Here is a 57,671-nt window from a genome sequence, read left to right on the forward strand (position 1 = left end):
TTCGTTGACATGGCTGAGATAGCGCGGCAGCCAGCCATCGACCGAGCCCTGGTAGAGCGTGCGCGAAGAGCCTGCCATGGCGGTCATGATGCACAGAACCAGAGCCAGGATCATCAGCATCACCAAGAGGCTGTGGATCAGCGCGCCGCCGCCGACCATGCCGGCCAGCGCGTCGGCGACACCGGAGCCGTCGACGATCGGTGTCGCCAGCATGCCGTTGAGGCCAAGCACGCCCTGGAAGGTGAACGGCACCAGGATGAACAGCAGCATGCACAAAAGGCCGGAATAGAAGATCGCCTTGAACGTGTCGGTGCCCGGGTTCTTGAACTCCGAGGTGTAGCAGACGGCGGTCTCGAAACCGTAGGTCGACCAAGCGGCGATGAACATGCCGCCAAGCACCAGCGTCCAGCCGGCAATGTTCCAGGCGCCGGGTTCGGGCGCATAGGCGGCCGCCAGCGGCACCAGCGGCGAGAAATTCGCCCAGTTGATCTGGCCGGTGACGATCGGCACCACGCCGACGATCAGCATCGGAATGATGACCAGCAGGCCGATATATTTCTGCACGTTGGCAGTGCCGAGGATGCCGCGATGCTGGATGGCGAAGATGATCAGCATCAGCACCGCACCGATGAAGAAGGTCGCGTTGAGGGTGAACGAGACCGGCCCCAGCGTGTGGCTGTAGAGCGTCCAGTTGCGGATCACCGGCGTTGCCGCGGCGGTCACCGCGGTGATGGCGTCGGCGGCACTCGTCCCGGCATGCGCGGCGATATAGGCGACGACTTCGGGCGAGGCATCGGTGAACAGCGGCACCGGCGCCAACGCGTTGAGGATATAGGCGGCGGCGATCGAGCAGCCGAGCGACAGCACCGGCGACCAGGCGAACCAGTTGCACCACACCGACAGCGGCGCGATGAACTTGGAATAGCGCAGCCATGCGGTGGCGCCGTAGATCGACGCGCCGCCCGACTTGTTCGGAAACAGGCCGGCGATTTCGGCATAGGTGAAGGATTGCAGGAAGCCCATGATCATGGAGAAGATCCAGATCGCGAAGGCCAGCGTGCCGGTCGTGCCGGCAATGCCGCCGATCGAGAACAGGACGAGGGCAGGCACGCCGCTCGCCACCCAGAAGGCGCCCCGCCAGTCGATATTTCGGTGCAATTTGCCTTCGGCAAGCGGCTCCAGGACAGTCGTTATCGTGCTCATATGTCTTTGTTCCCCATTTTGATGTTCCCCGTTCGTGACCGCCGCGGCTTAGCGAGGCTTCACCATCGACGCATGCATTGATCGACTGCCGGTGTTTCCACTCAGTCGTATTTTTTTCTTAACAGTGAAGATTGATCCGGCGCGCTTTCACGTCAAGCGAATTGTCGCGCCGTGCACATCACGCTTGCGAAACATGTCAGCTTCACACTGGCGGGCAGGATTGTTCGGAAAAGGACCAGGGGTCTGGAAACGAAAAACCCGCCGGAGGCGGGTCGCGGCGCAAATCAGCACCATGGACGAATATGTAGCATAGCTGCCCTCAGCGGGTCAAGAAAAAATTCCTATCACCGACTGCCAGCACGGCCTCACCGTCTTGGAAGGCCGTCAGGAGCGTGGTTTGGTCTTTTGCGGATCGTAGTGGGCGAAGGCGACGACGCGCGCCGGCAGCCGCTTGGCATGGCCGTCGAGCTTGCCGATCTCGACCTCGGTACCGACAGCTGAATGGGTGACGTCGAGCCTGGCCAGCGCGATGGTCTTGTTCAGCATCGGAGAACGCATGCCCGACGTGACCACGCCGATCTGGGCGCGGCCGACATGCACGCAGTCGCCATGGCCGACGTCGATATTGGCCTCGATGTCGAGGCCGACCAGCTTCGTCTGCGGGTGCTCCTTGCGGCGGATCAGCGCTTCGCGGCCGATGAAATCGTCGGTCTTGCTCTTCAGCGGCACGGTGAAGCCGATGCCGGCCTCGAACGGGTCGGTCTGGTCGGAGAATTCGTAGCCGGCGAAGATCAGCCCGGCCTCGATGCGCACCATGTCCAGCGCCTGCAGCCCCATCGGCTTCAGTCCATGCGACTGGCCGGCTTCCCAGATGGCGTCGAACACTTTTTCGGCGTCGCGCGGATGGCACCAGATCTCGTAGCCGAGCTCGCCGGTATAGCCGGTGCGCGAGACCACGACCGGAATGCCGTTGCCGCCACCAATGCGGGCGACGGCGAAGCGGAACCATTCGAGTTCGTCGATCGATGGCTGCAATGGCGAAGTCCAGATCACTTCTCGCAGGATGTCGCGGCTCTTCGGACCCTGCACGGCGACATTGTGCATCTGGTCGGTCGACGAGCGCACCAGCACGTTGAGACCCAGCTTGGCGGCCGTCTCGCGCAGCCATTCGCCGGACAGATCGTCGCCGCCGACCCAGCGGAAATTGTCCTTGCCGAGCCGCAGCAGGGTGCCGTCGTCGACCATGCCGCCATGCTCGTAGCACATCGCCGAGTAGACCACCTGGCCGACGCCCAGCTTCTTGACGTCGCGGGTCAGCGTGTATTGCAGCAGCGCTTCGGAATCCGGACCGGTAACCTCGAACTTGCGCAGCGGCGACAGGTCCATGATCACCGCATCCTGCCGGCAGGCCCAGTATTCGGCGATCGGCCCGTCCTTGGCGAAGGAATTGGCCAGCCAATAGCCCCTGTACTCGCCGAAGTTGCGGGTGTGCTTGGCAAAGCTCGAATGAAAAGCTGTCTCGCGGGTCATTTTCGGTTCCGAATCGGGCGTCATGCGTCTGGCGATCGCTCGCGAGAATTTGTGCTGGCCGGAATAGGTCCGCACATGGATGTCGGTCGGGTTCCAGCCATTGGCCGGCGTCGTGTCGTCGGGGCAGGCGGAGGAAACGCAGACGATGTCGGTGAGCGCCCGCAGCAGCACGTAGTCGCCCGCCCGCGACCACGGCTCGTCGGACACCATGACGCCATGCGCGTCGATCGCGGTGTTGAAGAAGAAGTTGATCGCCATCCAGCCGGCGCGGGGCGTGACGCCTTTGTCCAACAACGCGCGATTAAAGTTCTCAGAGCAGTTGGTGTGGCCGGGATAGCCGATGTCGTCGTAATATTTGGCGGCGCAGGCGAGCGCGAAGGCGTCGTGCCGACCGCATGTGTCCTGCACCACCTCGACCAGCGGCTCCATGTCCTGGTCATAGTATTTGGAATGCAGGCCGGGCATCGGGTAGCTCGCACCCATCAGCGTGCGCGTTGTCGTCACGTCGAGCGGATGATCCAGTCCCCTGTCCAGCTTGCGCGCCGAAAAGCACTGGAAGTCGGTGCACTGGCGGCCGTCGACATCGATGATCTGCAGATAGTCACCGGCCTTGACGAAATAGGCCTCCGCCGTCGCCGAATGGACACGCAAATCGAGCACCGGGTCGGCCAGCGGGTCCGCCAACAGCGATTTCGCCGCCGGGCGGATCGTGGCGCGGCGAACGATGGCGGTCAGCGGCGTCGCCGTGTCGTGACCGTCGACCAGCATCGGCCCGCCGGGGGCCGCAATCAGCATCGAGCCGTCACGCGTGACCGTGAATGTTTGTTCTGTACCGGCAGGCGTAGTGGCGCCGAACACCCGCACCGCCTTGGCATGGTCAAGCTGCACCTGCCGGCGCGCGAGCCCGCCCCGCAGCGAGGCGAGACTGTCGTCACCCTCCATGAGCAGTGCCTTGATGCCGGCGGCATTGCTGTTCGATGTTTCACCAAAAATGCCGGAATCGGTCGCGCCGGTCCTGTCCCAGGCCAGCAACTCGCAGGCCTGGCCGCCTTCGACATTGCGCACGGTGACCGTGTCGCCGGCCTCGATGTCGATCAGCACCGCGCCATTGCCCTGGATCGTATAACGCTCCATGCCCGGCGGCAGCGCGATCTGGCCGGGCCTCAGGATGAGGCTTGGCCGGGGCGGTCCGGCAGCAATTGCGGGGTAGGGCGACTGGCTCATTTCAGCCTTGCGGTTCGAGAAACAAGTTTGCCTGTGTGTGAAATTATTTTAGCGGTAAGAATAGCAGTGCGCGTGCGTTTGGCAAGGCGAAGCGCACTTCTTCCCTTCTCCCCCAAGGGAGAAGGTGGGGCGCGCGCAAACGCTATTCGAAATCCTCGGAATGGCTGACCGTAACGCCGTACTCCGCAGCCGAGTCGAGCATCGTATGCCAAAGGCTTTCGGCAAAGGTCGCGAACACCAGGAGGTTGAACACCGCCAGGCCATCCGGCCGATCATTCCCGCGCCAGAGCGTGACGCTGGTGTGGTCCATCGACGTCGCAGCAGCGGCACCAATCGGAAACGAGGCGGCATGCAGGTCGATCGACGACAGCTTGGCGAGCATGGCGCGCGCCTGGATTCCGGAAACGCTGATCAACGCGCGTGCATGCGACTGGTCCGATAGCGAAGCGGGACCGGTGAATGCCGGCGCCAGCGTCCACATCGTGTGCTTGCCACTTTTCGACAGGATCAAGAACTGATCCGGCCCCGACCAGATCAGCGTGGCATCCGGAGTTTGTACCGCCTTCGGCGCATCCGGTGCCGCGATGCCGAAGCGGGTCCTAGTCGCCTTTGCCAGTTCGGCTCCTTTGCCGCGCCGCGCCATCACCTGGATCGGATCAAAATTGCGAACCTCGGTCAGCGAGACGCCAGCCTCGATACCGCGTGCACCATGCGCACCGGTGACAAGCGCTTTTTCAAGCGGACTGCGGGGAGTCCAGGAAAAATCAACCACGCTGACGCCCTCCATCCGGATCGTAGAAGACGGGATTGCAGAGTTCGACATCGTAGTCTTCGCCGCGCAATGGATCATGCGCGTGGACGATCTCGCCGATGCGCTCGCGGCCGCGTTCGACAAGCGCGAGCCCGATCCACTGATCCAACGTCGGCGAGAAGCAGACCGAGGTGACATAGCCTTGGTCGTTACCCGGTCCCGGTGTCTGTCCCTTCGGGATGACGTGCGCGCCGGAGCGCAAGCGGCGTGCCTTGTCCGTCGGCTTGATACCGACGACGACCTGCCGGTCCGGCGCGATCAGCGCCTCGCGCCCCGCCATCACCCGGCCGATGAAATCCTTCTTGGTCGACATCATCTTGCCGAGGCCAAGATCGGCCGCCGTCGTCGTGCCGCTCAATTCCGGTCCGGCAATGTGGCCCTTTTCGACGCGCATGACGCCGAGCGCCTCGGTACCGTAGGGCGTCACGCCGAATGGCGCTCCGGCAAGCATCAAATTGCGCACCATGGCATCGCCAAAGCGCGCCGGCACCGAAATCTCGAAAGCCATCTCGCCTGAGAATGAGATGCGGAACAGCCGCGCCTTGAGGCCGCCGCGCAGGGCGACTTCCCGTGCGCCCATGAATGGAAAGCCTTCGTTGGAAAGGTCCTCGGCCGGATCAACGATTTCCCTCAGCAGATCGCGGGCTTTGGGTCCGGCGATCGAGAATTGCGCCCACTGGTCCGAAACCGAGGTCAACTGCACGTCGAGCTCCGGGAACAGCACCTGGCGGCAGAATTCGAGATGCTGCATCACCAGCCCGGCCTTGGCCGTGGTGGTGGTCAGGAAGTAATGGTCCTCGGCCAGCCGCGATGTCGTGCCATCGTCATAGACGATGCCGTCCTCGCGCAGCATCAGCCCATAGCGCGCCTTGCCAACTGCGAGGCTGGAGAAGGTGTTGATGTAGACGCGATCCAGGAAGGCGCCGGCATCGGGGCCGTGCACGTCGATCTTGCCGAGCGTCGAGACATCGCAGAAGCCGACGCCACCGCGCACCGCCTTGACCTCGCGGGTCACCGATTCCAGCCAGTCCTTCTCGCCCGCGCGCGGGTACCATTGCGCGCGTTTCCACAGGCCGGTGTCGACGAAGACAGCACCTTGTTCCACGGCCCAGTGGTGCGACGGCGTCAGCCGCGTCGCATGGAACGTCTCGTCGCGGTGATGGCCGGCGAAGGCGCCGATGGCGACCGGCACGTAAGGCGGCCGGTAGATCGTCGTGCCGGTCTCGGGGATCGAACGGCCGCTGACCGCGGCCATGATGGCAAGGCCGGCGACATTCGAGGTCTTGCCCTGGTCGGTGGCCATGCCGAGCGTCGTGTAGCGCTTCAGGTGTTCGACGGATTCAAAGCCTTCGCGTTGCGCCAGTTCGATGTCAGAGGCGGTGACGTCGTGCTGGTAATCGACAAAAGCCTTGCCCTTGCCGGCGACGTGCCAGAGCGGCGTCAGCGAGAATGCCTCGTCGTCGGCGAAAGGCGCGGTACCCACTGTGCCGCTATGTCCCGTGTCACGCGCCGCTGCCGCGCCGGCGGCAAATCCCTGGCTCAGGCAGGCGCCGAGCCCGAAATCGCCATTGGCGGCGCCGGCGGCGACCATGCCGGAGGGCGCGCCGTCGGGCACGAAGGCGGCAATGTCGTCACGCCATTTCGGCCGGCCGCGATGATAGGAGGTCAGCCCAACCGCCGGGTTCCAGCCGCCCGAGACGGCGAGCCCGTCGGCTTCGACTTCGGCGCGCGCGCCGCCGGTCAGCGACACCGCGATTTTCCTGACCCCATCCTTGCCGCCATCGACGCCACTGACGGAACCGTGCAGCACCGGGAAGCCGCCCTTGGAGGCCAGCGAACGATGCGCCGGCGATACTTCGGACCGTGCATCGATGACCGCCGCGATCTGCAGACCGGCACCGAGTGCCGTCTCGACAGTGCGCCAGCCATCCTCATTGTTGGTGAACAGCGCGAGGCGCTTCGCCGGTGTCGCCGCATAGCGCGCGACATAGGTGCGCATGGCGGACGCCATCATCACACCGGGCGTGTCGTTGCCGGCAAAGACGATCGGCCGTTCGATGGCGCCGGCCGCGACAACGCAGCGCTTGGCCACGATCCGCCACAGCCGCTGGCGCACCTGATGCTCGGGCGGCGAGGGCAGGTGGTCGTTGACTCGCTCGATCGCGCCATAGGTACCGCCATCGTAGACGCCGAATAGTGCCGTGCGGGTCATGATGCGGACGTCCGGCATATCAGCCAGTTCAGCCAGCGTCCGCGACAGCCATTCGGCTGCCGGCACACCATCGATCGTGCCGTCATCCGACAGCAGGCGGCCGCCGGGGACAAAATCCTCTTCGCACAGGATGACGCGGGCACCAGCGCGGCCGGCTGCCAATGCCGCGGCCAAACCGGCCGGGCCTGAACCGGCGATCAGCACATCGCAATGCGCCCATGCCTTGTCGTAGTGGTCCGGATCGGCGACGCCTGCGGCGCGGCCAAGGCCGGCGGCGCGACGGATCGCCGGCTCGTAGATTGCTTCCCAGAATTTCGCCGGCCACATGAAGGTCTTGTAGTAGAAGCCGGCGACGAAGATCGGCGCGAACAACTGGTTGACCGACATCATATCGTGGCGCAGCGATGGCCAGCGGTTCTGGCTCGCGGCTTCAAGCCCTTCATAAAGCTCGGCCGTGGTGGCCTTGGTGTTCGGCTCGCGCCGTGCACCCGTGCGCAACTCGACCAATGCGTTGGGTTCTTCCGAACCGGCGGTGAGAATACCGCGCGGGCGATGGTATTTGAACGAGCGGCCGACCAGCTTGACGCCATTGGCGATCAGCGCCGAGGCCAGCGTGTCGCCCTGGAAGCCGGAGAAAGCCTTGCCGTCGAAGCGGAAGTTCAGCGGCGCCGACCGGTCGATGAGACCGCCATTGCCGAGCCGGTGTGTCTGCGCGCCGGCCATCACGCACCGACTTTCGCGGCGCCGGCACCCGCCGCCGGCTCAACGGCGGAAATCTCGTGCGTCAGCGTGTTGCGGGTGACCTTCAGCCAGGCCCGGCAACCCCCGCCATGGTACCAGTGTTCGCTGGTCTGTCCGGCGACATTGTCGCGCAGATAGACATAGTCGAAGACCTCGTCTTCCGAGGCGCCGGCTTCGGGCCGCACAGGCTTGGCGTCGCCGAGATAGGTGAACTCGCCGAGTTCGCGTTCACCGCAGAAGGGACAGACAATGCGCATGCTGTTCTAGACCGCCTTCAATGCAGGTTCGGTTGGGCGCCCTGGCCCTTTTCGTCGATCATGGCGCCAGTCCGGAACCGGTCGAGGCGGAACCGCGCGGCTTCTTCGTGCGATTCGTCGCGCGCAAGAAGATGGGCAAAGACGAAGCCGGAGCCCGGCGTCGCCTTGAAGCCGCCATAGCACCAGCCGGCGTTGAGATAGAGCCCGTCGACCGGCGTCTTGTCGATGATCGGCGAACCGTCCATCGACATGTCCATGATGCCGCCCCACTGGCGCAGCAAGCGCACGCGGCCGATCATCGGCATCAGCGCCATGCCGCCCTCGCAGACGTCCTCCATGACAGGCATATTGCCGCGCTGGGCATAGGAATTGTAGCCGTCTATGTCGCCGCCGAACACCAGCCCGCCCTTGTCGGACTGGCTGACGTAGAAATGGCCGGCGCCGAAGGTCATGACACCAGGGATGAGCGGCTTGATCGCCTCGGAGACGAAGGCCTGCAGCACATGGCTTTCGATGGGCAGGCGCAGGCCGGCCATCGCCGCGACGCGCGATGAACTTCCGGCAACAGCCATACCGACCTTGCCGGCGCCGATCTTGCCGCGCGACGTCTCGACGCCGGTCACCTTGCCATTGGCGTCCCTGACGAAGCCGGTGACTTCGCAATTCTGGATGATGTCGACGCCGAGTTCGCTCGCCGCATGCGCATAGCCCCAGACAACAGCATCGTGCCGCGCCGTGCCGCCGCGTCGCTGCAACAGCCCGCCTTGCACGGGAAAGCGCGCATTGTCGAAGTTCAGGAACGGTATCATCTTCTTGACGGCAGCGAGGTCGAGCAGTTCGGCGTCGATGCCGTTGATACGCATGGTGTTGCCGCGCCGCGCATAAGCGTCGCGCTGTGCGTCGGAGTGGTAGAGGTTGATGACGCCGCGCTGGCTGACCATTGCATTGTAGTTGAGGTCCTGCTCCATCCGCTCCCACAGCTTCATCGACAATTCGTAAAAGCCGGTATTGCCTGGCAGGCCGTAATTGGAGCGGATGATGGTGGTGTTGCGGCCGGCATTGCCGGAGCCGATCCAGCCTTTTTCGAGCACGGCAACATTCTTGATGCCGTACTCGCTGGCGAGAAACCAGGCGGTGGCAAGGCCATGGCCGCCACCGCCGATGATCACCACATCGTAGCGGTCCTTCGGCGTGGCGTCGCGCCAGGTGCGTTGCCAATTCTTGTGGCCGGACAGGGCAGCACGGGCGAGCGAAAAGATCGAATATTTCATACGTTCATTCCGAGGTCGCTCGCACCGCGCTGGTGGTCAGATATCCAGCGTGTGGTCGCGCTCCCATTGCGTGAAGTGCGAAGCATAGGAATTCCATTCCTGGTGCTTCAGCTTTAGGTAGGCCGACGAGAATTCCTCACCCAGCGCCGCCTTGAGCGATTTGTCCTTGTCGAACTCGCGCAGCGCGTCGAGCAGATTGAGCGGCAGTTTTGGCGCGCCTTTCACCGTGTGCCCATGCTGGTACATGTCGATGTCATAGCGCTTGCCGGGATCTGCCTTCGAGCGGATGCCGTCGAGGCCGGCGGCGATGATGACCGCCTGCAGCAGATAGGGGTTGGCCGCCCCGTCCGGCAATCGCAGTTCGAAGCGGCCGGGGCCGGGCACGCGCACCATGTGGGTGCGGTTGTTGCCGGTCCAGGTCACCGTGTTCGGCGCCCAGGTGGCGCCCGAAATGGTGCGCGGCGCGTTGATGCGCTTGTAGGAATTGACCGTCGGGTTGGTGATCGCGGCCAGCGCGGAAGCATGCTTCATGATGCCGCCGAGGAAATTCCGGCCCTTGGCCGACAGGCCAAGCTCCATCGCATTGTCGGCGAAAACGTTGGTCTTGCCGGCCTTGTCCCACACCGAGATATGGGCATGGCAGCCATTGCCGGTCAGTCCCTGGAAGGGTTTGGGCATGAAGGTCGCTCGAAGGCCATGCTTTTCCGCGATCGACTTGACCATGAATTTGAAGAAGGAGTGCTTGTCGGCGGTCGCCAACGCATCGTCGAAGGCCCAGTTCATCTCGAACTGGCCATTGGCGTCCTCGTGGTCGTTCTGGTAGGCGCCCCAGCCGAGCGCCAGCATGTGGTCGCAGATCTCGGCGATGACGTCGTAGCGGCGCATCACCGCTTGCTGGTCGTAGCAGGGCTTTGAGGCCGTGTCGTATTCGTCGGAAATCGTCTTGCCGTCCGGCGAGATCAGGAAGAACTCGGCCTCGACGCCGGTCTTGACGTGCATGCCGTCGCTGGCGGCTTCCGCGATCAGCCGATTCAGCGTGTTGCGCGGCGCCTGGTCGACCTCCTTGTCGTCCATGATGCAGTTGGCGGCGACCCAGGCGACCTCCGGCTTCCACGGCAGCTGGATCACCGAGTCCGGGTCCGGCACCGCCAGCATGTCGGGATGCGCCGGCGTCAGATCAAGCCAGGTGGCGAAACCGGCAAAGCCGGCGCCATCCTTCTGCATGTCGGCGATGGCTTGCGCCGGCACCAGCTTGGCACGCTGGCCACTGAACAGGTCAGTGTAGGAAATCATGAAATATTTGACGTTTTTCGCCCTTGCGAATTCAGCAAGATCAACTGTCACGGAAGTTCCCCATTTTTTTGTCGATTGTGGCCCCAGAGCGTGTGGGCTTCGGCCCTTCATTGATTAGAAGCCGTTCTTCCCCGGTATCCAGTTGGTGCCGGCCAGCGGTACGCCGGCCATAGCGGCTGCCTCGATCGTCAGCGCGACGAGGTCCTCGGGTTCCAGATTGTGCAGGCTGTTCTTGCCGCAGGCACGGGCGATGGTCTGCGCTTCCAGCGTCATCACCTTGAGGTAGTTCGCCAGCCGTCGTCCGGCGGCCACCGGGTCGACCCGCTTCATCAGTTCGGGGTCCTGCGTGGTGATGCCTGCGGGGTCGCGCCCCTCGTGCCAGTCGTCATAGGCGCCGGCCGTGGTGCCGAGCTCGTTATACTCCGCCTCCCAGCGGGGATCGTTGTCGCCGAGCGCGACAAGGGCGGCCGTGCCGATCGAGACCGCGTCGACGCCGAGCGCCAGCGCCTTGGCGACATCGGCGCCGTTGCGGATGCCGCCGGAGACGATCAGCTGCACCTTGCGGTGCATGCCGAGATCCTGCAGCGCCTGCACCGCCGGCCTGATGCAGGCAAGCGTCGGCATGCCGACATTTTCGATGAACACTTCCTGGGTGGCTGCGGTGCCGCCCTGCATGCCGTCGACGACGACGACATCGGCGCCGGCCTTCACCGCAAGCGCGGTATCGTAATAGGGCCGGGCACCGCCGACCTTGACGTAGATCGGCTTTTCCCAGTCTGTGATTTCGCGCAATTCGAGGATCTTGATCTCGAGATCGTCGGGACCCGTCCAGTCCGGATGGCGCGAGGCCGAGCGCTGGTCGATGCCCTTCGGCAGCGTGCGCATTTCGGCGACGCGGTCGGAAATCTTCTGGCCAAGCAGCATGCCGCCGCCACCCGGCTTGGCGCCCTGGCCGACGACGACTTCGATCGCATCGGCACGGCGCAGATCGCGCAGGTTCATGCCATAGCGCGACGGCAGGTATTGATAGACCAGCTGCTTGGAATGGCCGCGCTCTTCCTCGGTCATGCCGCCGTCGCCCGTCGTGGTCGAGGTGCCCGACAGGGTCGCGCCGCGTCCGAGCGCTTCCTTGGCCGGACCGGACAGCGAGCCAAAGCTCATGCCGGCGATGGTGATCGGGATCTTCAGCTCGATCGGCTTCTTGGCATGGCGTGAACCGAGCACGACTGATGTGTCGCAGCGCTCGCGGTAGCCTTCGAGCGGATAGCGCGAGATCGAGGCGCCGAGGAACAGGAGGTCGTCGAAATGCGGCAGCTTGCGCTTGGCGCCGGCGCCACGGATATCATAGATGCCGGTCGCCGCGGCGCGGCGGATTTCGGAAAGCGTATAGTCGTCGAAGGTCGCGGATTTGCGCGGCGTCGTCGGCGGGTTCCTGTAGGTCATGCTGCCTCAATACGCGTCGGCGTTGTCGATATTGAAATTGTAGAGGGTACGCGCCGAGCCGTAGCGCTTGAACTCCGCCGGCTTGACGCCGGTCACGCCGGCGCGATCGAGCAGGCCCTGCAGCAATTCCAGATGCTCGGCCCGCATCTCCTTGGCGATACAGTCGGCACCCAGGCTGTCGACCTTGCCGCGCACGAACAGACGAGCCTCGTAGATGGAATCACCGAGCGCGTCTCCCGCATCGCCCAGCACCACCAGATTGCCGGACTGCGCCATGAAGGCCGACATGTGGCCGATATTGCCGTGCACGACGATGTCGATGCCCTTCATCGAAATGCCGCAGCGCGACGACGCATTGCCTTCGATGACCAGCAGCCCGCCCTTGCCGGTAGCGCCGGCATATTGGCTGGCGTCGCCCTTGATGGTGATCGAGCCCGACATCATGTTCTCGCCGACGCCAGGCCCCGCCGAGCCATGCACGGTAATCGTGCTGCCGGAGTTCATGCCGCCGCAGTAATAGCCGACGCTGCCGCGCACATCGATGGCAACAGGCTGGTCGACGCCAACGGCGACCGAATGGCTGCCTTTCGGGTTCAGCACTTCCCATGCCGTTTCATTCGAGCCGGGAGCCAGATTGTGCAGCGCCTGATTGAGTTCACGCAGCGACAATTGGTCGAGATCGAAGACCCGAGGGTCGCGTGCTGCCGTCTTTGAAAGCGTGGTTGCCGGCATGAATTCAATGCTCCCAGAAATAGACGGTTGCGGGTTCGGGTTCCCAGACCCTCGCATTGTCTATGCCAGGCAGTTTGGTCAGCGCGCGATATTCCGAGCCGAAGGCGACATACTGGTCGGTTTCGGCCATCACGGCGGGCTTGCAGGCGATCGGATCGCGCACCACGCCAAAGCCGTTCTTGGTGCCGACGACGAAGGTGAAGAAGCCATCGAGATCGGAAAGCGTGCCTTCCAGCGCCTCGCCGAGATTCTTGCCATGCGCCATCTGCGACGAGAGATAGGCGGCAGCAACCTCGGTGTCGTTTTCGGTCTCGAAGGTCATGCCTTCGCGGATCAGCTCGCGGCGGACATTGTTGTGGTTCGACAGCGAGCCATTGTGCACAAGGCACTGGTCGGCGCCGGTCGAGAACGGATGCGCGCCCATTGTCGTCACGGCCGATTCCGTCGCCATCCGGGTATGACCAATGCCATGCGTGCCGGTCATCTTGCGGACATCGAAGCGATCGACGACCGCCTCGGGCAGGCCGACTTCCTTGTAGATCTCGACAACGTCGCCGGCGCCCATGATGCGGATGTCGGGGCGCAGCGTCTGGATGGTTTCGCGCGCTTCATCGATCTTGGCGGGCGTGGTCCTGACGACCGCATGGGTGGATTTCACCGCGATCGTCACCGGCGTGCCGATGGCCTTGGCGAGCTCCGCCTCGAGGCCGCGGAAATCGCGGTCCGGCTTGGCCGACTGGATGGTGATCTTGGCCTCATTTTTGGAAGGCGCGCCATAGATGGCAATGCCGGCGCTGTCGGGACCGCGATCGCTGAGCGAGATCAGCATCTGCGACAGCATCGCGCCAAGCTGGGGCTCCAGCGACTTGTCCTTCAAAAACAGTCCGACAATTCCACACATGTCAGCCTCCGATGTTTGTAGCTAAGAGATCGTTTGTAGCTAAGAGACGATGTATCGAATGAGCTGCACTAATTCAATCATATGAAAAAAATATTCCTCTAGTTACCTATGCGGCTCAATGCCGCTCTGCGCACTGTCGCCGTCTCGCCGGGCAGTGTGAACCCATTTCGCGGTGCGGATGCGAGCGATCTTGTAGGCGTCGAGAATCGACAAGGCATAGATCAGGAAGCCGCCGGCGTGACGGCCGACAAAGCTGGCATCCGACGGTGCGATCTTGGCCGTCACCCATGCCAGGATCACCATGAAGAAAAGGAACTGCAGGCCGCGCACCGGCACGCCGAGAATGACATGCCCGCTTCCCGGCAACACGATTGCGGCGCCGAGAACCAGATAGGGGTTGGTGGGTGCAGTGGTGGGAATGGTCATGCGGCCTGCCGTTCGCTTTTGTTGATGGCGTCGCGAAGCGCCGACACCGACACCAGCAGTCTTTCGATCAGCGCGGGATCGAGTGTGGCGTCGCCGAATTCGGCCTGCCGAAAGACGCCATAACGCGCCCGTTCGGCTTCGGCCAGCAGCCACACGATGCGTACCCCTTTCGGGGTGATCAGCAGTTCCTTGGCGCGCCCTTCGGAAAAAATCCCGAGGTGGCCGGCGATGGTCTCCAGTGGGAAGTGGACGCCCCTGCGATCGGTCCGCAACACGGCCTCAGCCGGAAATGCTGAGCTCTTCGGCAGCGTGTGCTCGAGATGATCGAAATTGGAGAAGGTCGTCGGCGATCCCGGCCGCATCATCATGTCGAACGTCGCCGGCACCGCGACCTCTTCGGTGATCGAAACACTGAGCCAGCGCGCCGGCAGTTTTCGCGTCGCCAGCGTATCGACGATGGTGCGCACCTGGACACGTTTGCCGTTCCAGGATCCTTCCCAGGTGATGACGCCGGCGGTGCCATCCGAAACATTGGCAGCGTCGGCGATGACTGTGCGGATGCGGCCCTGCTCGACGGCGAGCGCCATCGACGCCCTGCTGTGGCTGGCACGCGCCTGCCAGGCAAGGTGGAGGACGACAGCTAGGACAATGGCCCCGGCCAGCAGTGCTGATGTCACCTCGGACATTTTCTCATGCCAGGCCCGCCCGGGATCCGGACGGGCCTACTCCCATCAATAACCCTGCGGCTTTGGCCACGGCATGGTGAATTGGTCGCCGCGCCGCACGAATTTGTAGCGATAGAAATGGAACCACAGCGAGATCAGGAAATAGAAGGCGACCATGGCGATCAGCTGCGAGCCGAAGCCGAGGAAGATGGCGAAGAAGGTCACCACGCACAGGCAAAACAGCACGATGGCCGGGATCGGGTGGAAGGGGTGCGTGTAGCCGCGCCGGATCGAGCCCAGCGGCCACTTCTTGCGGAACATGATGATGTTGATGCTCATGAAGGTATATTGCAGCACGCCCGACAGGATCGAGAAGGTGATCGCCTGGTTGAGGTCGGCGATGAAGGCGAAGGCCAGCGCGATCGGCAGCAGGAACAGGATCGAACGATAGGGCGTGCGATATCTCGGATGCACGGCCGAGAACCATGTCGGCAGATAGCGGTCGCGGCCGAGCGAGAACCAGGCGCGCGCCGCATCGTTGATGCAGCCATTGGCGGAGGCCATTGCAGCAAGCAGCGTGGCGACGAACAACAGGTTCTCGAGCAGCGGGCTGCCAGTCAGTTTGCCGGCGTCCCACAGCGGATAATAGGTGATGCCGAGATATTCCCATGGCATCATCGAGGCGCAGACATACCAGGTCATGGCGGCTGCGATCAAAAGCGTGATCATGCCGGCCATGGTGCCGTAAGGCAGCGAGCGGGCCGGCGAGCGCACTTCCTCGGCGGCCTGTGTGGTGCCCTCGATGCCGAGATAGTACCAGATGCCGAACTGGAAGGCGGCGATGACGCCGATCCAGCCATAGGGGAGCGCATTGCCGGGAGTGACCAACTCGTTCAGCTTCAGCACGGCGCCTTGCGTCCACGGGCTGACCGAAAAGAACAGGATGACAATCGAGATATAGGCGACTGCTGTGATGACGAAGTTGACGTTGAGCGTCATCAGCACGCCGCGATAGTTCAGCCACGCCAGCACGACGATGGTCGCGGCGATGAAGGAATTGTGGGTGAGCCCTTCGACGCCGGCCTTGGCGACGATGGTGTCGCCGAGCAGGATGGCGTCGGACACTTCGAGCATGGTGTAGGCAAAGACCAGGAACAGCGCGACGTTGAACGCCATCAGCGGTCCGACGATGTGCTTTGCCTGCGCATACTGGCCGCCGGCGGCGGCCACGGTCGATGTCACCTCGGAATCGATCATGGCGACCGAGGTGTAGAGCAATCCCACGACCCAGCAGACGATCAGCGCGGCCAGTGCGCCACCCTTGTCGGCCGAGAAATTCCAGCCGGTGAATTCGCCGACCAGGACGATGCCGACGCCGAGCGCCCAGACATGGGCCGGTCCGAGCACGCGCAGGAGTGAAACTCTGTCCCCTTGGGCAGCCGGGGCAGCCGGTTCAAGTGCGATCGTCATTGTTCAATCCTCACTCAGATCCGGTGTTTTTCGGAAGTGGCTTCCAGTTCGCCTTCGCGCGAGGAGGTCAGCACCTCTTCGGAGAAGGTCGTGTCGACCTTGAACCAGTCGTAGAGCATCCACAAAGCGAGCACGATCGAGATGCCCCAGCATGCGTAAGAGAGTGCCACCCACATGATCGTGTCCCCCGAATTAGATCGTCCTCAGAACTCTTACTTGTCGTCGAATTTTTCGTTGATGACGTCGCGGTATTCGCGGTCTGATGCACGAAACAGGAAGATGAAATAACCGATCAGCACCGCCGCCATGATGATCAGCGTCGGCCAGTCGATGACATAGTGGAAGCGGTTCTGGATGATGTCGTGCGCGGTCTCGGGCGTATAGCCGAGCTTTTCCCAGATAGACGCCATGGTCGGGTTCTGGCCTAGCGCTTCCCAGGTCTTGGCGTCGAGCGCGTCGATGGATTTCGCCGCGCCGGCGAGGCCCAGCTTGAGCGGTAGCCACAGTGCCACGAAAATGGCGACGACGACGACGGCGATGTCGAAAACCTGCCCGGCCTTGCTTTGCTCCGGCGGCGTGTAGCGGGACATCTCTTCTACCCCTCAGGACTTGCGGTTGCTGAACGCGTCGGCGTTCTTGATGTCGAGCCCGTAAATGAATTCCTTGTCTTCCTTGTAGTGCTTGACCATCGCCAGGATGGCCGCGGTGTTGAAGATCAGCACGGCGGCGGCGGCGATCGCGACGACGGCCTTGATGCCGCTGTGCGGGATGTAGGGCCATGTCATGAGGAGGACGAAGAGGATCGTCGCCCACAGGCAGACGATCAGGAGCGCGGCTCCGCGCAGGTCGGAACGGTACAGCGCTTCGATGCGCTGCTGCATGTCTGACATCGGTTTCTCCCCTTTTCCGCCGTCCGGTTCCGAATCTCCCGTCCGCCGTCCTCTTTCAACAGAGTGAAATTTTTTTCATAAGTTCTGTCTGAATCCCGCAATTGTCAAGCGCGATTTACGCGGGGTTAACCGTTTGCTTGGCGCAACGGATTTTGCCTGAGAATGAAATTAATTGCTTATGGGTATTGCGGCGCCCGGAGGTTTGCGATCAATATTCGGCCAAAGCTCCCGCCGCTGCGCAGGGGGCAGGGAACAGCAGAGCATTATCGAAACGGAGGACGAGCGGATGACGGCATCCTGGAGATTTTCGACCCTGGCGGATCGCCATCGCGCGCTCGGTTCGAAGCTCGAAGACTGGAGCGGCATGGGAACCGCCTGGACCTACGACAAGGATGCCGACGAGGAGTACATCGCCATCCGCACCAAGGCTGGTCTGATGGATGTCTCCGGCCTCAAGAAAGTCCATATCACCGGGCCGCATGCCTCACACCTGATCGACCTGGCGACGACGCGCGATGTCGAAAAGATCTATCCCGGCAAGTCGGCCTATGCCTGCATGCTGAACGAGGCGGGGAAATTCACCGACGATTGCATCCTCTACCGCACCGGCCCCAATGCATGGATGGTCGTGCATGGTTCGGGCACCGGCCATGAGGAGTTGCAGCGTGCTTCGGTAGGACGCGACGTCTCGCTGCGCTTCGACGACAATCTGCACGATCTGTCGCTGCAGGGTCCGACAGCGGTCGACTATCTGGCCAAGCACGTGCCGGGTATTCGCGACCTCAACTATTTCCATCACATGCAGACGCAGCTGTTCGGTCTTCCGGTGATGATCTCGCGCACCGGCTATACCGGCGAGCGCGGCTACGAGATCTTCTGCCGCGGCCAGGATGCCGGCACGATCTGGGACAGGATCCTCGACGAGGGCAAGAGCGCCGGCATCATTCCGTGCCGCTTCACCACGCTCGACATGCTGCGCGTCGAAAGTTATCTGCTCTTCTACCCCTATGACAACTCCCAAAAATATCCGTTTGAGAACGAAGGCCCAGGCGACACGCTTTGGGAACTCGGCCTCGACTTCACCGTCAGCCCTGGCAAGACCGGCTTTCGCGGTGCCGAGGAGCACTATCGTCTGAAGGGCAAGGAGCGCTTCAAGATCTATGGCGTCCTGCTCGACGGTAAGGAGCCGGCCGATGAAGGCGCGCCGGTCTATCGCGACGGCAAAAAGGTCGGCGTGGTGACCTGCGCCATGTATTCGCCGCTGGTCGAGAAATCGATGGGCATCGCCCGACTCGACGTCGACTGCGCGGTCAAGGACACCAAGCTCGAAATCCGCAACAAGAGCGGTGCCATCAAGGCGACGGCGCAGCCACTGCCATTCGACGATCCCAAGAAGACCAAGCGCACCGCGAAAGGTTGAGGCATAGTCAACGGCGAGGGGTTCGAGGCACGAAGGCATAAATGGCAGCCAAAAGCATCATCAGCCGGCCGGTTTACGGAACTTTGTCTCCGCAACCCGGCAAGCATCATCTTTTCATCGCGGACGCGGAAGGGGCGCTGGCAATAGCGGAGATGGCCGGGAGGGCGCCCCCCAGGTTTTTCGACGACGCCGAAGTCGTCTTCATTCCTGGGCCGGACGGCAAACACACCGTCGCGCTCGAAGCGTTGAAGCCGGCACAGTTCCACCAGGCGCCGTCCTTTGCCAGCCTGTTGCCACGGCTCCGGCAGACACTGGCCAACGCGCATATGGGCCTGCGCCTCTATCTCTCGGGCACCGAGGGCCTGATCGGCCAGGCGATGCAGGTGGCGCTTGAAGCCGGCATAGACCACACCTCGATCCAGACCGAGCACCGCGGCTCGCTGGCGCGGCGCATGCAATGCGTCCACTGCAAGGGCATCACCGAGAATGTCACGACGCAGCCGGCGACCTGCGCGCATTGCGGCCTGCTGCTTCTGGTGCGCGACCATTATTCCAGGCGCATCGCAGCCTTCCAGGGCGTCTGCATCAATGCGGAAGATCGCAGCGAAATTCCTCCGATGGAGGAGATTTTCCGATGAGCACCGGCACCACTAAGCTAGACGTCGTTGTCAGCGATGTCGTCCCGGTCAACGACCTGGTCAGCCGCTTCCATTTCCGCCGGCGCGACGGCAACCTGTTGCCGACATTTTCCGGCGGCGCGCACGTTGTCGTTGAAATGCGCGATGGCGAACGGACCCGGCTCAATCCCTATTCGCTGATGGGCTCGCCACTCGATACGCGCGAATACACGATCTCGGTGCGCCGTGACGATGTCGGGCGCGGCGGCTCGCTGTTCATGCACCGGAGCGTCAAGCCCGGCATGGAGATGGTGGTCAGCTATCCGGTCAACCTGTTCTCGCTCGACCTGCGCGCCAAAAAGCATCTGATGCTGGCCGGCGGCATCGGCATCACGCCGTTCATGGCGCAGACCGCGCAGCTGGCGGCGGAGGGCGGCAATTTCGAACTGCATTACACCGTCCGCACCGCATCGCTCGGCACCTATGCGGATGTGCTGCGCGCGCGCTACGACCGCAGGGTCAGGCTCTATCATGATGACCTCGACGAGCGCATCGGACTCGACCGGTTGCTGTCGACGCAGCCGCTCGGCACGCATCTCTATGTCTGCGGCCCGGCCGGCATGATCAACTGGGTGCGCGATCGGGCTGCTGCCTTGGGCTGGCCGCCGGAGACCGTGCATTTCGAGCATTTCGCGGCACCCCAGCCCGGGCTGCCGTTCGACGTGACGCTTGCCGTCAGCGGCAAGGCGATCCGCGTCGACGAACAGCAGAGCCTCTTGGAAGCGATCGAGGCGGCCGGCGTCGATCCGCCTTACCTCTGCCGCGGCGGCGTCTGCGGCCAGTGCGAAACCAACGTCATCTCTTGCGACGGCAAGTTCATCCACAACGACCACTGGCTAAGCGAGGAAGAGCACCGTTCGGGCAAGAAGATCATGCCGTGCGTGTCGCGCTTCGAAGGCCGGTCGCTGGTCCTGGAACGGTAGGAGAAAATCATGGGCATTACCTTTCGCAAGGAAACGTTCCGCGACGACTTCACCTTCAAGAACAGCCCCGAGCACATAAGGCGGTTTCCGTTCCCGTTCCACGAAGACGCCTACATGTATGCGGTCAACATCGAGCCGCATGTCGTCGGACCCAGGGGCAGCGTGCTGGAAAACCTGATCGACGTCGACGAGCACTATGTCGCCGAGATGCAGGACCGCGCGCTGGTCCTGGCTGAGGATCCGCTGCGCTGCCAGTCGCTGCCGCACATGACGCTGGCCGGCTGGGACCTGCTCGAATTGCTGATGGAGCAGCAGGCGCTGGGCTATCCCGAGCATTTCACGCTGACCCGCGACGGCGATCGCTGGCGCTGGATCAACCGGCCGCTCGGTATCGACGACACCTTCACTTTCGGCGACACCTCGACGTTGCCTTACGGCCCGATGGAATACATCACCCGGCAGAGCCAGGGCGATTTCTGCATCCTCGACCAGCGCGACGGCAATCTGTGGATGGATGCCGGCATGGTCACCACCCAGGCCGACTGGTCGCTCGATTTCGACATCGGCATGAACTTCTTCGAATGGCATGCGCCGGTGCCGCTGGCGCATGAGAAGGGGATTTTCGTCAGGGCGCTGAAATTCCTCACCAACATCCAGCAGGGCAAGCCGGCGCGGCGCCTGAATTGGACGATGACCATCAATCCGCGCCTCGACACCAGTCCGGAAAACTACCACAAATGGGGTCCGGACCGGGCGACGGTGACGCCGGAGAATGTCGGCGACAAGGTGCATCTGCGTGTCGAACTGCAGAGTTTCTGGCGCCTGCCGCGCTCCAACGGCATCGTCTTCCCGATCCGCTGCTATCTGATCAAGATGGACGAATTGGTGACGCAGCCCAAATGGGCACGGCGCCTGCACCGCGTCATCCGCGACCTGCCCGACGAACTCGCCAACTACAAGGGCCTGACGCGCTATCGTCCGGCGTTGGTCGAGTGGCTGTCGAAGCTGGATGATGGGAGTGCGACAAGTTCGGGCTTTGGGCCGGATTAGAGCCTGCTGGGAGAGAAAGAAAGGAGCCCGGCGGGACGGTTTCGCTCCCTTCCTCTACCCCGTCGATCGGGGGAGAGGTGTCGAGCGAAGCTCGACGGACTGGGGGTCGACCAGATTCGGCGGTTGTGAGTTCGCGCCCAGGCGATGCTTCCGATTGTTCAGCTGCCTGCCGAGATTTCAGGCCCGCTCGGTCGTGCCACTTGTCGGCGGCTTCGCGTTTGAGGACCGCCTTCCCCCACTCCGTCGCTGCTTCGCAGCGCCACCTCTCCCCCCTCCGGAGGGAGAGGAAGAGAGTTTTGCGGGACAGCTAACCTCACCCCGCGCTCTGCGGATAGCAAATGATCGACAAATAGCGCATCGGCAGCTTCGTCAACTGTTCCGGCCCGTGCGGTGCGTCGGCATCGAAGAACAGGCTGTCGCCGGGCTTCATCGGGTAAAGGTTGCTGCCGTGCCGGTAAACCACCTCGCCTTCCAGCATGTAGAGGAACTCCATGCCCTCATGCTGGAAGGTCGGGAACACATCGGAATCCTCGGTCAGTGTGATCAGATAGGGTTCGACGACGACGCCGCTGGTGTTGGAGCCGATATGGCCGAGCAGATTGTACTGATGGCCTGCACGGGTGCCGCGGCGCTCGACATCGAGGCCTTGGCCGGCCTTGACGAAGACGGCGCTGCGCTCTTCCTCAAAGCGGCGGAAAAAGGCGGTGACCGGAACGCCGAGCGCCCGCGACAGCGCCTGCAAGGTGGTCAGCGACGGCGAGGTGATGCCGTTCTCGATCTTCGACAGCATGCCCAGAGAAATGTCGGTGGCGACCGCCAGATCGGCGACGGTGATACCGAGCTTCTTGCGGAACGCCCGCACCTCGCGGCCGATCGCCACCTCCAGCACTTTTTCGCGCGTGTCGCGAATGGCATGCGGGTTCTGCGTCAGCGGCGCGCGGATGGTCTTGCCGTCGGCCGAAACCTTTGGCAGCGGCTTGGCCGTCGCACCGGCGAGACCAGCCTTGGGATCGGAAACCTTCTTCGCCATGTCGCCCCCGGCACTCCTGGGATTTATTTCACTCTAGGTGAACATGTCAGGTGCCGATACAGGAGCGCAACTGCGACGGCAAGTCGCGTGAACGCGCATGCGGATGATAATGATGTTTGGCAGCGTCCGGTTTTTCGGGGGAAATCCGCCCGCGCGGAACCTTGTTTCAGCATCGGGCTGTTGACAGCACGAAAGGGCCAATTACTGTCCTGTGAGTGAAATTTGTTTCGTAAGAGCAATTCAGATCGGGAGGCCTGCCATGAAAAGTCGCGTTGCCGTCATCGGAGCCGGCCCGTCCGGCCTGGCACAGCTCAGGGCTTTCAAGTCGGCGGCCGACAAAGGCGCCGACATTCCCGAGATCGTCTGCTTCGAAAAGCAGTCGGACTGGGGCGGCCTGTGGAACTACACCTGGCGCACCGGCCTCGACGAGCATGGCGACCCGGTGCACGGCTCGATGTACCGCTACCTCTGGTCGAACGGCCCGAAGGAATGCCTGGAATTCGCCGACTACACTTTCGAGGAGCATTTCGGCCGGCCGATCGGCTCCTATCCGCCGCGCGCCGTGCTGTGGGACTACATCAAGGGACGCGTCGAGAAATCAGGCCTTCGCAAATGGGTGCGCTTCAACAGCCCGGTGCGCTTGGTGACGTTTTCCGACGAGACGAAGAAATTCACCGTCACCGCGCATGATCGCACCAACGACGTCACCTATTCGGAAGAGTTCGACAATGTCGTCGTCGCTTCCGGGCATTTCTCGGTGCCCAACGTGCCCTATTTCGAGGGCTTTTCGACCTTCAACGGCCGCATCCTGCATAGCCACGATTTCCGCGACGCGATGGAGTTCAAGGGCAAGGATATATTGATCATCGGCCGCTCCTATTCGGCCGAGGACATCGGCTCGCAGTGCTACAAATACGGCGCCAAATCGATCACCTCCAGCTACCGCTCGAAGCCGATGGGCTTCAAATGGCCGGAGAATTGGAAGGAAGTGCCGCTGCTGCAGAAGGTCGTCGGCAAGACCGCGCATTTCAAGGACGGCACCACTAGGGATGTCGATGCCATCATCCTATGCACCGGCTACCTGCACTCTTTCCCGTTCCTCACCGAGGACCTGAAGCTGAAGACAGCCAACCGCATGTGGCCGGACGGGCTCTACGAGGGTGTCGTCTGGGAGAAAAATCCGAAGCTGTCCTTCATCGGCATGCAGGACCAGTTCTACACCTTCAACATGTTCGACGCGCAGGCCTGGTTCGCCCGCGACGTCATCATGGGCCGCATCAAGCTGCCGTCGGCCAAGGCAATGGCCGAGCACGGCGCGAAATGGAGGGCGCGTGAGGAAACGCTCGAAGACGCCGAGCAGATGATCTGGTTCCAGGGCGACTACACCAAGGAATTGATGGACCAGACCGACTATCCGGGCTTCGACGTCGAGGCGGTCAACCAGACCTTCATGGAATGGGAACATCACAAGGCGGAGAACATCATGGGCTTCCGCGACCACGCCTACCGCTCGCTGATGACCGGGACCATGGCGCCGCTGCATCATACGCCGTGGCTGCAGGCGCTGGACGATTCGATGGAGAGCTATCTCGAGATGAAGGGCGTCGCGGCGGAGTAGGGCGGCGCCTGCTATCCCAGCCTCGCCCTGGCCTTCGCCGTCCAGGCGCCGAACAGTCGGTCGGCGACGATGCCGATGAAAGCGATTGCCAAGCCCGCGACGATGCCGCGGCCGGAATCGGCCTTGGACAGCGCGATGAACACTTCCTGGCCGAGATCGCGCGTGCCGACCATGGCGCAAATGATGATCATCGCCAGCGCCATCAGGATCGTCTGGTTGACGCCAAGCATGATCTCCGGCAGCGCAAGCGGCAGTTGCACGCGAAAGAAGGTCTGGCGCGGCGTGCAGCCCGACACCTTTGCCGCCTCGATCAGCGCCGGCGGCACCTGCCTGATCCCGTGATTGGTGTAGCGGATCGCCGGTACCACGGCGAAGGCTATCGTTGCGATCATCGCGGTGACGTCGCCGACCCTGAACAGCATCACCACCGGGATGATGAAGCAGAAGGACGGCAGCACCTGCAGCGTATCGATGACCGGTGTGACGATCTTCTCGAAACGGTTGCTGCGTGAAGCCATCAGCCCGATGGGGATGCCGATCAGGCAGGCAATGAAGGCAGAGATGCCGCAGAGATAGACGGTCGCCATGGTCTTTTCCCACAGGCCGGTGATGGCGCAGAAAGCGGTCAGCGCTGCCACCAGCACGGCCAGCCGCAGGCCGGAGAGCTGATAGCCTGCGAGGCCGAGCAGGAAGACGGCGCCCAGCCAGGGAAAGCCCTCGCAAAAGGCGCGCAGCGGGTTCAGCAGATTGAGGATGAGCGTCACGCGAAACGCCTCGATCATGTCGAAGAAATTGATCGTCACCCAGTTTACGGCCGCTTTCCACAGGGGCGCGGTGGTGAAGGTGATCGCCTTCGGCACCGCCGCGAAGGCCGGCACGAACAGGCCGAGAAGTGTCGTCACCACAAGGATGGCGATGGCCAGCGTCAGATTGGGAGAGCGCTGCCAGAGGCTCGGGCTCATCTCCTGATGGGCATGGCCTTTGGCCTGCTTGTGCGCGATGGCCTGGCTCAGCCGGTCGAGCGCAATGGCCAGTGCCACGATGGCAAGGCCGGCTTCCATCGCCTCGCCGACCTTCAGGGCGCGCAGTGCCAGAAGCACGTCATAACCGAGTCCACCGGCGCCGATCATCGAGGCGATGATCACCATGTTCAGCGCCAGCATGATCACCTGGTTGACGCCGACCATCAGTGTCGGCCGTGCCGAGGGCAGCAGCACTCGCCACAGTTTCTGCCGCGCCGTGCAGCCTGCCATCTCGCTGAAATCGTCGATCTCCGACGGCACCCGCGACAGGCCGAGCATCGTTGCCCGCACCATCGGCGGCGTGGCGAAGATGGCGGTCGCGATCATCGCCGACACCGGGCTGTTGCCGAACAGCAGCAGCATCGGGATAAGATAGGCGAAAGTCGGGATCGTCTGCATCAGGTCAAGGGCAGGGGAGACGACAAGCCTTTCCGCCCATGGCTTGCGCCACGCCCAGATGCCGGCGAACAGCCCGGTGACGATGCAGAACGGCACCGCGATGGAAATCAGCGCCAGCGTCAGCATGGCACTGGTCCATTGGCCGAACAGGGCGATGTAGAGGAAGCAGCCGCCGACCAGCAGGCTGAGCTTTCTGCCGCCAACGGCATGTCCAGCAAAAAAGGCGGCGGCGCAGACGCCGACCCAGGACAGGCGCGGCAGGATATAGGCGTCAGCGCCGTTGCCGATCTTGAAATTCTTGGCCAGTAGATTGAGCGCGAAATCGAGGGGAACGCCGAGCACCGCGGTGATTGAGCGGGTCAACCACGACAGGTTCGACTTGATCCAGCGCATCAGCGCGCTGACCCAATCGGCGACCGGCACGACGGCACTTGCCGGATAGTTGACGGCCCAGGGCAGGCGGTCCTGCAACAGGAACACGACAAGCACGGCGCCAAGCGCTGCCGCCCAGACCAGCAGCCAGACCTGAATCGGTCGCGACCCCGTCTCGCTGGCGCTTGCTGTCACCGTCATGCGCCGACCCTTGAGCGATCGATGCCGGCCAGCAAATCGATCACCGCTTGCGGCGTTACCTCGCCGATCGGCTTGCCGGTGCCGTTGACCACCGCGAACGGCTTGTTGGCGGCAACGATGCCGGCCGAGAAGCTGGCGATCTTGGCCTCCGGCGCCACCGTTCCGCCATGTTCCGACCCGTCGCAGGCGCGCATCAGGCTGCGTGCCGAAATCACCTTGGCGCGGTCGACGTCGCGGGTGAACTCGGCGACATAGTCGGTCGCCGGATTGACCACCAACTCCTCCGGCGTGCCGATCTGGATGACCTCGCCATCCTTCATGATGGCGATGCGGTCGGCCAATCGGATCGCCTCGTCGAAATCATGGGTGATGAAGACGATGGTCTTGTGCAACATGGTCTGCAGCCGCATCAGCTCATCCTGCATTTCGCGGCGGATCAGCGGGTCGAGCGCCGAGAACGGCTCGTCGAGGAACCAGATTTCCGGTTTTGTCGCCAGGCTTCGGGCGATGCCGACCCGCTGCTGCTGGCCGCCGGACAATTCGCGCGGATAGAAATGCTCGCGGCCGCGCAGGCCGACAAGCTCGATCACCTCGCGCGCCCGTGCCTCGCGTGTCGGCCGGTCCTGCCCCTGGATGCTGAGCGGGAAGGCGATGTTGTCCAGCACGTTGAGATGCGGCAGCAGGGCAAAGTTCTGGAACACCATGCCCATGCGATGGCGTCGCAACTCGATCAGCGCTGCATCCGAAATCTTCAGCAGATCCTTGCCCTCGAATTCGACCTTGCCGTGGGTCGGCTCGACCAGCCTCGACATGCAGCGCACCAGCGTCGACTTGCCGGAGCCTGACAGGCCCATGATGATAAAAATCTCGCCCTGGCGGATTTCGAGGTCGACGGCGCGCACCGCGCCGACCAGCCCGGCGGCGGTGACGTCGGCCATGCTGGCCTTGCCGTCGCGTTCGCGGATGAAATTGGCCGCGTTCGATCCGAACAGCTTCCAGACATTGCGGCAGGCAAGCTTTATCGGGCGGGCATCTTTTGGCGTGCCCGCCCCCTTGGCGCCCTGTTCAGTCTTGTCCGCCATTCAAACGTCCTTCTGGAACACCAAGAACCGAGGCCTGGCTGATCAGCAGCCGGGTCTCATCTTCCAGTCGGAACGATCACTGCGCCCAGGCTTTCCAGTCTGCCTCATGGGCGGCGATCCAGGCGGCTGCGACGTCTTCCGGCGTCTTGCCGCCGAGGTCGATTTCGCCGCTCATCTTGTTGAGTTCGTCGGTGTCGACCGTGTAGGCCTTGGCCACCTTGTAGGCGACCGGCCATTTGTCCTTCATGCCGGCCCAGGAGTATTTCCAGATCTCGCCATGCGGCTTGCCGCAGTCATATTTGGCGTCGGGGTTGGTGCCCCATTTCGGGTCGTTGTAGCACTCGGGCGTGTATTCGGGGAATTCCACCCACTCGCCCTTGTACTTGGCCGGCGCCCAATGCGGCGAATAGATCCACAGCATGATCGGCGCCTTGCGCTGGTAGGCCGAATCGAGCTCCGCGAACATCGCCGCGTCGGTGCCGGCATGGATGACGGTGAAGGGCAGTTTCAGCGCTTCGACGCGCTCGTCGTCAAAGCCTTCCCATGTTACCGGGCCGCCGAGATAGCGCCCCTTCGGTGCGGTCTCCGCCGTCGAGAAGGCTTCCGCACATTTCGGATCCTTCAGCGCTTCCCAATTGGGCAGGCCCGGGCATTTCTCCTTCATGTATTCGGGAAACCACCACTCTTCCTTGGCCTTTGGGCCGAGCTTGCCCAGCCGTTCGGTCTGGCCGGTCGCATCGGAGGCCTTCATGGCCTCGCCGGCGGTCGTGTCCCAGAATTCCATGCCGACATCGAGATCGCCATTGGTGAGGCCTGTGGTCAGGCTGGAGAGGTAGTCGGCGGTCGGATATTCGACGGTGTAGCCGAGCTTTTCCAGGATGCCGCCAAGGATCTTGGCGTTCAGGTTGACGCTGGTCCAGTCGAACAGCGCGATCTTGATCGGGTCGTTCGATTCCGGCGCGGCTGCGTAAGCCGGTGATGTAAGCGCACTTGCGGCGGCAAGCGCGAAGGCTCCCATTGTTAAGTTCGAAATCACACTGCGAAGTGACATGCTTGTTCTCCTTCAAGCTGTGAAAATTATCGTTCGTTCCCTTCTTGCGGCTTTTCTTGATTGTGTTGGAAAGGCTGGTCTTTGCGCAAGGCCGTCGGCGCCAAATTGTTGCCCCGGCTTTGGCCAGCGCAGGCAAGATGGTGCTCAATTCTGGTGATGATGGGACAGGATTGGAGTGTCGGCGTCATGGCTGCCGACGGATCGCTGCGGGAGCGGTCATCTGCGGATCGATTGCCAGTCCTGCGGCGCCCCTGCAAGGTGCGAGCCATCAAGGTCCTATGATCTCGGCTACCCGCCTGGTAAGCCCCATCTCGCCAAGGCCGTTTCATAGGATGAAATTATATATACCAAGGTTCATGTCGCGCAACGACTAACGCTTCGCGAGACGTACAAATTCAGACTGCAGGCGAAGCTGAGCTCTTACCAGCAGACGTAGCCGCCATCGACAATCAGGTCGAGGCCGGTGACGAAGCTCGCTGCGCGGCTGGCGAGGAACACCGTCGGCCCGACCATTTCCTCCGGCGCCGCCATGCGCCCCATCGGCGTGTCGCGCTTGAAGATCTTCACTTCTTTCGCCACCTCCGGCCGCTTGTTCATCGGCGTCAGCGTGTAGCCCGGACTGACGACATTGACGCGCAGGCCGCGATCGGCCCACTCCATGGCGAAGCTCTTCGACATGTGGATGACGGCGGCCTTCGAAGAGTTGTAGTGCGCCTGCGTCAGGCCGCGGTTGACGATGGTGCCCGACATCGAGGCGATGTTGATGATCGAGCCCTTGCCTCGCACCAACATCTTGCGCGCTTCGGCCTGACAGGACAGGAACACGCCGGCGACATTGACGTCGTGAACCTTCTGCCATGTCTCCAGCGGCATCGTCTCGGCGGGTTCGGAGCCGGCTATGCCGGCATTGTTGACGGCGACGGTGAGCGCACCGAGTTCGCTCTCAACGCGATCGATCGCAGCCGCGAGATCGCTCTGCGATGTCACTGTACCGGTCAGCACCAGCGCTTTGCGGCCGAGTGCCGCGATTCGGTGCGCGGTCTCGTCCAGCCCACCCTTCGATGTATGGCCGAAACAGGCGACGTCGGCACCTGCCTCGGCGAGCCCGATCGCGATTGCCTGGCCGATGCCGCTACCGGCGCCGGTGACCAGCGCGACATCGCCATCCAGCTTGAAAAGATCCATCGAGTGCCCTCCCTGCCTCGGAGAGGGTATGGCTGAGCCGTGTTTCGATCAAGCGCCCGCGCGCAGGCGGCGTCGATGCTCAGAAATAACCGCTCGACGCGGCCGTGGCTTCCTTCGGGATTTCGACGCCGTCGACCAGGATCTTGTCGACCAGTTCGTGGTGGAAGCAGACCAGCCCCTTGATGCGCTCTGCCTCGTGCACCGGTTCCGGATAATACCAGACGAGGTTCTCGTGACGTTTGGCCTTCATCGTCACGTGATAATAGCTGGAGATGCCCTTGTAAGGACAACGCGAGATGTAGCGGCTGGGCGCGAACATATCGAGCCGCGTGTCGGCGATCGGCAGATAGTGGCGCACCGGATGGCCGGTCTCGAACAGGAACACGCCGCGGCGTGAATCGGCGACCTGTTCGCCGTCGAGGATGACCTGCACGCGCCGCGACGACGGCAGGCAGTCGATCCGGCGGAACGGATCGCGGGCGTGGACGAAGATCTCCTCGTCCTCCTCGAACCAGTGGCCCATCTTGCTCCAGGTGAACGACATGTAGTCCGATATCGGCGGACAGCCCTTGACCGGATCGAGATAGCGCCAGGCCGCATCCTCGACCAGCGTGATGCCGGTGTTGAGCGAATAGTGGGTGGCTGTGCCCTTGAACGGATCCTCTGTCGTGGTCTTGCTCGGCAGCAGGAATTCCTCGCGAACGTCGCCGATCGGGAAATAGTAGACCGGCAGGTGATCGGATTCGTAGAACACCAAGGCATTGGTCGTATCGGCCACGGTCATCGACCCCACCTGCACACGCAGTCGCTTCTGCGTCGGCATGGTGAAGGCTATGTAGCCCGGCTCGAATTCATACTGCACGAGGGTGTCCAGCAAGGGAAAATGCGGCCCACGGCCGCGCAAATGAGGCTTGCGAATGGTAGTCTCCCGTTTTGTTTCTTTTGTCATCGGGCGTTGGGGCACGATCAGCTCAACGACACGCGGTCGAGCAGCAGGCCGGCCGCGATCGGCGGCAGGCCGCTGACATTCTTGCGCACCGGCACCAGCAGATCGGGGAAATAGCTGAAGATGACAGGCGTCTCGTCGAGCAGCAGTTTCTGGATGTCGGAGGCGGCGGCGCGCTGCGCGCCGACATCGAGCGCCTTGAGATAGCTGGTGACCATGCCGTCATAGGCCGGGCTCTTGAAATGCGCCGCGTTCCACGGGCCGTCGCTGACCAGCGGGCTCTTGAGAAACACGTTCGGCACGCTGCGATGCGCGTAGTCGGTAATGCCGAGCGGGCTGTCCAGCCAGTCCGACTGGCCGAACACCGCCTTGCCGTAATATTTGTCCTGGTCCTCGATGTTGAGCGAGATGCGGGCACCGATTTCCTTGGCGAAATTCTGGAACAATTGCGCATAGCCCGGAATGTCGGAATAGCGCAGCGTGGTCAGCGTGATGTCGAAGCCTTCGGCGAGACCCGCCGCCTCGAGCAACTGCTTGGCCTTGGCGATCTCCTGGACGCGTTGCGGCACCGACTTGTCGGTCGCAGGGAAGGCCGGCGCGAACGGGCTGTCATTCCCGGTCGCCGCCATGCCGCGGCACAAGCCGTCGACCAGCTTGGAGCGGTCGATGCACAGCGCCAGCGCCTGGCGTACGCGCTTGTCGGTGAACGGGCCGGTGTCGCAGCGCATGTGAAGCTGGCGGTGCGCGGTCGAAGCGACACGCAACACGGTGATATCAGGACTGTTCAGCACGACCTGGCTGACATCGAGCGGAACAGCATCGAGAATGTCGACCTCGCCCGCCTGCAGCGCCAGGATGCGCGGTTGCACGTCACCGTAGAACTTGAACTCGAGCCGGTCGGGCAGCGCTTTCTCACCCCAATAGTCTGGGTTGCGGATGAAGGTCGCGCCGACCTTCGGCGTGTAGGTCTCCAGCCGGAACGGCCCGGTGCCTTCAAACGTCTTTTCGTAGTCGCCCTTGTAGCTCGCCGGCAGGATGACGGCGTTATAGTTGTCGATCGACACCGAATAGGGAAAGCTGCCATTCGGCGCATCGAGATGGAAGGCGACGGTGTGGTCGTCGACCTTCCGGGTGCCGCCCTTCGACAGCAGCCCCTTGAACACCGACAGCGCGTTGGAGGCACCGTTGGGGTCGGCCAGCCGATCGAAGGTTGCGACGACGTCGTCGGCCTTGAAGTCCTCGCCATTGTGGAATTTCACGCCCTTGCGCAGCTTGAAGGTCCAGATGCTGCCGTCCTCGTTCGGCGCCCAGCTTTCCGCCAGCACCGGCTTCAAGGTGAGGTCCGGCTGCGTGATGCAGAGAAACTCGGCGGTCTGGAAAACCAGCTGATAGCTGCCGCTGTCATAGTAGGTGACGGGATCGATGGCGCCGCCCGGCGTCGCCACGCCGGCGCGCACCGTGCCGCCCGGCTTGCCCTCGGCGCGTGCCTGCTGTGTACCGAAGCCAACTGCTGCGACAAGGCTGCCCAGGAACGGCAGGGAGAGGCCAAGCACGCTGCCATGGCGCAGGAAGTCGCGCCGGCCCATCCTGCCGGCCAGCAATTCGTCGACAGCGGAATTTTCGATTGCAGTGAGCGTTCTGCGAGCGTTGTCGATCATCCGGAAATGCTTGGGCATGGCTGGATTCCTCGCTTGTCTTGGGATTCAGTCATCTAGTTCATTGTTGACTGCCGCCGGAAAGCGATATTTTTTGATAGGGGTCATCGAAATTTTCGATGCAAGAGGTGGGTATGGACACTGAGAATCTGCGCAGCTTTCTCGAAGTCGCCACCCATGGCAGCTTTACCGTCGCGGCCAGCCGGCTCAACCTCGCCCAGTCCACGGTCAGTGCGCGGATCAGGGGACTGGAGGATCAGTTGGGACGCCGGCTGTTCGTGCGCGACCGCGATGGCGTCACGCTGACGCCGGCCGGCCGGCAATTCCTGCCGCACGCATCGTCCATCACCCGCACCTGGGAGCAATCACGGCAGGATATCGCCGTTCCCGATGGCTACGAAACCTTGCTGCGGCTGACCGCGCCGGCCTATCTCTGGGACCGCATCACCTCGCCCTGGGTCGAGTGGATGCGCGCCAGGCGGCCGAACGTGGCGCTGCGGCTTGAAGGCAGTTTCCCGGATCTGGCGATCGACCAGCTGGCAGAAGGCCTGCTCGACATCTGCATCCTCTATCTTCCGCGACCGCATCCCGGCATTGTCTACGAGACGCTGGCCGTCGATCAGGTCGTGCTCGTCCAGCACGCCGCACAGACCAAGCCATGGACCGAAAACTATATCCTGATGGACTGGGGACTGGAATTCCGCATCGAGCACGACCGCGCCTTTGCCGGCATGGTCAAGCCGGCCATATCGGCCGGGCTGGTCTTCATCGGCCTCCAGCATGTCCTGTCGCAGCAAGCCGCCGCCTATCTGCCGCTCAGCGCCGTCAGCGGCCATATCGAGCGCGGTGAGATGCGGCGCATCGACAACACACCGGTATTCCAGCGGCCAATCTACCTCGCCTATCCCTCGAATCCCGTGTCTTCGGATGTCCTGGATGTCGCGCTCACCGGGCTGCGCACGCTGGCCAGGGACTGGGCTGAAGTTCAGGGCTTTTCGGAAGGTGACCGTTCCCTCGGCATGGCCGGGCAGATCTGACCGGCCAAGCCACGCGAGCGACAGCGCTATGCCGGCTCGGTTGCGACCGCCCTCTGCAGCCTAGCCAGTTCGGCGTAAGGAATGTGGCAGCGGATCGAATGGCCGGGCTGGGCTTCGCTGAGTGGCGGCTCCTGCTGTTCGCAGATCGGGCCGATCTTGCGCGGGCAACGCGTGTGGAACACGCAGCCCGACGGCGGGTTGGTGGCGCTGGGGATTTCGCCATCGAGACGAATACGCGCCGTCTCGGTCTGGTCGAGTTTGGGCACGGCCGACAGCAGCGCTTCGGTATAGGGATGATGCGGGCCGGAAAAGACGTCTTCCGACGGTCCTAGTTCCATGATGCGGCCGAGATAAAGTACGGCGATCTTGTCGGAGAGGTAACGCACCACGGCAAGGTCGTGCGAGATGAAGATGTAGCTGACGTCTTCCTTGGATTGCAGGTCGGCGAGCAGATTGAGGATCGCTGCCTGTACCGACACGTCGAGCGCCGAGGTCGGCTCGTCGCAGACGACGATGCGCGGATCGCCAGCGAAGGCGCGCGCGATGGCAACGCGCTGCTTCAGGCCGCCCGAAAGCTGGCGTGGCTTGACGGCAAGATGCCGGTCTGTGAGCCGCACCGAGCGGACGAGGTCGTTGAGACGAGCCTCCAGCGCCTTGCCGGAGAGGCCCGCCAGCCGCTTCAGCGCGCGGCCGATCAGGTGGCGGATCGAATGCGAGCGGTTGAGTGCGGAATCCGGATTCTGGAAGACGATCTGCATCGCCTTGATCTGGTCGTCGCTGCGGTTCTCCAGCCGTGGCGCCAGCGCCTTGCCTTCCAGCTCGATGGTGCCGCCGTCGTCGGGCGGCACCAGGCCGAGCAGCAGCCTGGCGAAGGTCGTCTTGCCGCTGCCGGACTCGCCGACCAGCCCGAGCGTTTCGCCGGGTCGCAAATCGAGCGACACGTCCTTGACGGCGCGCAGTGCATGGCCATGGCTGGCATAGGTCTTGTTCAGCCCGGCGACGCGCAGCACCGGTGCGGCTGCCGCCTTTGGTGCGGGCGCCACATCGCTCGGTGTCGCGCGCGGCAGCGCCTGCGCCTTGTCGTGATGGAAGCAGCGCGACAGCCGGCCGCCCACATCGTAAAGCGGCGGCAATTCGGTGCGGCAACGGTCGTCGGCGAGCGCGCAGCGGTCGGCGAAGGCGCAGCCCTTGATGTCGGCCCCGATGCCAGGCAGAAACCCCGGAATGGTGTCGAGGCGGCCCTGATCCTTGCGCTGGCCACCGCGCGGCAGGCAGCGCAGCAGCGCGACTGTATAGGGATGGCGCGGATCGTTGAACACGACCTCCGTCGGCCCTTCCTCGACCAGCATGCCGGCATAGAGCACGCCGACCCGGTCGCACATGTTGGAAACGACCGCGAGGTTGTGGCTGATGAACAGGATAGAGGCCGACAGTTCCTGCCTGAGCTGTGCGATCAGGTCGAGCACTTCGGCCTCCACCGTCGCATCGAGGCCGGTGGTCGGCTCGTCGAGGATCAGCATCGACGGATCGTTGGCCAGCGCCATGGCAATCGCCACGCGTTGCTGCATGCCGCCGGAAAGCTGGTGCGGGTAGCGCTGCATGACGCTGACGGGGTCGGAGATGCGCACGCGGTTCAGCATCGCAATCGCCCGGTCGGTGGCCGCTTGTCCCGAAATGCCGCCGAGTTCAAAAATCTCGGTCAGCTGACGGCCGACGCGGATCGACGGATTCAGCGCCTTGCCCGGGTCCTGATAGACCATAGAGACGCTTTCCGCGCGCGCCCGCCTGAGCGCCTCGGCGTCCAGCTTCATCACATTCTGGCCATCGAGGGAGATGGCGCCGCCGGTGATGGAACCGTTTCTAGGAAGATAACGCACGACAGTGAGCGCCACTGTCGACTTGCCGCAACCGGATTCGCCGACCAACCCATAGGCTTCGCCCTGGCCGATGGTGAGGCTGAGGTTGCGCAGAACGGCGCGATTGCGGCCGGCGACGCGGTAGGCAACCGAAAGATCGGTGAGTTCGAGTGCGTTTTCGGCCTTGGCGGAGTTAGTCATTGAGCGCTCCGTGAACGCCGTCGGCCGCCAGATTGACGCCGATCACCAGCGAAGCGATGGCAAGCGCATCGAACAGCACCGTCCACCAGAAGCCGCCGCCGATCATGCCGTAATTGTTGGAGATCGACAGCCCCCAGTCGGGCGAGGGCGGCTGGATGCCAAAGCCCATGAAGGAGAGCGTGGCGACGGCGAAAATGGCATAGCCGAGCCGCACGGTGGTTTCGACCAGGATCGGCGGGATGACGTTGGGCAGGATCTCGACGAACATCGTATGCAGCGCACTTTCATGCCGAAGCTGTGCGGCGGCGACATAGTCGAGCTCGCGCTCGGCCAGCACCGCCGAGCGCACGGTGCGCGCGATGATCGGCGCGAAGCTCAGGCCGATGACGACGATGACGGTCGTCTTCGAGGTGCCGAGCGCAACGATGGCCAGCAGCGCGACGATGACCACCGGGATCGCCATGAAGGCTTCCAGGATGCGGCTGACGACATCGTCGACGAGACCGCGAAAATAGCCGGTAAGGAGGCCGAGCGCCGTGCCGGCCACTGTCGCCAGCAAGGTTGCCAGCGGTGCGACGGTCAGGATGTCGCGCGAACCGACGATGACGCGCGAGAAGACGTCGCGGCCGATCTGATCGGTGCCGAACCAGTGTTCGGAAGAGGGCGGCGCCAGCGCGTTGATGATGTCGTCGGCAAGCGGGTCGTAGGGCGCGAAATGTTCACCGAACAGCGCGCAGGCAACCCAGAACAGCACGATGGCGAAACCGACAAGGAAGGTTCGCGAGCGCAGCAGGGAGTAAAAGACCTCCGCCAGGGGGCCGTGCCGGCGCATGTCGCCGGGGTTGGGGGAGGTGGTCTGGACGGCGCTCATTGATCTGACCCCAGCCGGATGCGCGGATTGAGCACGGAATAGAGGAAGTCGGCGACAAGGGTGGCCACAGCATAGACGATGCCGATGGTGAGAATGCCGGATTCCAGCATCGGGAAATCCTTGCCGCGCGCGGCGGTGAAGATCAGCGAGCCGATGCCCTGGTAGCGAAACAGCGTTTCGATGACGACCAAGCCGCCGATGAGATAGCCGGTCTGTGTCGCGATGACGGTGATGGTCGGCAACAGCGCGTTGCGCAGCACATGCCGCCAGATCACCGTGCGCCAGGGCAGGCCCTTCAGCACGGCCGTTCGCGTGTAGTCGGAATCGAGCGCCTCGATCATGCCGGAGCGTGCCATGCGGGCGATGTAGCCGAACAGCACCAGGAACAGCGGCAGCGAGGGCAGGATCAGGTAATAGAGCTGCGTGAAGAAGCCGGCATCGCGCGGCCATGCGGCCGAGATCGGCAGCCAGCGCAGCCACACGCCGAAGATCAGGATCAGGATGATGCCGGTGACGAATTCCGGCAGCACCGTCACCGACAGGCCGCCAAGGCTGATGATGCGATCGAGCGGCCGGTTGAGGTTGAGCGCGGCAACGACGCCGCCGAGGATGCCGATCGGCACCACCAGAACGAAGGCGACCGCCGCCAGCTTCATCGAATTGCCGAGCGCATCGATGACGAAAGGCGCGACCGGCGAGCGGAAGATGTAGGACGTGCCCATGTCGCCCTGGACGAAATTGGAGATCCAGCTCCAATACTGCGTCAGCAGCGGACGATCGACACCGAGCGTGTGATTGAGCGTGTCGACCGCGCGCTGGTCTGCGAACGGACCCAATATTGCGCGCCCGACATTACCGGGCAGCACCTGGCCGCCCAGGAACACCATGATGCTGAGCAGGAACAGCGTGACGAGCGACAGCGAGACACGCCGGACAAGGAAGGAGAGAATGGCTAGGACTCCTTGTGGAGCCAGCCCCCATGCGGGAGCTGGCTGTTAGAGGATTGGCTTTTCCTTTCCGCTCAGGCCTTCGATGCCTTATCGAGGAACAGCTGCGACATGGCGGTCGGCTGTACGCCGGCCACGCCCTTCGCCGTCGCCGTCAGATAGTCGTAGAAATAGCCGAAGATGACAGGCGTTTCCTCGAGCAGCAGCTTCTGGATCTTGCCGGCGTCGGCCTTCTGCGCCTCGAGATCGAGGGCCGCGATGTAGCTGGTCGCCAGCGCGTCATAGTCCTTGTTCTTGAAGTGTGCCGCGTTCCAGGTGCCTTCACTCTTCAGCGGTGCCGCGAGATAGACATTCGGCACGCCGCGGTGACCATAGTCGGTGATGCCCATCACCGAATCCAGCCAGTTCGACTTGCCGAACACCGCGTCTCCGTAATAGCCGCTCTGGTCGAGGATATTGAGGTCGAGTTGAACACCGATCTCCTTGACCCAGTTCTGGATGAGCTGGGCGTATTCAGGGATTTCTAGGTAGCGTTCGGTGGTCAGGGTTATCTTGAAGCCCTGGCCAAAGCCGGCTGCTTCCATGAGCTGCTTGGCCTGGGCGATATCCTGCTTGCGTTGCGGCACGCTCGTATCGGTCGAAGGATAGACGGCGGCGAATGGGCTGTCATTGCCCAGAGCGGAGCGTCCCTTCATGAGGCCGGCGGCCAGCTTGTCGCGATCGAGGCAGAGCGCAATGGCACGGCGCACGCGCGCATCCTTCAACGGGCCCTCGTCGCAGCGCATGTGCAGTTGCTGATGGGCTGACGACTTCAAGCTGATGATGTCGACGTTCGGATCGTTGAGCAGAGCGACGCCGGCCAGCACCGGCATCTGGTTGATGATGTCGACCTGGCCGCCCTGCAGCGCCAGGATCTGCGGCTGCATGTCGGTGAAGAAGGTGAACTCGGTGCGTTCCGGCAGCGCCTTCGGCCCCCAATAGTCCTCGTTGCGGACGAAGGACGCACCGACCTTTGCCGTGTATTTCTCTATTCTGAACGGCCCGGTGCCGTCGAAGCTCTTTTCATAGTCGCCCTTGTAGCTCGCCGGGATGATGACGGCGTTATAGTTGTCGGACGACAGCATGTAGGGGAAGTTGCCGTTCGGCGCATCGAGGTGGAATTCCACCGTGTAGTCGTCGACCTTCTTCGAGGCGCCCTTCTGCAGGATGCCGGTGAACACCGACAGCGCATTGGACGAATTGGCCGGATCGGCAAGGCGGTCGATGCTGGCCACGACATCGTCGGCTTTCATCTCGCCGCCGCTGTGGAATTTTACGCCTTTGCGCAGCTTGAAGGTCCAAACGGTGCCATTGTCGTTCGGCTTCCAGCTTTCGGCCAAGGCCGGCTGAAGAACGAGGTCAGGGCCGTCGACGCAAAGGAATTCGGCAACCTGCTGCATGACCAGCAGGCCGCCTGCGTCAGCGATGGTGACCGGGTCGATTGTCGCTGCCGGCACGCTGCTGGCGACGCGGATGGTGGCGCCGGGCGCGCCTTGGGCGCGCGCCAGCGACGGCATGCCGCTGAGGCCGGCTGCCATGCCGATACGGCCCAGCAGCGGCAGCGACAGGCCGAGCAGGCTGCCGTGACGGACGAAGTCGCGGCGGCTGACACGACCGTCGACAAGGCCGTCGATCAGGTGATTTTCAAGCGGCGTGCGATTGCGCCGGATCAGGTCGAGAATGGTGTAGTTCTTGCTCATGGGTTTTTACCCTTTCCCCTATTTCTTATGGTTGACGAAATTTCGTGGATTGCTCCATTTCGGATCGCCAGAGAGGCCTGTCGATCGGAATCTTAGCATGCGGTTTTGCCCGGTATCTAGTCGTGGCACGGACGCGCCGGATTGCTGGCTGCACTGCTTCCATCGTCTTTGTCCAACCTTCCCGGCCGAAGTCGCGGTGGTTGGCTTCTCGTGCCTGGCCGTCGGTCTTGCCGTCATCTAGTTCAGCGGCAAACGGCGATAGGTTCCGGGCTTTGCCGGGTCATGATACTTGTTGCACGGTCCTTTCTCGGTAAAGTCTCTGTGACAGGCAGCGAGGTTTTCGCGCGATAAGGTGACGCCGAGACCGGGACCTTCCGGAACGCGCACGAAATTGTTTCTCGGCGAAAACGGCCCTTCCTCGGTGACATCCATCGGCAGCATGCGAAACAGCGACTGGTTAGGCTCCCTGATCCAGCCTAGTGCCGCGCACAGGTGCAGATAGGCGGCACTGCCGATGCCGCTGTCACCGCTGTAGCACCAGAAATCGATGCCGGCATGCTCGCAGGCGCCGACGAAGCGCAACAGCCGGCCTATGCCGCCATGCGTCGTCGGGTTGCCGACGAAGGCGTCCGGCACCTTGGTTTCCATGGCGCGCGCAATGTCGATGTTGTGGGTCGAAAACGGGATCGAGCAATGGCGCCGCAATTCGCGCATCTCCTCGATCGTCGCCACCGGATCCTCCCAGTTGCGCACGCCGAGGTCTTCCAGCGACCGCGCTAGGCGACGCGCGGTGCTGAGCGAATAGGCCTGGTTGGAATCGATGCGGATCATCGCATCGTCGCCGAGTTTCTTGCGGATCAGCTCGACCATCCTGAGCGAGATTTTCGGATCTTCGGTCGAGAACTTGCCTTCGAAGAAGGTCGTTCCATGCGTCTCGTGCAATTCGACGCAATAGTCGGCGACTTCCTCCGGCGTCGTCTCGCCCTTCACCTTTGGCCCGTCACCGCGCAGCGAAAAATAGTCGGTGAACGGGATGTCCTTGCGCACGGCGCCGCCGAGCAACTGGTAGAGCGGCTGGTTCCACGCCTTCCCGCGCAGGTCCCACAAAGCCATCTCGATGGCGCCGAAAGCCATGATGCGGGTGCGGTCGTTGATCGACTGCACGCCGGTCCAGAAGGGCAGGCAGACATGCTCGGCGCCGGCGATGTCGAAGGCATCGCGCCCGACCAGCCATGGCGCCAGGACATCGTTGATGATCGCGGCCGCCGCCGGCGTCGGCGCTTCGCCGAGGCCAATCAAGCCATCCTCCGTCTCGACTTCGACGATGGTCGGCGAAAATCCGTCGAGTTCGCCGAACACCCAGGCATAGGGCGCCTCGAGGCGCAAATTGATCGGCGTGGCTTTGATGCTGCGGATTTTCATCTCAGCGGCCGACTTCGAAGAAAGGCTTGCCCAGCAGATCGGGAACGACGTCGATACCGAGGCCCGGTCCGTCCGGAATGCCCATGCGGCTACCGGTGACCGGCGGCATGTTCGACGCCGTGCGCACCGTCACCCATTCATGGAAGGCGATGGCGTGCAGCCGGCGCTCCTCGGGCGTCGACAGCGACAGGTGTGCCATCGCAGCGGTGTCGATCTCGGCGCCACCAGTGTCCTCGACCGTGATCATGAAACCCAAATCGACGGCAACATCGCGGATCTGACGGGTCTTGGTCACGCCGCCCAGCCGCGAGATCTTCAGCGTTAGCCCGTCGGCCGCGCCCTGGCGGTGGATTTCCAGCATCGCCTCGAGCGAGGTGACGGATTCGTCGAGCACCATCGGTTTGTCGAGCATGCGGCGAACCGACATGTTCTCGTCGATCGTCGTGCAGGGCTGCTCGAACGTGTAGTCGATGGCGCGCGTGGCGTCGGCGAACTGGCGCGCCTGATAGGGCGTCCAGCCGGCATTGGCGTCGCAGAAGATGACCGTGCCTTTCGGCACCGAGGCGGCGACCGCGGTGACACGCTCGATGTCGTCATGCACATTGCCGCCGACCTTGACCTGCAGCCGGTGGAAGCCGTCTTTGACGATCCGCTTGGCCAGCGCGGCCATGGCGTCGACGCTGCCATGGGTGACGACCTTGTAGAGTTCGGCCGTCTCGCTCTCCTTGCCGCCCAGCAGCGTTACCAGCGGCACGTCGGCGGCTCGTGCCGCCAGATCCCAGCAGGCCATGTCGAGCGCTGACTTGATGTAGGGATGGCCCTTGAACACCGTATCCATCAGCCGCCCGATGCTTGCCAGCCCGCGCGGATCGTGGCCGATAAGGTGCGGCGCGATTTCGGGCACGCCGGCGCGGGTGCCGGCCGGGAAGGCTGCCGAATAGAAATTGCCGAGCGGCGCCATCTCGCCCCAGCCGGTGAGGCCGCTGTCTGAGGTGATCGACACGATCACCGCGTCGAATGCGTCGGCTTCGCGCCCCTTCGACATGCGGTATGGCCCGTCCACGAAGGGCTGCACGACGTGGTAGGCCTTGATGGTTTCGATCTGCACGTGTCTTGTCCGCTGTCTGTGAGTTGGGAACGGGTCAGGCGCCCCTCGACGGGCGTTGTTCGAGGCCGCGCGCGTAGGCAAGCAACTCCTCGAAATCGAGATCGATGTGCTCCCTGGCATGGCGCTGGGCTGCACGCATGTCCTTGCCCTTCAGCAACCGCACATAGGTTTCGTGAACGTCTTCGGCCGGCACCGGCTCATTGCGGGCATGCTGGTGGAGCGCAAAATACATCTGCAACCGGCTGGTCAGCCGCTGCCAGGTTTCCAGCAGCACCGAATTGTCGGCCCATTCGTAGATCAGGCCATGCAGTTGCAGCGCGGTTTCGATTTGGCGTGTCGTGTCCAACGCACGGGTCGCCTGCTTCACGGCTTCGTGGCGCCGGTCGAGCTCATCGAAGAAGCGCTGGTCGCGCAGCGGCCACGCCCGCTCGATGGCCAGCTCGTCCATCACTTTGTTGAACGAATAGGCATCATCGATGTCCTTGGCCGTGACCTCGATGACGAACGTGCCGGCATAGGGGATGCTGGTCAGGATGCCTTCCTGCACCAGCTCGCGCATTGCCTCGCGCAACGGCGCGCGGCTGACCCGCATCTGTTCGGAAATCCGCAGCTCGTTGAGCTTCTGGCCGGGTGCGAGCTGCCCGGTCAGGATCGCGCGCCGCAACAGCGCGACGATCTCGGCGCGTCGCGTCGTGTCCGCAATCGGACTGAAATCCGCTTTCGCCATTCGGCCGCTCCCAGGGAAATCGAAAGCAAGACAAGCAGATTGTCGACAATCTAACAAGAGGTCATCTTCGGATTCTTGGGGCCGCTGGCATATTGCCTCTTCGGTCTCAGGCGGCGCGGCCGTAGAAGCCGACGCGCTCCTCGGCGCTAAACATCACGCCGGGCTTCTCATAGTAGGAAAACACCGCGATCATGCGCTCTCGCTCGCCTTCGACGGTGGTGACGCGATGCGCGGTGTTCTTGCCGCGGAAGACATTGAGTGTGCCCGGTTTCAAGCACAGGATCTTGGAATCGGGGTCGCGCCCTTCCAGCAGCCTTGCGACGCCGTCATAGTTGGGATTGTCGTCCGACCTCAGATCGGTGCGGTATTCGAGGTCGCCGCCACGCTCCGCTGCCTGCAACAACAGCGTCGTCGTGAATTCGGAACGATCGAAATGCCAGTTCAAAGCCTCGCCGGCGCGATAGGCCATGACGTTGGTACGGGCCAGGGGATCCTGCATGACATGCAATCTGGGCTTGCCCATCGTCGCTGCCAGGAAGCGCAGTAGCGGTTCGTATTCGTAGATGGCGAGCACGACACTGCCAGGAATCTGGTCGGCACAGACGGTGTGACTGATGGTCTCCACCTTGCGCAGCGCCGGATGGTCGGGTGCAAGCTCGGGAATGTCAGGCTTGAAGTAGATGTTGTGCATGCGCTTGTGCGCATGCGAGCGCGCGGCCATCACCGGCTGGATTTCGCGCACGGCTTGTTCCGCCACGCCGGGGCGCAAAAACCCTTCCAGATTGAACATGCCGTCGGCTTCGAGCGCGGCGACGGATTGTTCGACAAGGCGCTGCCATTCGGCGCTGCCTTCGCGGTCGAGCGGATAGCGGTTGAGATCGAGGATGTCTTTCATCGTCATGGCTCCGAAGGTTGTGAGCTTATGAGACGGCAAAAAAATCTTTCTCTCAACGTCGAAAATAGTTAGGATTGGCCAAGAAAAACTTACGGACTCGATGTGGAACGGTTGCCGCCGCTGAATGCGATCAAGGCTTTCGAGGTTGCGGCGCGTGCCGGCAGCTTCACTTTGGCCGCCTCTGAACTCGGCGTATCGTCGGCGGCGGTCAGCCAGCAGATCCGCAACCTCGAGAGCTGGTTCGGCAAGCAGCTGTTTGTGCGTAGCGGCAATCGCATCGCGCTCACCGACGCCGGCCACGCCATCTATCCGCAGACAGCGAAAGCTTTGGGAGACATCGCCACCATAGGCCAGCGCATGCTGGAGGGCGGGGTGCGGACGCGTCTGGTCGTCAGTGTGCCATTCTCGTTGGCCGAACTGTGGCTGGCGCCGAGGCTGGCGGTACTTCTCGATGCCTTTCCGCAGATGGCGATCGACGTTCGGGTCGAGGACGATCCGGTCGACCTGATGCGCCAGAACATCGATCTGCGCATCAGCTATGGCGACTATCACTATCCCGGGCTGAAACTTGTTCGTCTCGTCCATGACGATGTCCTGCCGGTCTGTGCACCGGAATTCTGGCACCGGCACGGCAATGGCGATCCCAGTCTGGCGGATTTGCACGAGAGCCAGTTCATCCACACCAATTGGGGGCCGAACTATGCCTCGCACCCGACCTGGGCGGACTGGTTCGCGGCATCCGGCGGCAGTCGCTCGCCCGACCCGTCGCACGGGCGGCGCGTCGGCCTGTCCAGCCTGGCGATCGCCTCGGCAAGACTGGGTCTGGGCATCGCCCTTGGCCAGCGGGTCATGGCGCGCGCCGATCTGGAGGCCGGTCGGCTGATTGCGCTCTCCTCCGTCTCGGTGCGCCTCGGGCATCCCTACTGTGCGTTTATGCCGCCGGCCAAGGCCGACCGCGCCGATGTTGCCGGTCTGGTGGAACTGCTCAGTCGAGCGGCGCCCCCGCCCGGTGGGGAGGTCGGGGCGCCGCGCTGAAGCCGGGTCCTGACGGGGGTGTTCAGGTGGCCGGCTTTTCCGGTATCGGCGATACAGGCGCTCCGGGTCCGATCTTCTGCAGATTGCCCGTGATCACCTGGTCGCCCTCGGCGACGCCGCTGAGGATGGCGACCTGATCGCCGCTCGTCGGTCCTAGCGAAACCAGCCGCTGGTCGACGGTGTTGCCCTTGCCGACGACATAGAGATATTTGCCGAGCTGGCTCGAGCCCAGCGCCGTCTGCGGCACCATCAGCGCGTCGGCCTGCTCTCTCACATGCAGCCGGACACGAACATATTGGCCCGGCAGCAGCGTGAACTTGCCATTGCCGATCGTCGCGCGCGCGGTGATGGTGCCGGTCGAGCGGTCGATCGAATTGTCGATGAAGGTAAGCTCACCCTTTTGGCTGGCCTCGGTCTGGCCGGGGAGCAGGACCTCCACTTCGATCGGGCCGTTGGCACGGGCTTGCTCGATCTCGGCCAGATCCGTCTCGCTCGGGTTGAAGGTGACGTAGATCGGGTCGAGCTGCACCAGCGTGTTGAGCACGGTACCGGCAACGCTGACCAGCGTTCCGACCGAGGCCTGGTTGCGGCCCAGGCGCCCGCCAAACGGCGCGCGGATTTCGGCATAGCCCAGATTGAGCTCTGCCGTGCGGACCGCCGCCTGGTTGACCGCCAGCGACGCCTGCGCTTCGCGCAAGGTGCTGGTGCGCTGGTCGAACCCGTCCTTGGCGAGGTAGCCGCTCTTGGCGAGCTCGGTGCCGCGACCGAGATTGGACCGGGCATAGTCGAGCGTCGCCGTGTCGCGCTGCACTTGCGCCTTGGCCTGGTCGAGAGCCGCCTGGAAGTCGTCAGGCGAGATCTTGTAGAGAAGGTCGCCTTGCCGGACATCGACACCGTCGTCGGCGGCCTGCTCCTGCAGATAGCCTGGAATCCTGGCCTGCAAGGTGATGCTGCGGATCGGTTCCGTCCGCGCGGCGTAGTCCAGGTAGATCGGGATCGTCTTCTTGACGACGCTGACCACCGGCACCGGCATGACGAATGCCGCCGGAGCAGGCGTCGCTGCGGCCGTGCCGGCATTGAGGCTGAGATTGCCCATGTCGAGCAGGTGGACGCTGGCCACCGAGATCGCTCCCAGTGCGACGGCCGTTCCCAACGCGATTTTCCATTTACGCATGATCAGTCTCCAATCTTATTCGGCCGCTTCCGCCAGGGGCGGGATAGCGTGCTCAGTCGTTGGTTCATTGTCTTGAGAGGCGGGCTCGTCACTGCCGCGGCGTTCGCGCAGCTGCTCGATGACCGCGTAGAACACCGGCACGAACACCAGCGACAGGATGGTCGCCGCGACCATGCCGCCGAACACGGTGGTGCCGATCGACTGCCGGCTTGCCGCACCGGCGCCGGTCGCAAACATCAGCGGCAGCACGCCGAGGATGAAGGCGAAGGCCGTCATCAGGATCGGCCGCAGCCTGAGCCGTGCCGCCTCCATCGCCGCGTCGACGATGCTGAGGCCTTCTTCGCGCCGTCGCCTTGCGAACTCGACGATCAGGATCGCGTTCTTGGCCGCCAGGCCGATCAGCATGACGAAGCCGATCTGCGAGTAGACGTCAATCTGCATGCCACGCAGCAACAAGGCCACGAAGGCGCCGAACAGGGCCAGTGGCACCGCCAACAGCACCATGAACGGCATCGCCCAGCTCTCATACTGCATCGCCAGGATCAGGAAGACGAAGACGATGGCGAGGCCGAAGACGACGGACGCGATCGATCCTGCCTTGAGCTCCTGGAAGGTGATGCCGGTCCATTCGAAACCGAAATCCCTTGGCAGCGCAATGGCGGCGGCCCGTTCCATCGCGGCAACCGCCTGGCCTGAGGAAAAGCCGGGTGCGGCACCGCCATTGATCGAGGCCGAGGCATTGTTGTTGTAATGCGGCACGGTCTCCGGGCCGACGAAGGGCACGAGTTTGCCCAGCGTCGAGAGCGGCACCATGCCGCCGGAGGCATTGCGTACATAGAGCCGCGAAATGTCGGCGGCACCCGCACGTGCATCCTTGTCGGCCTGGATGGTCACCCGGAAGGTGCGGCCGAACAGGTTGAAGTCGTTGACGTAGAGCGAGCCGAGATAGATCTGCAGCGTGTTGAAGACATCGGGCAGGTTGAGGCCGAGCAGTTTGGCCTTGCTGCGGTCGAGGTCGTAGTTGAACTGCGGCGTCGAGGTCGAGAACGGCGAGAACAGCTGCTGCGGGTTGATTTCCGGCTGCTTGCGCGCCTCGGCGATCACGGCTTGCGTCGCATCGTTGAGGGCTGAACTGCCGCGGCCGGTCAGATCCTCGACGACGAATTCGAAGCCGCCTGTGGTGCCGATACCCGGGATAGACGGCGGATCGAAGCTCAGCGCGAAAGCTTCCGGGATCTGCATCAGCTTGCCGCGCACATCGGCGACGAGCTTCGACGCGCTCTGGTCGGGGCCGCGCTCCTCCCAGGGCTTCAGGATGGCGAATTCGACCGCCGAATTCGACTGCGCCGCACTGGTCAGGAAATTCAGGCCGCTGATCGAGCCGACAATCTCGACGCCGGGCGTCGCCTGCAGGATGTCGCGCGCCTTCTGCGCCACCGCGTCGGTGCGTTCCAGCGACGCGCCGTCGGGCAACTGGATGACGACGAAGAAATAGCCCTGGTCCTCGACCGGAAGGAAGGTCGAGGGCAGCCGCTGCCAGACGAAGTAGGTGGCGACCAGGCCGGCCGCGAACAGGCCGAGCATGATCCAGCGCAAGCGGATGAGAATGCGTACGCCATTGGCGTAGGCGTGCGATAGCCTGTCGAAGCCGGCATTGAACCAGCGGAACGGGGCGAACTGCGTCTCGCCGCGATGGCGCAGGAAGGCCGCACTGAGCGCGGGACTGAGCGTCAATGAGTTGAAGGCGGAGATGCCGACGGAGATCGCCACGGTCAGCGCGAACTGGTTGTAGAGCTTGCCGGAGACGCCGGGAATGAAGGCGACCGGCACGAACACCGCCATTAGCACCGCGGTGGTGGCGATGATCGGTCCGGTGACCTCGCGCATTGCGGCCTTGGTCGCCGCAAGCGGCTTGAGCCCGGCCTCCAGCTGTCGTTCGACATTCTCAACCACGACGATGGCGTCGTCGACGACGAGGCCGATCGCCAGCACCATGCCGAGCAGGGAGAGCATGTTGAGCGAGAAGCCGAGCATCTCCATGACGACCAGCGTCGCCACCAGCGACACCGGAATGGCGATGGTCGGGATGATCGTCGTGCGCCAGCTTTGCAGGAAGAGGAACACCACGGCGACGACCAGCACCAGCGCTTCGCCGAGCGTGATCAGCACGTCATGCATCGATGCCGAGACGAAGCGCGTCGTGTCGTAGTGCATCGCATAGGACACGCCCTTCGGGAAGCGGCCCGACAGCTCCTGCATCTTGTCCTTGACGCGCTGCTGCAGATCGAGCGCGTTGGAGCCGGGCATCTGGTAGACGGCAAGCACCACGGTCGGGTCCTTGCCGAAGAAGGCCGACGACGAATATTGCAGCGCGCCGAGCTCGATGCGGGCGACGTCGCGCAGCCTGACCAGCGAGCCGGTGTCGGTATTGGCGCGCACGACGATGTCGCCGAATTCCTTTGGATCGCTCAACCGGCCGACGGCGTTGACCTGCATCTCGAAGGCGGTGCCGGCCGGGGCCGGCGATTGGCCAATCTTGCCGGCCGCCACCTGGACATTCTGCTCGGCGATGGCGTTCTGCACATCGACGGCGGTGATGCCGAGATTGGCGAGCTTGTCGGGATCGAGCCAGACGCGCATCGAATAGCGCCGCTCGCCGAAGATCTGCACATCGCCGACGCCGGGCAGCCGCTTCAGCGGATCGACCACCTGCAGATAGGCAAGGTTGCTCAGTGCCACCGGATCGACCGAACTGTCGGGCGAGGTCAGGTTGACGATGAGGACGAAGTTCGGATTCTGCTTCTTGATCGTCACGCCGCCCTGGTTGACGATCGCCGGCAGCGACGAAGCCGCCTGCGAGACGCGGTTCTGCACGTCGACGGCGGCGGTGCTCAGCGAATAGCCGACATCGAAGGTGATGGTGATGGTCGAGGAGCCGTCATTGGAGCTCGTCGACGACATGTAGGTCATGCCCTGCACGCCGTTGATCTGCTGCTCCAGCGGCGTCGTCACCGTATCGGCCACCACTTGTGCGCTGGCGCCTGGATAGTGGGCGCTGACCACGACCTGCGGTGGCGTGATGTCGGGAAACTGCGAGACGGGCAGCAGGAAATAACAAATCGACCCGGCGAGCACCATGATGATGGCGATCGCCGAGGCGAAGATCGGACGGTGGATGAAAAAGTTTACCACGAGACGCAAGCCTCCCCGGCTGCTCTTGCCCGCCCGAAGGCGCTGGCGACGCTGGACAGTCTTTGACCGCGCTTGTCACCGAGGTCGTCCCGCGAATGCAGCAACGGCACCTCGTTGCGCTGCGCATCGGCAAGCGAGCGCAGCATCGTCTCGAAGGCGCGCGGGTCGACGCCATCGGCTTTCATGACCAGCCGGATCATCGGATCCCGGACGGCCTCATCTATGGTAAGATCGCGGCGCTGTGGCATTGGCCGGCTCCTTGTCTGTCGATTCGCAGCCCATGCTCGCGAACCGTTTTTAATCTCTTCACCGGCCGAGGCCGCATGATTGGCAGTTTCTCGCCCCTCTCGTCTGGCAGGGCCGTTCACGGCCTTGTTATTGACGGTGGACGATATAGGTGTTACCAGTAAGTAACATTCTGGAAGTTACAGACCGGTAACACCCTAGTCAAGAGGTGGCCGAGGGTTTTTTGGAAACGAAAGGAGATCATGATGACAGACGGCATCGTGGAGCGCTCTCGTCCCCGGGATCGGATCCTGGAGACGGCACGCGACATGTTCCACAAGCATGGCATCAAGGGCGTCGGCGTCGACGCCATCACCGAAGCTGCCGGCACGAACAAGATGACGCTCTATCGTCACTTCGAATCCAAGGACGAACTGATCGTCGAATGCCTGCGCGCCAATGCGGCCAAGGCCGGCGCTATGTGGGATGCGTTCGATGCCGAATTTCCTGGTGACAAGCTTGCCCAGCTGCATGCCTGGGTTCGCAAGGCGGCTGCCATGCTCAATGCGGACGGGCGCGGCTGCGACATGGCCAACGCCGCCGCTGAACTGACCGAGCCGGACCATCCGGCCAGGCTGGTGATCAAGGAACTCAAAGAAGCCCAGCGCGAGCGCCTTGTGACGCTATGTCGGGACGCGGGCATCGGCCAGGCTGAACTGCTCGCCGATACGCTGTCGCTTCTGCTCGAGGGTGCGCGGGTTAGTGTACAGACCGTGGGTTCGGAAGGTCCGAGCACGCAGTTCGTGCGCATGGCTGAAGGATTGATCGCTTCTTTCCGGGGCGCCGCCGCCGGTTGACGGGACCCGTGGCCTGTCAACGTGCGTCATTCCATCTGCGATGACTGGGCGTGCTTTGGTGTCGCTGTACCGCCATTCCTGCCGGCCAAACGAAAAAAGCCCGCTGCCGGGAGGAGGTGGCAGCGGGCTCGATTTTCGAATGTGGCGCGGGAGGAGGTGCACCCCATTCAGCGTCGGCATCGCATCTGGGAGGAGTAGATGGCCGACAACCAGAACCTACGAGTTGCCCAACGATTCGGCAACAAAGAAACTTGCATAGCTGCTGTGCAGATTTGCCGTGCCAATTATCGTACAAATCCGGAAACCCGGTTTAGCCAAGCCATTTCGCATTACTGCACGGGGACGTTTTCCCTGAAGATCAAGCGCGGTTCGATGAACTTGCGCGTCAGATAGGGTGCCGAGGAGGCAATCGAGCCGAGCAGGCGAATGACCGACTGTTCCGCGATCAGCCTGGCATTCTGGTCGATGACGACATCGAGCAGGTCGTCGACGAGATGACCACGCGTGTCCTTGGTCAAGTCGTGGCAGATGAACACCGGCTTGCGGTTCGGCCTGGCCTCGCGGATCGCCTTTGCAACGCCCGAATGCCCAGCTCCGACGCAATAGATGCCGAGCAGCTCCGGCTCGTCGTGCAGCGCCTTCATGGTCTCGGTGTAGCTGGCATCGGGCTCGTCGTTGACCTCGACGGCGCTGCTGACGGTCAGATTGGGAAACTCCTCACTGAGCACCGAGCGGAAACCCATTTCGCGTTCCTCGTGGCCGCGATAGGAACGTGAGCCGACGACCATCGCCAGATGACCGATTCGGCCGCCAAGGAAGCGTCCCATCAGCAGCGCCGCCGTTCGTCCCGCCACCCGGTTGTCGATGCCGACATAGGCCGCGCGCGGTGCCGCCGGAACATCGGACACCAGCGTCACCAGGCGCATGCCGGCATCGACGATGTCGTGCAGGATGTTGCGCGTACGCGGATGATCGACGGCGATGACACCGACGCCATTGGCCCTGAGCGAAAGGTTTTCGACAGCGCTCTGCAGCGCGTTCGGCGAGATACCGGCGAGGTTATGGATCCGGCACGAGGCAACAAGCGGCAGGCGCGCGGCGTAGTCCTCGATGTGCCCGGCGAGATCGCGCATGAAGGCATTGCTGCCGATCGGTAGCAGGAATTCAAGGTGGGCGGGCCGCGAGGGTAGCGTCACCTGATCGGCGACCGGCAGATAGCCGACTTGCTTGGCCGCCTCCATGACGCGCTGGCGGTTGGCCGCACTCGCACCCGGCCGGTTGTTGAGCACCCGGTCGACCGTTGCGGTCGATAGCCCGCAGCTACGAGCGATATCGGAGACAGTGGCTTTCATGCCGTAACCCACAGCCCGCAGCTACGAGCGATATCGGAGACAGTGGCTTTCATGCCGTAACCCACAGCCCGCAGTTGCGTGCGGTATCCGAGACTGTGGCTTTCATGCTGCAATCCTGTTCGCCATGCGATGGCGCGTCAGACAAGCGATGCGATCTGAGGTGACGGGTGATTGCCGCCCATCACCATTCTCAGTGCGATGGCTTGCCATCGGCGATGGCATCGCGGATCTCCTTGTCCGACATGCCGGTAATGATCCGTTCGACCTCCGCCACGCTGGTCTTCTTGGGGTCTATGTCGTCAGCAACCACCTTGCCCCGGCGCATGACGACGATGCGGTCGACCACCTGGAAGACATGGTGGATGTTGTGGGCGATGAAAATGCAGGAATGGCCGGAATCGCGGGCGCTGCGCACGAAGCTCAGCACACCCTGTGTTTCGGCGACGCCGAGATTGTTGGTCGGCTCGTCGAGAATGATCAGGTCGCTGTCGAAATGCATGGCGCGCGCGATCGCCACCGCCTGGCGCTCGCCGCCGGAGAGCGAGCCGATCGGCGTCGTCGGCGGGATGTTCTTCGAGATGCCGACCTGCTTGAGCAAGTCGCGGGCAACCGTGTTCATCGCGTCCTGGTCCATCCGGTTGAGAAAGCGCGGCGACTTGATCGGCTCGCGTCCGAGGAACAGATTGCGGGCGATCGACAGTTGCGTGACCAGCGCCGAGTCCTGGTAGATGGTCTCGATGCCGTGAGCGATGGCGTCGCTGGTGCTGCGCAGGCTCACCTTGTTGCCGCGGATGAAGATGTCGCCGCTGGTCAGCGGAACGGCACCCGAGAGCACCTTGATCAGCGTCGACTTGCCGGCGCCATTGTCGCCGAGCAAGCCGACGATCTCCCGTTCATTGACGTGGAAATTGGCATCCTCCAGCGCCTGCACGCGGCCGTAGGACTTGCGGATGTTCGTCATGCGGATCAGTGGCTCGGCCATGGTTCAAGTCCCTGCCTGATGCCGGCGTTCCAGCCATGAATGCAGCGCCATCATGCCAAGGATGATGGCGCCGATGAAGATGTTGTAGGCAAGACCGGGCACGCCGATCAGCACGATGCCGTTGCGCATCACGCGCAGGATCAGGATGCCGAGCACGGTGCCGATGATCGTGCCGCGCCCGCCGGTTAGCGCGGTACCGCCGATCACCACCATGGCGATGACTTCCAGTTCATAGCCGGTGCCGCTGTTGGGGTTGGCCGCCGAGGTGCGCAGCGACGAGATGACGCCGGCAAGCGAAGCCATGACCGACGACAGCACGAACAGGCCGATCTTGACGCCGCTGACATTGACGCCGCGCGCCCTTGCAGCACTCGGGTTGCCGCCGGCCGCCTGGATCCAGTTGCCGGTGCGGCTTTGCGTCAGCACATAGCCGAGCGCGATCGCCGCGGCGATGAACCAGAACAGCGACATGTAGATGCGGAACGGTCCGATGAAGAAATCGCCGACCAGCGCTTCGGCCAGCCAGCTGCCCTCCGCACTCCAGGTGCGCTGCGGAAAACCGTCGGTGACGAAAAGGGCGGTGCCGCGCACCACAAGCAGCATGCCGAGCGTCACCAGGAAGGATGGGATCTTGAGCTGCGTCACGAACCAGCCATTGACCAGCCCGATGATGGCGGCGACCAGCAGCGCGGCGACAAAGCCGACCTCAAGGGAGGTCAGCCCGCTGTTGAACAGGGTCCACATCAAGACCGGCGAGAAGCCGAACAGGGAACCGACCGAGAGGTCGAACTCGCCCGACGTCATCAACAGCGTCATCGCCAGCGCGATCAGGCCGAGCTCGACCGTGAAGGCCAGCGTATTGGAGATATTCTGCGGCGACAGGAAGTCGTGGTTGAAACTCCAGAAAACGGCGATCTCGACGACGAGCAGCACGAAAGGGCCGAATTCCGGCCGTGCGATCAGGCGTTGGACGAGCGAATGATTTTCCACAGGCAATCCGCGACATGAGTGGAAGGCTGAGCGTTGCACATCGCGTGCGAAGGGCTCGGCGAAATGGAGAGCCAGTCGCGACCGTTGGGCGGCCGCGACTGTTGAGATTGGATGTTACTTGCCGGACAGGATGTCGTCGTAGATCTGCGCGGTGTCTTTTTCGTAGAGCGCGCCGGTGATGACGTTGAAGCCCGGAGGAATGCCGCCGGCGGCCATATTGGCCAGCGAAAGCGCGACATAGCTGGTCGCCTGCGGGTCCTGCCACTGGCCGGCATTGACATAGCCGTTCAGCACTTCCTGGGTGGTGTCGAGCGAGTTGCCCCAGCCGACAACCGGGATTTCGCCCGGCTTGATGCCGACCTGGTCGAACACCCGCTTGATCGAGCCGGTGACGAGATCGCCCAGGCCGATGATCGCCTTGACCTTGGCTTTGTTGGCAGTGAGGTAGTCGACCATGCGGTTGATCACTTCAGCCTGGTCGAGCGTCGCTTCGGTGATTTCATAGGTGATGCCGAGCGGCTCGAAGACGCTCTTGATGCCTTCCTCTTCCTGCACGCCATAGGTGGCGCCGGGGATCTCGACCGGCATCCAGACGAAGTCGCCCTTCTTCACCAGGCCTTTGTCGACCAGATACTGCGCCCAGTGTTTGCCGAAGGTGACATTGTCGCCGCCGACATAGGCGTTGAAGTCGGCTTTCGGGTCGGGCGTGTTGAAATTGATGATCGGCACTTTCGCCGCCCGCGCTTCCTTGACGATCTCGATCAGGCTGCCCGGATCAGGGCTCGTGGTGACGATACCATCGGCCTTGGCGGAGAGGGCGGCGCGAACCGCTTCTTGCTGTGAGGCGACGTCGCCATTGTGGAACGAGGTGTTGACCGTGTTGCCGGTATCCTTGGCCCATTGCTTGGCGCCGGCCAGGAAGTAGGTCCAGACCGGATCGGCCGGGCCGCCATGCGAAATCCAGTAGAACGTCTTGGCCTGTGCCGCTGCTGGTATCACCATCAGCGCCACCAACAGGCCGTATAGAACAAGTCTTAGCCGTGTCAGCATTTGATTTCCTCCCGTTGTAGATGGTCAGTTCAAAATCCGTCCCTTGTTCAGCATCTTTTGCCAGCGCCGGTTGAATGCGTCAGAGCATCCCCTTTTTCGACGGATGGCAAGCCTCCATTTGCAGGTGTAGTGGGCGCCTGACGGGTCGTCATCAGCTGCCCCATCAGATTGCATCAGTTGAGGTGATTTTCCGACTGTCGGATAATTGGTGGGATTGTTTCGGGTCGCGCGAACGCGGCCTGCGTCGACAAGGGTCACGCCGGCGATCATCCTACGCCCACGGGACCAGGTCCGTAGCGCCCTGGCAGGGCGTCGACGATACCAGTTGCTAGATCAGATCGGCTCTGGCTAGCTCCCGCATCAGATGGCTGGCGCCATAGGTCCAGTGCGGGCAGTCGGGCGAGAGCCGCACCCGGTTGACCAGCGCACCGAATTTCTCCGACGAGATGGTGACGATGTCGCCGACCTTGTGAGTAAACCCCTTGCCCTTCTCGCCTCGATCCTTGGACGGAACGAACATGGTGCCGAGATAAAGCGCCAGCCCGTCCGGATACTGGTGGTGCGGCCCCATGGCCGCGGCGACCAGTTCCTCCGGCGAGCGGCTGATCTCGGCCATCGAGCTTGCGCCCTCCAACGAGAACCCGTCCTCGCCCTCGACTTTCAGGCGCACGACGGCGCGCTTGACGTCATCGATGGAGAATTTGTCGTCGAACAGGCGGATGAAGGGACCGAGCGAGGCCGAGGCATTGTTGTCCTTGGCCTTGCCGAGCAGCAGCGCCGAACGCCCTTCGACGTCGCGCAGATTGACGTCGTTGCCGATGGTGGCGCCGACGATCCTGCCGCTGGAGGCGGCGATCATGGCGATCTCGGGTTCCGGATTGTTCCAGGTCGACACCGGGTGCAGCCCGACATCGGCGCCGAAGCCCACCGAGGCCATCGGCTGGCACTTGGTGAAGATCTCGGCGTCGGGGCCGATGCCCACTTCCAGATATTGCGACCAGGCGCCGCGCGAAATCAGCTTGGCCTTGATCTCCATCGCTTCGGGCGAACCGGGTTTCAGCTTCGACAGATCGTGGCCGATCAGTCCTGCGATGTCGGCGCGGATGGCGTCGGCTTTTTCAGCCGAACCGCGCGCCTGTTCCTCGATCACCCGTTCCAGCAGGCTGACGACGAAGGTGACGCCCGATGCCTTGACCGCCTGCAGGTCGACCGGGGAGAGCAGGTAGGGTTTTGCTGGATCGCGCCCGGTCTCAAAACTGTTGGCGGCGATGTCATCGAGCGATCCGATCGGTCTGCCCTCGGCCGAGCGGACATGCCCAGCGGGGTCAGCCATCTCGCAAAGGTCTCGCATGGTTGGTGCCGCACGCGAGGTGATGTCGAAGACCGTGCCATCGCGCACCGTGACGACCAGCGGGTATGCGGCATCGCTACCTCTGGCGCGTCCGACAAAAAGGCCCTCGGTGGGCAGGTGGGTCGGGTTCGTCATAGCGCTCTGTCCTCTGAGTGATCGACAATGTGGCGAAGTGATCGTCAATGTGGGCGGCCGGATCGGCGCGGCACTTTCACCGGATTCCCGTCAAAGGTCTATCCCGTCGCAGGCGATCGGAACTCTGGGTCTCCGATCGCCTCGGCGGCAGTCCACAGACGAAAGCCGGAGTGCTCTTTCAAAAATGTGAAATTCTGACTAGGATTTTCACCAATCGCAGCGCATTCAGGTGACCCTTGGCGACAGCATTCTCCGATCCGATCTGGCTCAAGCCACAGGCAGCTTCCACGTTTCAATCGCTTCCCAATGGCGAACGTGTCGATCTCGCCATTGTTGGCGGTGGCATCATGGGCTTATCGACCGCCTTGCATGCCGCCCGGCTTGGCCTGTCGGTGCAGGTGCTGGACGCCGGCGAGATCGGCCAGGGCGCATCAGGCTTGAATGGCGGTCAGGTCATTCCCGGCCTGAAATACGATCCGGAATGGCTGCTGGAGCATTTTGGCCTTGAGCGCGGCGAGGCGCTTGTCAATTTTGCGGCGTCGACCGCCGATGCGGTGTTCGAGCTGATCCGCGACGAGAAGCTGGCGGTGCCGTTCGTTCGCAATGGCTGGATCCAGGCGGCGCACACCGAGGCCGCGCTGAAGGCGGCGGGAAACCGTGACCGGCAATGGCGCGCACGGGGCGCGGATGTCCAGTTGCTGAACGCAGCGGAGATCGCGGCCAAGACCGGTGCGCAGGGCTATCTCGGCGGCTGGCTCGATCGCCGCGCCGGTGTTATCGATCCGCTCGCTTACACATCTGAACTCGCCCGTGTCGCGACCGCGGCCGGCGTGAGGGTAGCCGAGCGCGAAAAGGTCGTGCGGCTCACCAAGACCGCCGGCGTTTGGCGTATTTCGACCGAAAATGGCCTGGAATTGCAGGCAAAGGCGGTCGTTCTGGCGACCAACGCCCATACGGACGGTCTGATCCCCGGCCTTGCGCAGACGATCGTGCCGCTGCATTCTTTTCAGATCGCCACAGCACCGCTGTCGTCCGGTCAGGCGGCCCCGATCCTGCCGGAAGGGCAGGCGGTGTCGGACTCCAGGCGCATCCTCGTCTACTACCGCAAGAGCGCCGACGGCCGGCTGGTGCTTGGCGGGCGGGGTCGCATGGCGCTGCCGACGAGCGCCAGCGACTGGGCGCATCTCGAGCGGGCGCTGCGGCGGCTCTATCCCATGCTGTCCGGCATCGCCATCGAGAAGCGCTGGTTCGGCCGCGTGGCGATGACGCCGGACCATCTGCCGCACATCCACGAGCCGGAGCAGGGCCTGCTCGCCGTGGTCGGCTGCCAGGGTCGTGGTGTCGGCCTGATGACCGCTCTTGGCGAGCGCATCGCCGGCTATCTCCAAAGTGGCGACGCCAGGCATTTGCCCTTCCCGGTCTCGCCGATCCGACCGATCCCGTTTCACGCCTTCCGCCAAGTCGGCGTCGCCGCGACCATCGCCTGGTACCGGCTGCTCGATGCGTTGGAGCGCTGACCAAAGCAATTCCTGTCAATGGGTTTCCGTTTGGGATTCCGCTTGACAGTTTCATGGATATGAAAAACTCTAAGCCAATTTCAAATTCCGATAGGCAGGTCGATGTCGACCCTAGTTGCAACATCAGCGCCAGAGGCCCGGTCTTCTCAGGGCTTCCGGGTCGCCATGCTGCTCCCGGGCGCTCTGGTCACTTTCCTGCTGATCCTGTTTGCCCTCGGCCTCGTGCTTTTCCTCGCCTTCCGCAACAATGACGGTTCGCTGCTCGGTGCCGGTTTCAGCTTGGCGAACTTCGCAACTGTGGTGTCCGATCCGCTGTACTGGACGGTGACGCTGCGTTCGCTGATCATTGCCGCTCTGGTCACGCTGGCGACCGTCGTCACTGCCTATCCCGTCGCCTACTATCTTGCCTTCCACGCCGGCCGGCGGCGCGGCCTTCTGCTGTTTCTGGTGACGCTGCCATTCTGGACCAGCTATCTCCTGCGCGTCTTCGCCTGGAAGATCGTGCTCGCCTACAATGGCGTTTTGAACTCGGCGCTGATCGAAAGCGGCATCTGGTCCGAGCCGACATTGGCCTTTCTCAACACGCCGGCCGCCGTCGTCGTCACGCTGGCGCACGCCTACGCGCCTTTTGCCATCCTGCCGATCTACGTGGCGCTGGACACCATCCCGAAATCGCTGATCGAGGCCGCTTCCGATCTCGGCGCGCGGCCCTTCACCTCTTTCCGCCGTGTCGTGCTGCCCAATTCGATGCCGGGCGTGCTGGCGGCAGCCCTTGTCGTCTTCGTGCCGACGGTCGGTGACTATGTCACGCCGGCGCTCGTCGGCGGCCCGGCCAGCACCATGATCGGCACGCTGATCCAGGCGCAATTCGGCAAGGCCAACGATTGGCCGTTTGGCGCCGCACTCTCCGTCGCCGTCATGCTGGTCATCCTGTGCGTGGTGCTGGTCGCGCGTTTCGCCGACCGCAGATTTGGCAGCCGCACATGAGCGCTGCACGCACGCAGGGAGGCGGCCGCTGGCTCGGCGTCTACGTCGTCGCCTATCTGGTCTTTCTCTATCTGCCGGTGCTGCTGATCCCGCTGTTTTCCTTCAACAACTCGATCCAGGCAGCGTTTCCGCTGCAAGGCTTCACCTTGCAATGGTACGCGACTTTGTTCGGCAATTCGGCGCTGACCGGTGCACTCCTGAACAGCCTCGTCATCGGCGCCATTGCCGCCACGAGTGCGACGCTGTGCGGCATCACCGTATCCTACATGGACCTCTACGGCCGCTCGCCGCTGGCCGCCACCATCAGCGCCATCGCCCGGC

At 63.1% G+C, this 57,671-nt stretch carries 50 protein-coding genes (2 of these 50 only partly in view); 11 read left to right on the forward strand and 39 right to left on the reverse strand.

The window, feature by feature from the left end; all coding sequences use genetic code 11:
- The 16 genes from NKI66_RS05985 to NKI66_RS06060 all read right to left on the reverse strand — a co-directional run.
- Positions 1–1,203 carry the 5' portion of a trimethylamine N-oxide permease gene (locus NKI66_RS05985; protein WP_127328495.1) on the reverse strand. It extends 507 nt beyond the left edge of the window, so only the first 1,203 of its 1,710 coding nucleotides appear in the window; it begins with the start codon at positions 1,201–1,203; its stop codon lies beyond the left edge, outside the window.
- A 384-nt stretch (positions 1,204–1,587) separates the two neighbouring features.
- A complete protein-coding gene (locus NKI66_RS05990; RefSeq protein WP_352751221.1) occupies positions 1,588–3,957 on the reverse strand; it encodes a trimethylamine N-oxide demethylase in 2,370 nt (789 codons plus the stop codon).
- Positions 3,958–4,099: 142 nt separating this feature from the next.
- Positions 4,100–4,729 (reverse strand): sarcosine oxidase subunit gamma, encoded by a 630-nt coding sequence (locus tag NKI66_RS05995; RefSeq protein WP_023808744.1) that lies wholly within the window; start codon positions 4,727–4,729, stop codon positions 4,100–4,102.
- Positions 4,722–7,703 carry a sarcosine oxidase subunit alpha gene (locus NKI66_RS06000; protein ID WP_352751223.1) on the reverse strand — a complete coding sequence of 994 codons (2,982 nt, stop codon included), beginning with the start codon at positions 7,701–7,703 and terminating at the stop codon, positions 4,722–4,724. Before NKI66_RS06000 ends, NKI66_RS05995 begins: the two co-directional genes overlap by 8 nt.
- Positions 7,703–7,978 carry a sarcosine oxidase subunit delta gene (locus NKI66_RS06005; protein ID WP_352440035.1) on the reverse strand — a complete coding sequence of 92 codons (276 nt, stop codon included), beginning with the start codon at positions 7,976–7,978 and terminating at the stop codon, positions 7,703–7,705. The genes NKI66_RS06000 and NKI66_RS06005 overlap by 1 nt, the downstream gene beginning before the upstream one ends.
- A 17-nt stretch (positions 7,979–7,995) precedes the next feature.
- Complete coding sequence (locus tag NKI66_RS06010) at positions 7,996–9,249, reverse strand: sarcosine oxidase subunit beta family protein (protein ID WP_127270293.1); 1,254 nt, start codon at positions 9,247–9,249, stop codon at positions 7,996–7,998.
- A 36-nt stretch (positions 9,250–9,285) separates the two neighbouring features.
- Positions 9,286–10,593 (reverse strand): type III glutamate--ammonia ligase, encoded by a 1,308-nt coding sequence (gene glnT / locus NKI66_RS06015; RefSeq protein ID WP_352751225.1) that lies wholly within the window; start codon positions 10,591–10,593, stop codon positions 9,286–9,288.
- Positions 10,594–10,656: 63 nt separating this feature from the next.
- A complete protein-coding gene (locus tag NKI66_RS06020) occupies positions 10,657–11,985 on the reverse strand; it encodes an FMN-binding glutamate synthase family protein (RefSeq protein ID WP_023808740.1) in 1,329 nt (442 codons plus the stop codon).
- A 6-nt stretch (positions 11,986–11,991) separates the two neighbouring features.
- The gene (locus NKI66_RS06025; RefSeq protein WP_352751227.1) at positions 11,992–12,717 is read right to left on the reverse strand and encodes a GltB/FmdC/FwdC-like GXGXG domain-containing protein; all 726 of its coding nucleotides are present in this window, start codon (positions 12,715–12,717) and stop codon (positions 11,992–11,994) included.
- 4 nt (positions 12,718–12,721) lie between these two features.
- Positions 12,722–13,618: a class II glutamine amidotransferase gene (locus NKI66_RS06030; protein ID WP_127255241.1), complete on the reverse strand. Its 897-nt coding sequence runs from the start codon at positions 13,616–13,618 to the stop codon at positions 12,722–12,724.
- 102 nt (positions 13,619–13,720) lie between these two features.
- A complete protein-coding gene (locus tag NKI66_RS06035; protein ID WP_023808737.1) occupies positions 13,721–14,044 on the reverse strand; it encodes a hypothetical protein in 324 nt (107 codons plus the stop codon).
- Positions 14,041–14,730: a hypothetical protein gene (locus tag NKI66_RS06040; RefSeq protein ID WP_023808736.1), complete on the reverse strand. Its 690-nt coding sequence runs from the start codon at positions 14,728–14,730 to the stop codon at positions 14,041–14,043. Before NKI66_RS06040 ends, NKI66_RS06035 begins: the two co-directional genes overlap by 4 nt.
- 45 nt (positions 14,731–14,775) lie before the next feature.
- Complete coding sequence (locus tag NKI66_RS06045; protein WP_023808735.1) at positions 14,776–16,179, reverse strand: APC family permease; 1,404 nt, start codon at positions 16,177–16,179, stop codon at positions 14,776–14,778.
- Positions 16,180–16,193: 14 nt separating this feature from the next.
- Positions 16,194–16,355 carry a hypothetical protein gene (locus NKI66_RS06050; protein WP_013532900.1) on the reverse strand — a complete coding sequence of 54 codons (162 nt, stop codon included), beginning with the start codon at positions 16,353–16,355 and terminating at the stop codon, positions 16,194–16,196.
- A 36-nt stretch (positions 16,356–16,391) separates the two neighbouring features.
- The gene (locus tag NKI66_RS06055; protein ID WP_023808734.1) at positions 16,392–16,769 is read right to left on the reverse strand and encodes a hypothetical protein; all 378 of its coding nucleotides are present in this window, start codon (positions 16,767–16,769) and stop codon (positions 16,392–16,394) included.
- Between the two features lie 12 nt (positions 16,770–16,781).
- The gene (locus NKI66_RS06060; RefSeq protein ID WP_023808733.1) at positions 16,782–17,069 is read right to left on the reverse strand and encodes a hypothetical protein; all 288 of its coding nucleotides are present in this window, start codon (positions 17,067–17,069) and stop codon (positions 16,782–16,784) included.
- Positions 17,070–17,355: 286 nt separating this feature from the next.
- Between NKI66_RS06060 and NKI66_RS06065 the strand changes: the two genes are divergently transcribed.
- From NKI66_RS06065 to NKI66_RS06080, 4 genes are read left to right on the forward strand one after another with little or no spacing between them, the layout of a single operon-like run.
- Positions 17,356–18,489 carry an aminomethyl transferase family protein gene (locus NKI66_RS06065; protein ID WP_023808732.1) on the forward strand — a complete coding sequence of 378 codons (1,134 nt, stop codon included), beginning with the start codon at positions 17,356–17,358 and terminating at the stop codon, positions 18,487–18,489.
- 41 nt (positions 18,490–18,530) lie between these two features.
- The gene (locus NKI66_RS06070; protein WP_023808731.1) at positions 18,531–19,127 is read left to right on the forward strand and encodes a dimethylamine monooxygenase subunit DmmA family protein; all 597 of its coding nucleotides are present in this window, start codon (positions 18,531–18,533) and stop codon (positions 19,125–19,127) included.
- Positions 19,124–20,089 (forward strand): PDR/VanB family oxidoreductase, encoded by a 966-nt coding sequence (locus NKI66_RS06075; RefSeq protein ID WP_023808730.1) that lies wholly within the window; start codon positions 19,124–19,126, stop codon positions 20,087–20,089. The genes NKI66_RS06070 and NKI66_RS06075 overlap by 4 nt, the downstream gene beginning before the upstream one ends.
- Before the next feature lie 9 nt (positions 20,090–20,098).
- Positions 20,099–21,139: a heme-dependent oxidative N-demethylase family protein gene (locus NKI66_RS06080; protein ID WP_023808729.1), complete on the forward strand. Its 1,041-nt coding sequence runs from the start codon at positions 20,099–20,101 to the stop codon at positions 21,137–21,139.
- 313 nt (positions 21,140–21,452) lie between these two features.
- Here NKI66_RS06080 and NKI66_RS06085 read toward each other — a convergent pair whose 3' ends face one another.
- The gene (locus NKI66_RS06085; RefSeq protein ID WP_127270283.1) at positions 21,453–22,169 is read right to left on the reverse strand and encodes a helix-turn-helix domain-containing protein; all 717 of its coding nucleotides are present in this window, start codon (positions 22,167–22,169) and stop codon (positions 21,453–21,455) included.
- Positions 22,170–22,428: 259 nt separating this feature from the next.
- Here NKI66_RS06085 and NKI66_RS06090 point away from each other — a divergent pair, with 259 nt between their 5' ends.
- Positions 22,429–23,787: a trimethylamine monooxygenase gene (locus NKI66_RS06090; RefSeq protein ID WP_352751229.1), complete on the forward strand. Its 1,359-nt coding sequence runs from the start codon at positions 22,429–22,431 to the stop codon at positions 23,785–23,787.
- 11 nt (positions 23,788–23,798) lie between these two features.
- Here NKI66_RS06090 and NKI66_RS06095 read toward each other — a convergent pair whose 3' ends face one another.
- From NKI66_RS06095 to NKI66_RS06120, 6 genes are all read right to left on the reverse strand, one after another.
- Entirely contained in the window at positions 23,799–25,781 is a 1,983-nt protein-coding gene (locus tag NKI66_RS06095; protein WP_352751231.1) for an ABC transporter permease, read from the reverse strand.
- Positions 25,778–26,863 carry a quaternary amine ABC transporter ATP-binding protein gene (locus NKI66_RS06100; RefSeq protein WP_352751233.1) on the reverse strand — a complete coding sequence of 362 codons (1,086 nt, stop codon included), beginning with the start codon at positions 26,861–26,863 and terminating at the stop codon, positions 25,778–25,780. Before NKI66_RS06100 ends, NKI66_RS06095 begins: the two co-directional genes overlap by 4 nt.
- Before the next feature lie 76 nt (positions 26,864–26,939).
- Positions 26,940–27,914 (reverse strand): ABC transporter substrate-binding protein, encoded by a 975-nt coding sequence (locus tag NKI66_RS06105; protein ID WP_352735734.1) that lies wholly within the window; start codon positions 27,912–27,914, stop codon positions 26,940–26,942.
- Between the two features lie 420 nt (positions 27,915–28,334).
- Positions 28,335–29,099, reverse strand: a complete 765-nt coding sequence (locus tag NKI66_RS06110; RefSeq protein WP_352751235.1) for an SDR family oxidoreductase — start codon at positions 29,097–29,099, stop codon at positions 28,335–28,337.
- A 79-nt stretch (positions 29,100–29,178) separates the two neighbouring features.
- Positions 29,179–29,976, reverse strand: coding sequence for a DUF427 domain-containing protein (locus tag NKI66_RS06115; RefSeq protein ID WP_502900931.1), 798 nt, complete (start codon positions 29,974–29,976; stop codon positions 29,179–29,181).
- 89 nt (positions 29,977–30,065) lie between these two features.
- A complete protein-coding gene (locus NKI66_RS06120; protein WP_023808721.1) occupies positions 30,066–31,721 on the reverse strand; it encodes an ABC transporter substrate-binding protein in 1,656 nt (551 codons plus the stop codon).
- A 113-nt stretch (positions 31,722–31,834) separates the two neighbouring features.
- Here NKI66_RS06120 and NKI66_RS06125 point away from each other — a divergent pair, with 113 nt between their 5' ends.
- Positions 31,835–32,737: a LysR family transcriptional regulator gene (locus NKI66_RS06125; RefSeq protein ID WP_023808720.1), complete on the forward strand. Its 903-nt coding sequence runs from the start codon at positions 31,835–31,837 to the stop codon at positions 32,735–32,737.
- A gap of 26 nt (positions 32,738–32,763) precedes the next feature.
- On the opposite strand, the gene NKI66_RS06130 is transcribed toward NKI66_RS06125, so the two are convergent.
- From NKI66_RS06130 to NKI66_RS06165, 8 genes are all read right to left on the reverse strand, one after another.
- A complete protein-coding gene (locus NKI66_RS06130) occupies positions 32,764–34,794 on the reverse strand; it encodes a dipeptide ABC transporter ATP-binding protein (RefSeq protein ID WP_352751238.1) in 2,031 nt (676 codons plus the stop codon).
- Entirely contained in the window at positions 34,787–35,665 is an 879-nt protein-coding gene (locus tag NKI66_RS06135; RefSeq protein ID WP_023808718.1) for an ABC transporter permease, read from the reverse strand. The genes NKI66_RS06130 and NKI66_RS06135 overlap by 8 nt, the downstream gene beginning before the upstream one ends.
- Positions 35,662–36,615, reverse strand: a complete 954-nt coding sequence (locus tag NKI66_RS06140; RefSeq protein ID WP_352751278.1) for an ABC transporter permease — start codon at positions 36,613–36,615, stop codon at positions 35,662–35,664. Before NKI66_RS06140 ends, NKI66_RS06135 begins: the two co-directional genes overlap by 4 nt.
- Before the next feature lie 71 nt (positions 36,616–36,686).
- A complete protein-coding gene (locus NKI66_RS06145; RefSeq protein ID WP_352440022.1) occupies positions 36,687–38,351 on the reverse strand; it encodes an ABC transporter substrate-binding protein in 1,665 nt (554 codons plus the stop codon).
- A 237-nt stretch (positions 38,352–38,588) separates the two neighbouring features.
- On the reverse strand, positions 38,589–39,773 hold the full coding sequence (locus tag NKI66_RS06150) for a mandelate racemase/muconate lactonizing enzyme family protein (protein WP_352440021.1): 1,185 nt from the start codon (positions 39,771–39,773) through the stop codon (positions 38,589–38,591).
- A gap of 1 nt (position 39,774) precedes the next feature.
- On the reverse strand, positions 39,775–40,881 hold the full coding sequence (locus NKI66_RS06155; protein WP_352628585.1) for a mandelate racemase/muconate lactonizing enzyme family protein: 1,107 nt from the start codon (positions 40,879–40,881) through the stop codon (positions 39,775–39,777).
- A gap of 34 nt (positions 40,882–40,915) precedes the next feature.
- The gene (locus NKI66_RS06160) at positions 40,916–41,608 is read right to left on the reverse strand and encodes a GntR family transcriptional regulator (protein WP_023808713.1); all 693 of its coding nucleotides are present in this window, start codon (positions 41,606–41,608) and stop codon (positions 40,916–40,918) included.
- 106 nt (positions 41,609–41,714) lie between these two features.
- Positions 41,715–42,503 carry a HalD/BesD family halogenase gene (locus NKI66_RS06165; RefSeq protein ID WP_352628587.1) on the reverse strand — a complete coding sequence of 263 codons (789 nt, stop codon included), beginning with the start codon at positions 42,501–42,503 and terminating at the stop codon, positions 41,715–41,717.
- 102 nt (positions 42,504–42,605) lie between these two features.
- On the opposite strand from NKI66_RS06165, the gene NKI66_RS06170 reads away from it, so the two are divergent.
- A complete protein-coding gene (locus tag NKI66_RS06170; protein ID WP_352751241.1) occupies positions 42,606–43,538 on the forward strand; it encodes a LysR substrate-binding domain-containing protein in 933 nt (310 codons plus the stop codon).
- Positions 43,539–43,560: 22 nt separating this feature from the next.
- Here the strand turns inward: NKI66_RS06170 and NKI66_RS06175 are convergent, their stop codons facing one another.
- The 3 genes from NKI66_RS06175 to NKI66_RS06185 are packed head-to-tail and all read right to left on the reverse strand — an operon-like array spanning position 43,561 to position 48,152.
- Positions 43,561–44,712, reverse strand: coding sequence for an efflux RND transporter periplasmic adaptor subunit (locus tag NKI66_RS06175; protein ID WP_352440018.1), 1,152 nt, complete (start codon positions 44,710–44,712; stop codon positions 43,561–43,563).
- Positions 44,713–44,727: 15 nt separating this feature from the next.
- Positions 44,728–47,904, reverse strand: coding sequence for an efflux RND transporter permease subunit (locus NKI66_RS06180; RefSeq protein ID WP_352440017.1), 3,177 nt, complete (start codon positions 47,902–47,904; stop codon positions 44,728–44,730).
- On the reverse strand, positions 47,898–48,152 hold the full coding sequence (locus tag NKI66_RS06185) for a hypothetical protein (RefSeq protein WP_023808708.1): 255 nt from the start codon (positions 48,150–48,152) through the stop codon (positions 47,898–47,900). The genes NKI66_RS06180 and NKI66_RS06185 overlap by 7 nt, the downstream gene beginning before the upstream one ends.
- 243 nt (positions 48,153–48,395) lie before the next feature.
- Here NKI66_RS06185 and NKI66_RS06190 point away from each other — a divergent pair, with 243 nt between their 5' ends.
- Entirely contained in the window at positions 48,396–48,986 is a 591-nt protein-coding gene (locus NKI66_RS06190) for a TetR/AcrR family transcriptional regulator (RefSeq protein ID WP_023808707.1), read from the forward strand.
- 329 nt (positions 48,987–49,315) lie between these two features.
- On the opposite strand, the gene NKI66_RS06195 is transcribed toward NKI66_RS06190, so the two are convergent.
- The 5 genes from NKI66_RS06195 to NKI66_RS06215 form a co-directional block, all read right to left on the reverse strand.
- Positions 49,316–50,338, reverse strand: a complete 1,023-nt coding sequence (locus NKI66_RS06195; RefSeq protein ID WP_128302452.1) for a LacI family DNA-binding transcriptional regulator — start codon at positions 50,336–50,338, stop codon at positions 49,316–49,318.
- A 190-nt stretch (positions 50,339–50,528) separates the two neighbouring features.
- Positions 50,529–51,320 carry an ATP-binding cassette domain-containing protein gene (locus NKI66_RS06200; protein ID WP_023808705.1) on the reverse strand — a complete coding sequence of 264 codons (792 nt, stop codon included), beginning with the start codon at positions 51,318–51,320 and terminating at the stop codon, positions 50,529–50,531.
- 3 nt (positions 51,321–51,323) lie between these two features.
- Positions 51,324–52,310: an ABC transporter permease gene (locus NKI66_RS06205; RefSeq protein WP_128302453.1), complete on the reverse strand. Its 987-nt coding sequence runs from the start codon at positions 52,308–52,310 to the stop codon at positions 51,324–51,326.
- Between the two features lie 114 nt (positions 52,311–52,424).
- Complete coding sequence (locus tag NKI66_RS06210; protein ID WP_023808703.1) at positions 52,425–53,360, reverse strand: substrate-binding domain-containing protein; 936 nt, start codon at positions 53,358–53,360, stop codon at positions 52,425–52,427.
- Between the two features lie 328 nt (positions 53,361–53,688).
- A complete protein-coding gene (locus tag NKI66_RS06215) occupies positions 53,689–54,846 on the reverse strand; it encodes a fumarylacetoacetate hydrolase family protein (RefSeq protein ID WP_023808702.1) in 1,158 nt (385 codons plus the stop codon).
- 236 nt (positions 54,847–55,082) lie between these two features.
- On the opposite strand from NKI66_RS06215, the gene NKI66_RS06220 reads away from it, so the two are divergent.
- The 3 genes from NKI66_RS06220 to NKI66_RS06230 form a co-directional block, all read left to right on the forward strand.
- Positions 55,083–56,363, forward strand: coding sequence for an NAD(P)/FAD-dependent oxidoreductase (locus NKI66_RS06220; RefSeq protein WP_023808701.1), 1,281 nt, complete (start codon positions 55,083–55,085; stop codon positions 56,361–56,363).
- 102 nt (positions 56,364–56,465) lie between these two features.
- On the forward strand, positions 56,466–57,350 hold the full coding sequence (locus NKI66_RS06225; RefSeq protein ID WP_023808700.1) for an ABC transporter permease: 885 nt from the start codon (positions 56,466–56,468) through the stop codon (positions 57,348–57,350).
- A protein-coding gene (locus NKI66_RS06230) for an ABC transporter permease (RefSeq protein WP_023808699.1) crosses the window boundary here: on the forward strand, positions 57,347–57,671 show its beginning. Its footprint extends 545 nt past the window's final position; the window shows 325 of its 870 coding nt (coding positions 1–325); the start codon lies at positions 57,347–57,349; its stop codon lies off the right edge, out of view. The genes NKI66_RS06225 and NKI66_RS06230 overlap by 4 nt, the downstream gene beginning before the upstream one ends.

It is taken from the genome of Mesorhizobium sp. M0518, assembly GCF_040321125.1.
In the GTDB taxonomy this organism is placed as follows: domain Bacteria; phylum Pseudomonadota; class Alphaproteobacteria; order Rhizobiales; family Rhizobiaceae; genus Mesorhizobium.

Coding starts and splice junctions, on each gene's coding strand:
- NKI66_RS06040 (WP_023808736.1), bottom strand. CDS start 14,730: ATGTCCGAGGTGACATCAGCACTGCTGGCCGGGGCCATTGTCCTAGCT.
- NKI66_RS06175 (WP_352440018.1), bottom strand. CDS start 44,712: ATGCGTAAATGGAAAATCGCGTTGGGAACGGCCGTCGCACTGGGAGCG.
- NKI66_RS06075 (WP_023808730.1), top strand. CDS start 19,124: ATGAGCACCGGCACCACTAAGCTAGACGTCGTTGTCAGCGATGTCGTC.
- NKI66_RS06005 (WP_352440035.1), bottom strand. CDS start 7,978: ATGCGCATTGTCTGTCCCTTCTGCGGTGAACGCGAACTCGGCGAGTTC.
- NKI66_RS06160 (WP_023808713.1), bottom strand. CDS start 41,608: ATGGCGAAAGCGGATTTCAGTCCGATTGCGGACACGACGCGACGCGCC.
- NKI66_RS06025 (WP_352751227.1), bottom strand. CDS start 12,717: ATGCCGGCAACCACGCTTTCAAAGACGGCAGCACGCGACCCTCGGGTC.
- NKI66_RS06135 (WP_023808718.1), bottom strand. CDS start 35,665: ATGAGCGCCGTCCAGACCACCTCCCCCAACCCCGGCGACATGCGCCGG.
- NKI66_RS06070 (WP_023808731.1), top strand. CDS start 18,531: ATGGCAGCCAAAAGCATCATCAGCCGGCCGGTTTACGGAACTTTGTCT.
- NKI66_RS06035 (WP_023808737.1), bottom strand. CDS start 14,044: ATGACCATTCCCACCACTGCACCCACCAACCCCTATCTGGTTCTCGGC.
- NKI66_RS06120 (WP_023808721.1), bottom strand. CDS start 31,721: ATGCCCAAGCATTTCCGGATGATCGACAACGCTCGCAGAACGCTCACT.
- NKI66_RS06010 (WP_127270293.1), bottom strand. CDS start 9,249: ATGAAATATTCGATCTTTTCGCTCGCCCGTGCTGCCCTGTCCGGCCAC.
- NKI66_RS06090 (WP_352751229.1), top strand. CDS start 22,429: ATGAAAAGTCGCGTTGCCGTCATCGGAGCCGGCCCGTCCGGCCTGGCA.
- NKI66_RS06195 (WP_128302452.1), bottom strand. CDS start 50,338: ATGAAAGCCACTGTCTCCGATATCGCTCGTAGCTGCGGGCTATCGACC.
- NKI66_RS06145 (WP_352440022.1), bottom strand. CDS start 38,351: ATGAGCAAGAACTACACCATTCTCGACCTGATCCGGCGCAATCGCACG.
- NKI66_RS06110 (WP_352751235.1), bottom strand. CDS start 29,099: ATGGATCTTTTCAAGCTGGATGGCGATGTCGCGCTGGTCACCGGCGCC.
- NKI66_RS06125 (WP_023808720.1), top strand. CDS start 31,835: ATGGACACTGAGAATCTGCGCAGCTTTCTCGAAGTCGCCACCCATGGC.
- NKI66_RS06065 (WP_023808732.1), top strand. CDS start 17,356: ATGACGGCATCCTGGAGATTTTCGACCCTGGCGGATCGCCATCGCGCG.
- NKI66_RS06045 (WP_023808735.1), bottom strand. CDS start 16,179: ATGACGATCGCACTTGAACCGGCTGCCCCGGCTGCCCAAGGGGACAGA.
- NKI66_RS06130 (WP_352751238.1), bottom strand. CDS start 34,794: ATGACTAACTCCGCCAAGGCCGAAAACGCACTCGAACTCACCGATCTT.
- NKI66_RS06200 (WP_023808705.1), bottom strand. CDS start 51,320: ATGGCCGAGCCACTGATCCGCATGACGAACATCCGCAAGTCCTACGGC.
- NKI66_RS06000 (WP_352751223.1), bottom strand. CDS start 7,703: ATGGCCGGCGCGCAGACACACCGGCTCGGCAATGGCGGTCTCATCGAC.
- NKI66_RS06105 (WP_352735734.1), bottom strand. CDS start 27,914: ATGTCACTTCGCAGTGTGATTTCGAACTTAACAATGGGAGCCTTCGCG.
- NKI66_RS06215 (WP_023808702.1), bottom strand. CDS start 54,846: ATGACGAACCCGACCCACCTGCCCACCGAGGGCCTTTTTGTCGGACGC.
- NKI66_RS06190 (WP_023808707.1), top strand. CDS start 48,396: ATGACAGACGGCATCGTGGAGCGCTCTCGTCCCCGGGATCGGATCCTG.
- NKI66_RS06150 (WP_352440021.1), bottom strand. CDS start 39,773: ATGAAAATCCGCAGCATCAAAGCCACGCCGATCAATTTGCGCCTCGAG.
- NKI66_RS06185 (WP_023808708.1), bottom strand. CDS start 48,152: ATGCCACAGCGCCGCGATCTTACCATAGATGAGGCCGTCCGGGATCCG.
- NKI66_RS06020 (WP_023808740.1), bottom strand. CDS start 11,985: ATGACCTACAGGAACCCGCCGACGACGCCGCGCAAATCCGCGACCTTC.
- NKI66_RS06210 (WP_023808703.1), bottom strand. CDS start 53,360: ATGCTGACACGGCTAAGACTTGTTCTATACGGCCTGTTGGTGGCGCTG.
- NKI66_RS06060 (WP_023808733.1), bottom strand. CDS start 17,069: ATGTCAGACATGCAGCAGCGCATCGAAGCGCTGTACCGTTCCGACCTG.
- NKI66_RS06085 (WP_127270283.1), bottom strand. CDS start 22,169: ATGGCGAAGAAGGTTTCCGATCCCAAGGCTGGTCTCGCCGGTGCGACG.
- NKI66_RS06055 (WP_023808734.1), bottom strand. CDS start 16,769: ATGTCCCGCTACACGCCGCCGGAGCAAAGCAAGGCCGGGCAGGTTTTC.
- NKI66_RS06100 (WP_352751233.1), bottom strand. CDS start 26,863: ATGGCGGACAAGACTGAACAGGGCGCCAAGGGGGCGGGCACGCCAAAA.
- NKI66_RS06225 (WP_023808700.1), top strand. CDS start 56,466: ATGTCGACCCTAGTTGCAACATCAGCGCCAGAGGCCCGGTCTTCTCAG.
- NKI66_RS05990 (WP_352751221.1), bottom strand. CDS start 3,957: ATGAGCCAGTCGCCCTACCCCGCAATTGCTGCCGGACCGCCCCGGCCA.
- NKI66_RS06030 (WP_127255241.1), bottom strand. CDS start 13,618: ATGTGTGGAATTGTCGGACTGTTTTTGAAGGACAAGTCGCTGGAGCCC.
- NKI66_RS06080 (WP_023808729.1), top strand. CDS start 20,099: ATGGGCATTACCTTTCGCAAGGAAACGTTCCGCGACGACTTCACCTTC.
- NKI66_RS06165 (WP_352628587.1), bottom strand. CDS start 42,503: ATGAAAGACATCCTCGATCTCAACCGCTATCCGCTCGACCGCGAAGGC.
- NKI66_RS06050 (WP_013532900.1), bottom strand. CDS start 16,355: ATGTGGGTGGCACTCTCTTACGCATGCTGGGGCATCTCGATCGTGCTC.
- NKI66_RS06095 (WP_352751231.1), bottom strand. CDS start 25,781: ATGACGGTGACAGCAAGCGCCAGCGAGACGGGGTCGCGACCGATTCAG.